Source organism: Streptomyces sichuanensis, assembly GCF_020328095.1.
GTDB classification, from domain to species: Bacteria; Actinomycetota; Actinomycetes; order Streptomycetales; family Streptomycetaceae; genus Streptomyces; species Streptomyces cinnamoneus.
The window spans coordinates 228938-277872 of the sequence record NZ_JAIXMK010000001.1 but is presented as its reverse complement, the minus strand read 5'-3'; the positions used below and the strand labels follow the sequence as shown (position 1 = coordinate 277872).

The following is a 48935-nucleotide window of genomic DNA, read 5'->3' as shown; positions in this document are numbered from 1 at the left end:
GCCGCGTCCCGCGACGAGCCGGTGGCGGCCGTCGCGGCCGGGGACTTCCACAGCCTGGCCGTCACCCGGGACGGCCGGCTGCTGGCGGCCGGCCGGGACGAGGACGGGCAGGTGTCCGGCATCCTGGCCGCGGCCCGGGGGGCGAAGGTCGTCGCCGTCTCCGCCGCCGCCCTGCAGAGCCTGGCGCTCACCGACGACGGCCGCCTGCTCGCGGCCGGCCGGGACGGCAACCACCAGGTGTCGGGCATCCTCAGGGCCGCGCAGGGCCGGCACATCGCCGCGATCGCCGCCGGGTACCTGCACAGCCTGGCCGTCACCCGGGACGGCATGCTGCTCGGCGCCGGGAAGGACGGGGACGGCCAGGTCTCGGGCATCCTGACGGCGGCCGGGAGCGCCGCCGTCACGCTGGTGGCCGCCGGCGGGTTCCACAGCCTGGCGGTGGCCGTGCCCGACGGGCCCAAGGGCCGCACGGCCCGGGTGGACTTCGCGGCCGCCCGCGGCACGGCCGTCGTGCTGCGGTTCCTGCGGCGGCAGGACGGGCTCGACACGCGCGTGGAATCCGGCGGTGCCGCCCGGGACGTCGCCATCCGCGAGGGCGTGCCCGTCCAGCTGATCGTCCAGGCGGGCGAGCAGGGCGACGGGGAGGTGCTCGCGAACGGCTCGGTGTACTTCACCTACGACGAGGCCGGCGGCGTCGTGGGCGTCGACACCCGGGCCAGCCGCTTCCCCTCGGGCCTGACCTGCACCGCGCACGGCGGCGGCCGCTTCACCTTCGCGTGGAGCGCCTGACCCGGGCTCACAGCGGCGACAGCACCCGCGACGCCCCCACCGGCAGGTCCCACAGGTCCTCGCGCGGCAGACCCGCCGCCTCCCAGGCCGCCCGCACCCGCCGCAGCGGCTCCATCGGCGGCTCGGCGGACAGCAGGAACGTCGCCCAGTGCATGGGTCCCATCACCCGGGCGCCCAGGTCCCGGCAGGCGCGTACCGCCTCCTCGGGGTCGGTGTGGACCGGCCCCAGCATCCAGCGCGGGTCGTAGGCGCCGATGGGCAGCAGCGCGACGTCGATCTGCGGGTAGCGGCGGCCGATGCGCTCGAACCAGAAGCCGTAGCCGGTGTCCCCCGCGAAGTACACGCGCCGCCCGTCCGGCGCGGTGAGCACCCAGCCGCCCCACAGCGAGCGGCAGGTGTCGGTGAGGGTGCGTTTGCTCCAGTGGTGGGCCGGGACGAAGTCGAAGCGGACGGGGCCGGCCGGGCCCGGCAGCTCCACCGCCTCCCACCAGTCGAGTTCGGTGACCCGGGTGAAGCGGCGGCGGCGCGCCCAGCCGGCCAGGCCGGCCGGGAGGAGCAGGGGCGTGTCGCGGGGCAGCCGCTTGAGGGTGGGGGCGTCGAGGTGGTCGTAGTGGTTGTGGCTGATGACGACGGCGTCGATCCTCGGCAGGTCCTCCCAGGCCACGCCGACGGGGGTCACCCGGGCGGGGGTGCCGAGGATCCGGCGGGACCAGACGGGGTCGGTCAGCACGGTCAGGCCGCCCACGCGCAGCACCCAGCTGGCGTGGCCGGCCCAGGTGACGGCGAGCGCGCCGGCGTCGACGACGGGCAGCGGGCCGGGCCGCACGGGCAGGTCGGCGAGTTCCAGAAGCGCCTCGGCGCCCGGCCGCAGCCGGCCCTCGCGGGCGAGGCGGGCCAGGGTGCGCACGCCCGGCAGCGGCGCGGTGAGGCGGTCGGCGAACGACCGGGGCCAGGTGCGGATCTCACCGAGGGGACGCGGCTCCGCGAGGGGGCGCTCGGTCTGTTCGGTCATCTGGGGCTCCATTCGTGGGGAACCGGAACCGCGGCGGTGCGGGCGGCGGGCCCGCGCGGGGCACGCTCACCGACCGACGGTAGGTCAGACGGCCGCGAGTTCACTGAACGCCGATCCAAAAGTGGACAACGCCTCCGCGACATCCGGCTCCGCCGCCGGATCGGGGGCGTCCAGGGCCGCGCGGCGCCGCTCGTCGCGGCCGCCCAGGAACGGCAGGACGGAGAAGCGGGCGCGCAGGGCGTCGGGGGCGTCGCCGAACCGGTGCCCGCCGGGCACGGGGTGTCCGAGCACGGCGCCGAGGTAGCCCTCCAGCTCGGTGGAGTCGGTGACGCGGCGCTCGGCGAGCGCCTCGCGCAGCTCGCCGAGGTCGGCGTAGAGGTGGGGCCCGGCCTGGGGCGGCCGGCACAGCACCCCGGCGGCGTCCAGCCGCTCCCGGGCCGCGGCGCCCAGGGCCCCGTACAGCCGGGCCGCCGCGGCGGCCCGGGCGCGCACCGGCTCGGGTTCGGTCAGCGCCCAGCGGGCGGCGGCGGCCAGCGGCGGCGCCAGTTCGGCCCGGACGGCCGTCAGCAGGGAGGCGGCCCGGGCCCGCAGGGCGGGCCCGGTGCCCCCGGCGGGGAACCGGGCGACGGCCAGGGGCCAGACGGCCGGGGTGAGGGGGCCGGCGAGGTCGGTGAGGACGACGACGCGGTCGGGGTACATCTCGGCGGGGCCGACGAACACGGTGGCGTGCCGGTCGTGCAGGGTGTCGCGCCAGGTCTCGTCGCTGACGACGGTCAGTTCCTCGGCCGCGGCGGCCTCGCAGACCTCGTGCAGGACCTCCGGCGGGGCGACGGTTCCGGTGGTGTCGTCGGCGACGGACAGCACGAGGAAGCGCGGCCGCCCGCCCTCGGCCCGGATGCGCCGCACCGTCTCCAGCAGCGCGAACGGATCGGGCACGCCGCCGCACTCGGCCGGCACGGCCACGTGGTAGGCGAGCCGCCCGGCGAGCCGGGCGAGCGGCGCGTACCAGGCGGCGCAGGGCCGCGTCAGCAGCACCTCGCCGCCGGCCGAGGCGAACAGGGCCAGCAGCAGCGGCTGGACGCCGGGGGCGGCGAGGACGTGCTCGGGGGCGGTGGGCAGGCCGCGGCGCGCCCAGTAGGCGCAGGCAGCGGTGCGCAGCCCCTCGCCGCCGCCGACGGGTTCGGGGCGGGAGTGCGCGGCGCCGTCCGCCAGCCGCTCGACGAGTCCGGGCAGGACGGGCAGGCCGCGCTCGGGCGCCGGGAGGGCGGCGAGTGCCGGGGAGCCCTGCTGCATCCGTGTGCACCTCCGTCCCCGCGGTCCTCCGTCCACCTTCGCAGATCAGGGGTGGCGCGGCGGTCCGACACGGGCGGGCGGGTGACGGGGCGTCCGCATCCCAAGACGGGACTCTCGCCATGCGAGATGGATGCGTACGGTGAAAGCACCTCTGCACGCAGCAGCGAAGGGAGTCTTCCCCATGCCCGAGGAACCGAACGCGGCCGGCGGTCCGCCGGTCTACATCCACGGCCACCACGAGTCCGTCCTGCGCTCGCACGGCAGGCGCAGGGCCGCCGACTCGGCCGGCTACCTCCTGCCCGAGCTGGCCCCGCACCACCGGGTCCTGGACATCGGCTGCGGCCCGGGCAGCATCACGGCCGACCTGGCCGCGCTGGTGCCGCAGGGCCGCGTCACCGCCCTGGACGCGGCGCCGGGCATCCTGGAGCGGGCCCGCGCGGCGGCGGCCGAACGCGGCGTGGACAACGTGGACTTCACCACCGGTGACGTCCGGGCGCTGGACTTCCCCGACGGCTCGTTCGACGTCGTCCACGCCCATCAAGTGCTCCAGTACCTCGACGACCCGGTGGGGGCGCTGCGCGAGATGCGGCGGGTGTGCCGGCCCGGTGGCGTCGTGGCCGTCCGCGACGTGGTCTACACGGCCATGACCTGGTACCCGCGCGTGGCCGGCCTGGACGACTGGCAGCGCCTGTACGTGCGCGTGGCCCGCGCGGGCGGCGGGGAGCCGGACGCCGGCAGCCGTCTGCTGTCCTGGGCCCTGCGGGCAGGCTTCACGGACATCACCCCCTCCGTCGGCACCTGGTGCTACGCGGACGCGGAGCAACGCGCCTGGTGGAGCGGGCTGTGGGCGGACCGGACGCTCTCCTCCCCCTACGCCGGCCTCGCGGTCGGCGGCGGGCACACGGACCGGGCGGGCCTGGAGGCGATAGCCGGGGCGTGGCGGGAGTGGGGGCGACACGAGGACGGGTGGTTCGCGGTGCTGAACGGCGAGCTGCTCTGCCGGGTCAACTAGCCTGGCCCGCATGAACATTCTGGGGACTTCGCTGAGGGTGTGCGTAGGGGATCTGGAAGCGTCGATCGCGGTCTACGAACGGCTGACGGGCCAGGAGGCGCTGCGCTTCCGGCGCGGCGGGGTGTCGGTGGCGGCGGTCGGCTGTTTCTTCCTGATGAGCGGGCCGGAGGCGGAGCTCTCCATCCTGCGGAAGATCACGGCGACGGTGGCCGTCACGGACGTGGACGAGGCCCTGGCCGACCTCCGGGCGGTGGGGGCGGACATCATCGCGGGCCCCGTCCCGACGCCGATCGGCCGCAACCTGGTGGCCCGCCACCCGGACGGGTCGGTGTTCGAGTACGTGGACCGCAAGGCGGCCTGAGGGGGCGCGGCGCCGGGCGGGCACATGCCCGTCCGGCGCCCACCGGTCACGGCCGGGGCGGGGCCTCTCCCTCGCACAGGTCGGGCACGTCGAAGCCCTCGTCGAACAGGGTCTGCGCCGCGGCGTCGTGTCCCTGCGCCTGCAGGATGCGGGTCTGCAGCAGCCGGAAGCGGCCCTGCCGCCGGGTGGCGGGGTGCAGGCCCTCCAGGACGGCGGCCGCGTCGTCCGCGCGTCCCGCCGCCAGCAGCGCGGTGATCGCCTCGCGGGCCAGCGCGGCCCTGGCCGGCCGGGAGGCGCCGCGGGCCTCCTCGACGGCGCGCGCGTACCGCTCGGCGGCCCGCTCCGGGTGACCGGTCTCCGCGTCGGCGGCGGCCAGGGCGCGCAGCGCCGGCCAGGTCATGCCCGAGCGCAGGGCGCACTCCCAGCTGCGGACGGCCTGGGAGCGGTCGCCGGCGTGCCATTGGGCGACGCCCAGGTGGTAGGCGGTGCGGGGGCCGGGCGGGGCGGTCTCCAGCAGCTCGCGCCAGCGGGGTGAGACGAGCGAGGGGCCGGGCTCCGCCCCCTCCTCGCCCAGGGATCCGGTGCGCAACAGCCCCAACCAGGGCTGCTGTTCCTCGCCCAGCGTCGTCGCGGGGAAGGGCGTACCGGGCAGGGTGAGCCCGCCGCGTTCGACTTCGAGGGCGCCCCAGCCCGAGCCGGTGGCCAGGAACTCCTTGGGCTCGTGGTCGGCGTACGGCCGCCACGCGGCGTGGGCGGCGTCGACCCCGGCCCGGGGCAGCGCGGCCTCCAGCCGCCCGGCGACCTCGGAGCACGCGGCCCGCCAATCGCTGCCGTGCACGGCGGCGGGAGCGGCGGCCAGCGGTCCGTACGCCTCCAGCCAGGCGAACTCGCCGCCGGCCTCCAGCCGTACGTGCTCCAGCTGGGTGCGGGCGAGTCCGGCCTGGATCTCGGCGTATCCGGCCGTGCCCGGCTCGGTGAGCCATTCCTGCCAGCGCCGGCCGGCCTCCCCCGTGCCCCACAGGAACAGCTTGCGGCCCCGCAGGAGGTCGGTGGAGGTCTGGACGAGTCCGTGGCCGTCCTCGTCCAGCGCGGCGATCCAGCGCCGCTCGCCGTCGGGGAGGTCGTAGAAGTAGTCGGCGTGGCCCTCGCAGCCGAGCGGGTACGTGCGGTCGGCGCCGTCCCACTCCGGCACCGGGACGCGTCGCAGGGAACGCTCGTAGCCGAAGTGCCAGGCGGCGTCGGCGGGGGCCAGGACGCGGGTGCCGGGGCCTTCGGGCACGGCGGTGTTGGACCACCAGTAGACGGGCGCGGGCCGGTCGTGGGGGTTGCGCACCCGGATGCCGGCGTACAGGAAGTCGGAGCCGTCGGGCAGCCACAGGTCGACCTGGAAGGGCAGGTCGCGCAGTCGTTCCCACTCCCACAGGCGGAGCATGTCGCCGCCGTCGGGGGCCGGCACCCGGGCGGCGTGCAGCGGTGCGACGGACAGGGTGCCGTGGCCGGTGGCGCCGGTGTTCCACTCGATGCCGCCGGAGAACCAGGCGCCGTTGAGGGCGAATCCGGCGGGCTGGAGGACGGGGTTGCTGTAGACGAGCGAGCGACCGGTCGGCTTGTGGACCAGCGAGTGCACCCGCCCGCCGAGCGTGGGAAGGACGGTGACCCGCAGCCGGTCGTTCTCCAGCACGACGGCGTCGACGTCGGCCGGCACCCGCTCGCGCCCGTAGTCGTCCCGGCGCCGCACGGGCAGCAACGAGCGCAGCGGCGCGTAGCGCATCTGCCGGGCCATGTCGCCCGGCAGGTCCGCGTGCCGGACGCCGGCGTGCACGTCGCGCGGCGCGGCCAGCGGGGGCAGGGGATTCTCGGGACCGAGCGACGCTGCGGGCAGCGTGAGGACGGCTCGGCGGATGGTCGTGGCCACGAAAGAACCTCGGCTTCTCGAACGGGCCGCCCTGCGCGGCGCCTCGATGACTCTCCCCGGCCCGCCCGCCGGGAAACCGCAGGCGGGCGGGGGTGGAGCGGGCCCCGGACGGGGCGTGGGCGTGCTGTGCGGCGCCCCTCAGGAGCGCCCCGACCGGCTGCCCGGTCCGTGGCTCATGCGGCGCCCGCCCCGGCCCACAGCGGCGCGTCCGCGCCCAGGCGCCCGGGCGGCCGCGCCCAGTCGTCCGGCGACCCCTCGAAGGAGACGGGCGGGCGCGCGTACCGGAAGCGCCCGAGCTCCCCGGTCCGTTCGGCCAGCCGCGGGGCGGCCTCGTGCGCGCCGGGGGCCGGGTCCGCGTCCCGTCCCACGTCCCGCACGAGCCAGGCCGCCGTCTGCGCGAGGGCGAGCCGCGCCAGGTGGGTGCCTCCCGCGGTCCGCTGTTCGGTGACGGCGCGCAGCACGGCGGCGGCCAGCAGGTAGCCGGTGCCGTGGTCGAGGGCCTGCGCGGGCAGCACCCCGGGCAGGCTGTCGGCCCCGGCCTCGGCAGCGGCGATGCCGCCGGCGGCCTGTACCAGGCTGTCGAAGCCGCGCCGCGCGCCCCACGGCCCGTAGGTGCCCCAGGCGCTCAGCTGCCCGATGACCAGTCCGGGCCGCCGCTCGGCCAGGGCCTGCGGCGACAGGCCGTGCCGGTCGAGCGCGCCGGGCCGGTAGCCGGTGACGACGACGTCGGCGGTGTCGAGCAGTGCGTCGAAGGCGGCCCGGTCGCCCGCCCGCCCGAGGTCGAGCGTGGTGGACCGCTTGCCGAACCCGGTGTCGTTGTGGGCGTCCTGGCTCTCCGGCGGGAACGGCGGGTCGACGCGCAGGACGTGCGCGCCGAGCAGGGCGAGTGTCCGGGTGGCGACGGGCCCGGCGATGACACGGGTCAGGTCGAGGACGCGCAGCCCCGCGGCGGGGAGCCCGGCCGGCCCGCCGGCCAGGGCCCGCACGGGCCCGGGCGCGATCCGCTCCAGGCCGAGCAGCGGCCGCTGCGCGACGGCGGCGCCCTGCGGATGGACGGCCCACTCGTGCGGGGTGCGCACGGCGACGGCGAGCCCGCCGGCGGCGTGGACGGCCTCCTCCGCCTCGGCCGCCCGGCAGGCGGCGAGCCGGGCGCCGACGCGCTCCGCGAGGACGTCGTCGTCCACGCCGTCCGGCTGCTCCGGCACTCCGAGCCCGGCGAGCAACCGGGCGCGGTGGTGGGGGTAGTTGGCGTGGGTGCGCAGCCATCCGTCCGCGGTGCGCCAGAACCGGGACAGCGGGGCGAACACGGTGGCCGCCCGTCCGTCGAGCCGCAGGTGGCGTTCGCTGACGAACGCGGTGGCGACGGCCGCGTCGTCGACGCGCACGGCCGGCAGGGTGCCCCCTCCGCGGCGGGCCGTCGCGAGTTCGGCGGCCGCCAGCGCGCAGACGGCGACGGTCGAGCGGGCCATCTCCCGTACGGGCAGCCGGGCGTGGAGCGTGCCGCCCGGACCGCGGTACTCGACGGCGGCCGTCAGCGCGGGATCACCGCCCAGCAGCGCCCAGACGTGGTCCGTGGCCTCGGTGGCTCGCTTGATCATCCTCCGAGTGTGGCACTGAGTGCCATCTGCTGGGAAGAGGGCCTGCGGCGCAGCGCCGGTCCGGCGACGAGGGCCTGCAGGATGCCGGGGGGCGCGGCGCCCAGCCCGTTGATCAACTGCTCGTCGTGGAGCAGGACCTGGACGATCTGCCGGCTGTAGCACTCGACGGATTCCTTCTGGAATCCCATGAGGGGCCAGCCCCAGACCGAAGCCAGGCAGACGCCGTTGCGGACGGTGTACGGGTCGGCGGGGTACGTGCACTCGACGATGGGCTCGACGGCGGTGCGGTTGGTGGCGCAGCCGCCCACGAGGTCGACGACGACGGTGCCGGGGCGCAGCACGGTCCGCAGGTCGTTGTCGGTGATGATGTAGGACCGGCCGCGGACCTGCGGGGGTTGTTCGACGCCGTTGATGATGAGGTCGCTGTTGCGCAGGTAGCGCTGCACCCGGGGTCGTTCCGTGGCCCGCCTGGTGAGGATGTCGACGGTGGGGACGCCGTGCCGCAGGCATTCGTCGAGGGCGCCGAAGGCGACGTTGCCGTAGCCGAGGATGGTGGTGCGCAGGCAGGCGGGGCCGTGGAGGTGCCGGTTGCGCGCGAGCGCGAGGTCGATGCCGAAGAGGGCCCCGGCCCGCCCGGTCTCGTGCAGGCACTGGATCCTCCGCTTGCCGAACGCCTTCAGGGCCTGCGCGGCCCGGTGCGCGTCGATGTGCGGGGGCGGGATGCCGGCGGCGATCTCCGCCAGTTCGTCGACGCCGACGGTCAGCAGTGCGGGATCGCGTCCGGGGGCCCCGCGGGCGGCGGCGCCGGCTCCTGCCGCGCGCCTCTGCAGCACCTGCAGGGAACGGGGCCGGCACCGGGCGGCGTACTGGACCGCCCCGAAGGCGTCCGCGGAGAATCCGACGAAGGCGACCGAGCAGGCGTCGGGCACCTGCGGCGAGGAATGCCCGTCGAGGCCGGCGAATATCTTCTCCATGGCGAGCCGGCTGCGAATGTAGGAATCCGTGAGGAGTTCGGGACTTTCCCTGATGAGTTCCATCGCTATGAGGTTCACCGCATGCGCGTCGGCGACGGCGACTCTTTTCGGTATGGACTGCGCATGGGCCATGCAGAGCAGGCTCGAACCGGGATCCATGCGTGCGAGGTCGTGGTGGGCGGGACCTTTGAGTTTGATGACGAGGTCTTTTCCCCGGTAGAGGTCTGCGCGCGCCTGGACGGCGGCGCCGGCCGCACGGTAGGAGGCGTCGGAGTATCCCATCGCCGCGCCGGCACCGCGCTCGACGGCGACGGTGCAACCGTGTCTGACCAGGGATTCCACGCCGCCCGGGGTCAGTGCGACGCGGACTTCGGAGCCGTGCGGATTCTCCGGGGATTCGTGTTCCGCCGCGAGCCCGATACGCCTGAACGGTCGGTCGTTCCTTGCCGGGTCAAAGCCTGCAGTCATATGGAGGCTCCTTCCGTGCGGCATGCACACGGCCCGGCCCGAAAGGAGACCGGCCGCTCTCATGATGGCAGGGCTCGTGGGCTCCCGCCCGCCGGGGTACGATCGTTTACCGATCTCCATCCCCCTTCGCCCCGACGGACGGGAGACGGCCGTGAATTCTCAGGTCAGGGAATCGAACCCGGCGGTTCGGGCGCTGTTGATCGACATCAACGGAACCATCTTCGACCACGGTATCGCCATCGAAGGGGCCCGGGAGGCGATCAATCTCCTGCGTGACCGCGGATATGCGCTGCGTTTCCTCACCAACACCGAGTCCAAAACGGTCGAGGCGACGCTGGAGAGCCTGTCGGCCTGTGGCCTGGAGGTCGGCCGGGAGGAATTGTTCACCCCGGTCGTGGCCGCGCGCACGTTGCTGGAGGGCTTTCCCTCGGCATGCGTCCTGCCGTTGATGTCGGAGGAGCTCCGCCGGTCCCTGGCCGCCGACCGGCCCGCACGGGAGTCCGGCCCCACGCACGTGGTCGTGGGCGACTGCCAGGAGGTGCTCGACTACCCCCTGCTCAACCGTGCGTTCCGGGCGGTGCGGGCGGGGGCGGAGCTGATCGCGTTGCAGCGCGGGGCGCTCTACCGCACCCCTCAGGGCGAGGAGTTCATCGACACCGGCGCCATCGTCGCGGCCCTGGAGTACGGCACGGGCCGCACCGCCCGGCTGCTGGGCAAGCCCTCCAGCGAGTACTTCGGGCTGGCCGCCGCGTCGACGGGCTTCGCCCCCGAGCAGACGGCGGTCGTCGGGGACGACGCCACGACGGACGGCGCGGGCGGCAACAGCATCGGGGCGACCACGATCCAGGTGCGCACCGGCAAGTACGCCGCCCAGGCCGCCGCGGGGCTGGCCAAGGGCACGGCCCATACGGTCGACTCGATCGCGGACGTGCCGGGCCTGCTGGAGGGGGCGGCGTGACCGCCCCCTCCGGCCGTGCCGGGGGACCGGCCTCGGCGGCGGCATCCGCCGAGGCCGGGGTCAGGGGGCGACGGGGTGGTCGTCGCCGGTGCGGCCGCGGTGTTCGAGCTCGCCGTCCTCCCGCCACCGGGCGAGGTCGCCCGTGCGGTACATGCGGCTGCCGGGCGGCCCGAACGGGTCCTCGGTGAAGCGCCCGGCCTCCGGCTGCGGGCAGTCCGTCGCGAGCTGGGCACCGGCGACGTACAGCTCGCCGGCCATGCCGGGCGGGCAGGGCTGCCCTGCCGCGTCGAGGACGTAGAGCCGGGTGTTCCACACCGGACGGCCGAGGAGGACGGGCGCATCGCGCGGAGCGGGTGCGCAGCGGCGGTGGGTGATGCCGACGGCTTCGGCGGGGCCGTAGAGGTGGTGCAGCGCGGTGTCCGGCAGGGCGCGGTGGAAGCGGTCCACCGTGTCGTGGGCCAGGACGTCGCCGCTGCACAGGACGCGGCGCAGCCCGGTGCGGGCGGCCGCCTGCGGCGCGTCGAGCCCGTCGAGCCCGTCGAGCCCGTCGAGGAAGAGGGCGAGCGCGGACGGTGCGAAGTGGGCCGTGGTGACGGCGTGTTCGCGGATCGCGCGTGCCGTGCTCGCCGGGTCGTGGTGGGCGCCGGGTGCGGCGAGGACGAGGGTGGCGCCCTCGCGCAGCGGCCAGAACACCTCGCACGCCGACAGGCCGGGGCCGACGCCGGCGAGCACCCGGTCCCCGGGCTCCAGCCGGTACGCGTCCTGCAGCCAGCGCAGCCGGTTGTCGGCGGCGGAGTGCGGGACGACGACGCCCTCCAGGACGTACGCGGGGTCCTGGGGGGCCAGGGCACGGCCCGGGTCGGTGGGCAGCTGCCGGGCGACGGAATCCGTCAGCCGCGGGTCGTCGAGGACGACGGCGGGCGGTGCGGTGTGCGGCAGGGCCGCCTGCGTGGCGGTGTCCGTCAGGACGCACACGGGGGCGGTGGCGTGCGGGCCGGACACGGGCTGTGCGGGGTCGAGGGGGACGTAGGCCGCGCCGGTCTTGAGCACGGCCAGCAGCGCGACGACGAGGCCGGCCGAGGGCGGCAGGGCCACGGCCGCCCGGGTGCCGGGGCGCAGGCCCAGGCCGGTCAGGTGGCGGGCGAGGCGGTTGGCCCGCGCGTTGAGCCCGCCGTACGTCAGCTGCCGTCCGTCGGCGGTGATCAGTGCGGTGGCGTGCGGGGTGCGGGCGGCCCGGGCCTCGACGGGGCCGACGAGGGTGGTCGGGGGCAGGGCGACCGCGGTGTCGTTGAACTCCTCCAGCACGCGCTCGCGCTCCTCGTCCGTGGCGAGGGGGAGCTGTGACAGGGGACGGTGGGGGTCTCCGTCGGCGAGGCGGGTGAGCAGGTCGAGGAAGCGCCGTTGGTGGCCGGCGACCTCGGCGGCGTCGTACCGGGCGGGGTTGGCGTCGAAGTCGATGCGCAGGCCGGAGCCGTCGGCGCGGTCGTAGACGTTGACGCTGAGGTCCTCGACGGGGCCCGCGGCGAGGTTGTGCGCCTCGGAGGCGGCTCCGGCGAAGGTGAGCCCGTAGTCGAAGGGCATCACGTTGACGAGGGGACCGACGAGCGGGCCGGCGGGGCCGCGACCGCCGGCCCGGGCGGCGAGGTCGCGGCGCAGGTCCGCGTGGGGGTAGCGCCGGTGGCGGCGGGCGGCGCGGACGCCGAGGTCGGCCTGGCGGGTGAGCTCGGCGAAGGTGGCCTCGGCGGGCACGGTGAAGCGCAGCGGCAGGACGTTCATGACCATGCCGGGGACCCGCAGGGCGACCGAGCCCATGCGGCCCATCATGGGCAGGCCGAGGACGACCTCCTCGCTGCGGGTGGCGCGGGCGAGGTAGAGGGCCTGCGCGGCGAGGAGGACGTCGGGCCAGGTGGCGCGGACGGAGGCGGCCACCTCGCGCAGCCGGGCGCTCGCGGCGGGGTCGAGGTGTGCGGAGTGGCGCAGGGTGGCCGGCGAGGGCGGGGCGGCGCGTCCGGCGAGGGTGGGGGCGGCGGGGCGGCCGGCGAGGTGGCGGAGCCAGTGGTCGCGGTCGCGGTCGTGGGCGGCGGAGGCGCGGTAGGCGGTGTCCTCCTCGACGAGGTCGGCGAGCCGCCCGAAGGGGCTCGGGTCCGGTTCGCGTCCGGCGGCCAGTGCGGTGTGGACGTCGGCGACGCGGCGGGCGACGAGGGAGTGGCCGTAGCCGTCGAGGACGGCGTGGTGGACGCGGTGGTACCACAGCCACCGCCGGTCGCCGACGCGCAGGAGGCCGTGGGCGAACAGCGGTCCGGCGGCCAGGTCGAAGGGGACGTCCAGGTCGGCGCGCATCCAGGCGAGGGCGGCGGCGTGCGGGTCGCCTGCGGTGCGCAGGTCGGCGGTGTGCAGGGGGAAGCCGTGGCCGGGTGTCCCGAGGTCGACGGGCAGTTGCCGGGGCCCGGAGGGGGTGTCGACGAGGCGTACGCGCAGGGCGTCGGCCTCGGCGACGGTGCGGTACAGGGCTTCGGCGAAGAGGTCCGGGTCCAGGTCGCCGCGGATGTCCAGGTACTCGGCGGTGGTGAGGGCGGGGCAGGCCGTGTCGAGGGTCTGGGCGTCCCACATGGCCGACTGAGCGGCCGTCAGCGGCAGCCCCGCCGGCAGCGGGTGCCGGGAGGGGGCGTCGCCGACGGGCCGGTTCAGTGCCGTGAGGGTCATGCCCGGGCCCCCAGCAGGGGTGCCCACTGCTCGATGGCCGGCTTCTCGGCCAGGTCGACGAAGGTGACCTCGGTGCCGTGCTCGCGGCGCCAGCGCTCGACGAGGGTCATGATGCGGACGGAGTCGAGGCCGTAGTCCACGAGGTTCTCGTCGTCGGGGATGTCGGCGGGGGCCTCGCCCAGGACGTCGGCGACGTCGGCGCGGATCTGTTCGAGCGTGAGGGCCACGGTGCTCACTTCCCTTCGAGGACGCGGTCGGTGGTGGTGACGAAGGCGCACGTGGCGGCCGCCCAGCGCAGCGCCGTCGCGTGGTCCTCGGCGGAGAAGTCGGCGACGGCGTCGGCGACGAGGAAGGGGCGGATGTCGCGCATCCAGGCGTCGCAAGCGGTCATCATGACGCCGATGTGGGCGTACACGCCGACGATGATCAGCTGGTCGCGGCCCTGTGCCGCCATGCGTTCGGCGAGGTCGGTGCGGACGAACGCGCTGTACTTCCACTTCGTGAGGACCCGGTCGTCCCCGCTCGGTGCGACCTCCTCGGCGATGGCCTCGGCGTGCGGGTCGGCGGGCAGACCGGGGCCCCAGAAGTCCTGCTGGAGGCCGCGTTCGGCGGCGCTCTGGCCGCCGGGCTGGGCGGAGTGGACGACGGGGATGCCGAGCCGGGCGCAGTCCTTCTGCAGCCGGGCGACGTTGGCCAGCAGCTCGGTGACGGGCGAGGCGTCCGGCGCGAAGGCGCCGAGGAAGTAGTTCTGCAGGTCGTGGACGAGCAGGACCGCGCGGTCCGGGTCGACGGTCCAGTCCACCTTGTTGGCGGGCAGGGCGGCCTCGGTGGGCATGGGGTAGGGGGCGATGGCAGGGAGCGCCATGGTGGTGTGGGGCCTTTCTCAGGGCTGGGTGGCGGCGGCGGTGCCGCGGAGGCGGGCGGCGATGGCCGCGCGGAGGTCCTTCTTGGAGACCTTGCCGATGCCGGTCTGCGGGAACGCGTCGACGAACTCGACACGGTCGGGCACCTTGAAGGCGGCCAGGCCGCGCTCGCGCACGAACTTCTTGATCGCAACGGATCCGACCGGCCCGGCTTCCTCGCGCAGCACGACGTAGGCGCAGGTGCGCTCGCCCAGGTAGTCGTCGGGCATGGAGACGACGGCGACGTCGTGGACGGAGGGGTGGGCGAGGATGTGGTTCTCGATCTCCTCGGCGGCGACCTTCTCGCCGCCGCGGTTGATCTGGTCCTTGGCGCGGCCCTCGACGACGATGTGGCCGGTGGCGGTGAGCCGTACGACGTCGCCGGTGCGGTAGAAGCCGTCGGCGGTGAAGGACGCGGCGTTGTGCCCGGGGGCCCGCCAGTAGCCGCGGATGGTGTAGGGGCCGCGGGTGAGGAGGTGGCCGGTGGCCCCGGGCGGCAGGTCCTGGTCCGCGTCGTCGACGACGCGGATCTCGTCGTCGGGTGAGATGGGCCGGCCCTGGGTGGTGACGATGGTCTCCTCGGGGTCGTCGAGCCGGGTGTAGTTGACCAGGCCCTCCGCCATGCCGAAGACCTGCTGCAGGGTGCAGCCGAGTGCCGGCCGCACCCGCCGGGCGGCCTCCTCGCTGAACTTCGCGCCGCCGACGAGGAGGACGTCGAGGCTGGACAGGTCGTGCTCGCCGGCCGCCGCGGCCTCGGTCCACACCAGGGCGAGCGGCGGTACGAGGCCGGTGATGGTGACGCCCTCGCGCTCGATGAGCGGGAAGGCGACGTCCGGGCTGGGGCGCGGCGCGAGGACGACGCGGGCGCCGGCGTAGAGGGCGCCGAGCGTGCCGGGCGAGCTGAGCGGGAAGTTGTGGGCGGCGGGCAGGGCGCAGAGGTAGACGCTGTGCTCGTCGACGCCGCAGATCTCGTTGGAGCCCCACAGCGAGTAGAGGTAGTCGTCGTGGGTGCGCGGGATGAGCTTGGGCACGCCGGTGGAACCGCCGGAGAGCTGGAGGAAGGCCAGCTCGTGGGGGGCGGGCGCGTCCTCGATGACGACGGGGTCGGCGGGGACGTCGGCGAGGGCGGTGTGCCCGCCCGGCTCGCCGGCGACGAAGACGTGCCGGAGGGTGGGCACGCCGGCGCGGATCCGGCCGGCCAGCTGCCGGTAGTCGTAGCCCTCGGCGACGTCGGCGATGACGTAGGCGGCGGCCTCGGTGAAGGCGCAGAAGTGGCGGATCTCGGTGTCGCGGTGCGCGGGCAGCGCGAAGACGGGGAGGGCGCCGATGCGGAAGAGAGCGAAGATCACCTCGAAGAACTCGGCGACGTTCGGCAGCTGGACGACGACGCGGTCGCCCTTGCCGATGCCGCGTGCGAGGAAGCCGGCGGCCATGCGGTCGGCGCGCACGTCGAGTTCGCCGTAGGTCCAGCGGCGGGCCTGCTCGCCGTGTGCCGTCCCGGTGGGGTCGACGACGGCCACCCGGTCGGGGTGCCGCCCGGCCCGCTCGCGCAGCATCTGCCCGAACGTCTCGCCGCGCCAGTACCCGGCCGCCCGGTAGCGCTCGGCGAACTCCGCCGGGTAGCCCGGCGCGTCGTTGGCCGACCGGGTCACTGGTCCACCCCTACGGCCTGCAGGAACGTCTGGAACTTGGCGCCGGTCTCGGCGGTCTCCGCCTCCGGCGAGGACTGCTCGACGACGCCCGCGCCGGCGAACAGCCGCAGCGTGCGCCCCTCGGCCTCGGCGCAGCGGAGGGTGACGACCCATTCGCCGTCGCCGCTCGCGTCGCTCCAGCCGACCATGCCGGTGTAGGCGCCCCGGTCGAAGGGTTCGAGCTCGTCGATGACGTCGCGGGCGGTGGCGGTGGGCGTGCCGCACACGGCCGGGGTGGGGTGCAGGGCGCAGGCCAGTTCGAGCGCGGAGACGGCGGGGTCGGCCGGTTCGCCGACGACGGTCGTGGACAGGTGCCACATGGTGGCGGTCCGTACGAGCGTGGGGCGGACGGGCACGTCGAGGGTGCGGCAGTAGGGGGCGAGGGCCTCGCGGACGGCGTCCACGACGACGGCGTGTTCGTGGAGGTCCTTCGCGGATTCCAGCAGCGCGGCGGCGCGGCGCACGTCCTCGGCGAGGTCGGCGCTGCGGGGGGTGGAGCCGGCGAGGGGGTTGGCGACGATCCTGCCGCCGCGCCGGGAGACGAGGAGCTCGGGGCTGGCGCCGAGCAGGGTGCGGCCGGGGCCGGAGGGCACGGCGAAGGTGTAGCCGGTGGGGTCGCGGCGGGCCAGGCGCTGCAGCAGGGTGGGCAGGTCGAGGTCGCGGGAGGAGCGGAGCTCCAGGGTGCGGGCGAGGACGACCTTGCTGAACTCGCCGCTCCGCATGCGGCGTACGGCCTCGGCGACGGCTCTGCCGTAGCCGGCGGGCTCGGGCACGGGACGGACGTCCCAGTCGGCGGCGGCGGGCGCGGCGGCGGGGAGCGCGACGAGCGGGTCCCGGGCGAGCGCCGGTGCCCAGCGGACGGCCTCCGGCACGGCGAGGACGGCGGGGGCGGCGTGGTCGAAGGGCACGGCGCCGACGACGACCGGGGCGGGGTTGCCCGCGAGCAGTTCGGCGTCGAGGGTGCGGGTGACGCGCCGGTGCAGGGGCGCCTCGCCGTGCGGCACCTCGGCCCGCACGCCGTGGGCGAGGAGGGTGCGGGTGGGCGAGGAGAAGAAGCGGGCGCGGCCCGGCTCGTAGGCGTCCAGCAGCGAGGTGGCGGCGCCGACGATGGCCGTCGGATCCGCGGGTTGCACGCCCTGCGCTGCGGGCCGCCCGTCCGGGCGGACGCCGGATTCGCTGGGCCGGCCGGCGACGTGGTGAACCGTGGTCACCTGCTGCTCCGTTCCCCCGGTGGGTCGCACCGGGTGGGTGGTGGGGGTTGACGACGGGGACGAGGAGGGGGCCTGTCCCCGGTCCGGGGCGGACCCGTCCCGGCCTCGGGAGGGACGTGATGGGCAGCAGCGTCTGACGTAGCATCAGATAGAGCGGCGACCCGAGGTGATCGGCCGACCGGGCCGGTGGGTGCTGGCGCAAGGGGGCCGGGCACGCCGGCGGAGGCGCCACGGCCAGGACACCGCCGGAAGAACAAACTTGACGAGTCGTCAGGCGCGCAGGGTGGCGCCGCCGTCGACGTAGAGGTCGTGCATCGTGATGTGCCGGGCGCGGTCGGAGACCAGGAAGAGGACCGCGTCGGCGACGTCCGAGGGGTCGGCGATGCGGCCGAGCGGGATGCCGACGCGGTACGAGGCGGGGTCGCCGTCGATGACGCGGGCGGGCGCCTGCTCGTCGGGCCAGAGCGAGCGCTGCATCGCCGTGTCGGTCGAGCCCGGCGAGACGACGTTGCACCGTACGCCGCTGCGGGCGAGTTCGAGCCCGAGGCATTTGGTGAACATCGTCGCGGCGGCCTTCGAGGCGGCGTACGCGGCCATGCTCGTGCGCGGCACGCCGGCGGCGTTGGAGCCGACGGTGACGATGCATCCGCTGCGCCGCTCGCCCATGCGGCGGGCGGCGGCCCGGGAGGCATTGAAGACGCCGGTGGAGTTGACGGCGAAGGTGCGCTCCCAGTCCTCGTCGGAGATCTCGACGACCGGTGAAGTACGCAGCACTCCGGCGACGTTGACGAGGATGTCGAGCGGGCCGAAGGTGCGTTCCACGTCGTCGACGACGGCTTCGACGGCTTTGCCGTCGGAGACGTCGGCGGCGTAATGGGCCAGCACGTCGGCCCCGAATTCCGCGGCGAGCTTCTCGATGCCGTCCGGTGCCGCGTCGACGGCCGCGACGCGCGCCCCTCGTGCGACGAGGGCGCGGGTCACGGCCTCGCCTATGCCTTGTCCGGCGCCGGTGACCAACGCGGTCCGGCCGGCGAGTTCGGACTGCTCCACGGCGGTTTCCCCCATTCCGTTCGAATTAGGTAAGGCTTACCTTACATGACCGACCCGGCCGAGGGAATTGACGTGCAAGCGAACATGCGGGTGGCGAGTGCGGCGGGTCGTCAAAATCCAGGAGGGCGAGGGAAAACGCCCGAGAAACCGAAGCCGGTCGTTAGGTTAGGCTAACCTCATGCGCCTTGTCGTCGAACAGCTCACCGCCGGATACCCGGGCCGCCCGGTCGTGCACGGCGTGGACCTCGTCGTCCCCGAGGGCCAGGTCGTCGCCGTCGTGGGCCCCAACGGCTGTGGAAAGTCCACCCTGTTGCGCGCGATCGCCCGGCTGCACCAGCCCGAGTCCGGCACCGTCCGGATCGGCGACGCCGACGTCTGGGCCCTCACCCCGCGCAGGGCGGCGCACCGGATCGCCCTCCTCCCCCAGTCACCGCAGGCCCCCGAGGCGGTGACCGTCGCGGGGCTCGTCCGCTACGGACGCCACCCGCATCAGGGCCTCTTCCGGCAGTGGTCGCGCGAGGACGAACGGGCCGTCGAGTCCGCGCTGCGGGCCACCGGCACCACGGAGCTGGCCGGGCGCCGCCTCGACCAGCTCTCCGGCGGCCAGCGCCAGCGCTGCTGGCTGGCCATGGTCCTGGCGCAGGAGACGCCCATCGTGCTGCTGGACGAGCCGACGAGCGCCCTCGACCTCGGGCACGCCGTGGACGTGCTGGAGCTCGTGCGCGAGGTGGCGGCGACGGGCCGCACCGTGGTGATGGTGCTGCACGACCTGGCGAGCGCGGCCCGCTACGCGGACACCGTCGTCGCCCTGCGCGACGGCCGGATCGTCGCGCACGGCCCCTCGCGCGAGGTCGTCGACGCGGCGCTCGTGCGCGAGCTCTACGGCATCGAGGCCGACATCCTCTCCGCACCCGGCGACGGCTCCCCCGTGGTGGTCCCCGCACCCCGCACGACAACCACAGCCCCCGCCTCGGCGGCATAGCCGCCAGGAGACCGGCACGCGTCACCCTCCGGCCGGCACCCCGAACCACGCCCGGCGGGCCGTCACCGCCGGGGCACGCGGCCATGGCGCGGGGCCGAAGCGCGGGGCCGGCGTGCGGGCCCGGACACACAGCCAGCGCGGGGCCGGCGTGCGGGCCCGGACACACAGCCAGCGCGCGGCCGGCCTGCCGGGCCGCGAATCCGGCCGTCGCGCCGAATCACCCGGCTGCCGCGCGGAGCCGACGTGCCCGGTTGGCGCGCAGGATCGATCCGCTGCCGCGTCAGGTGCCGGGCCGTCCTGCCGGGGCCCGGCCGGCGCGCGAGGCCCGTCTTGCGGGCCACCGTGTCGGAACGCCCGGCCGGCCTGGCAGGCCGTCGTGCCGAAGCACCCGGCCGGGCGTGCGGCCGGGCGTGCGGCCGAAGCACCCAACCACAGTGCGCGGGCGGACTGCCGGCCGTCGCGCCACACCCATGCCCCGCCCCCGGCCCGGCGGCCGTCGGCCGTCACTTGGCGAGAGCCAAGACCGGTATGCCCGGCACGTCCATGCCGAACGTCTGGGCGTAGAGGGAGAGCTCCGCCTCCAGCGCCCTGGCCACCGATTCCGCGCGGCGGAAGCCGTGGCCCTCGCCCTCGAAGGCGAGGTAGGCGTGCGGCACTCCCCGGCCGGCCATCGCCGCCACGAACCGCTCGCTCTGCACGGCCGGGCAGATCGGGTCGTCCAGGCCCTGCAGGAGCACGAAGGCCGCCGATATGCGGTCCACCCGGCCCATCGGGGACCGTTCGCGGTAACGGTCGGGGACGTCGGTGAACGGGCCGACCAGCGTCTCCAGGTAGTGGGACTCGAAGTCGTGGGTGCCGCCGTCGGCCCAGGTCGCCAGGTCCAGCACGGGATAGCTGATGGCACCGCAGGCGTACACGCCGGTGGAGGCGAGCGAGACCGCCGTGGTCCAGCCGCCCGCGCTGCCGCCCCGGATCGCCAGCCGGCCGCGGTCGGCGGTGCCCTCCGCGGCGAGCGCCTCGGCCACGACCGCGCAGTCCTCGACGTCCACGATCCCCCACCGCCCCCGCAGCCGCTCGCGGTACTCGCGCCCGTAGCCGGCGGAGCCGCCGTAGTTGACCTGGGCCACGCCTATGCCCCGCGAGGTGAAGTAGGCGACCTCCAGGTCGAGCACCAGCGGCGAACGGCCGGTGGGACCGCCGTGCGCCCATATGACGAACGGCGGCAGCTCGTCGGCGGGCGCCGTGTGGTCGGGGCTGTGCGGCGGATAGACGTGGGCGTGGATGTCCCTGCCGTCCGGGCCGGTGAAGGTGCGGATGAGCGGCTCGGGGTAGTAGGCCGGGTCCACCGTGTCCTGGTGCCGGGCGCCGACGGCACGGGCCCGGCCCGTACAGGTGTCGAGCTCGACCACCTCGTACGCGCTGCGCGGGCTCGCGGCGACCCCGAGGACCCGGGTGCCGCTCGCCGCCAGCGTCGGGGCCCACTCCGTCCACGGCCCGGCGGCGTCCACCAGCTCCCCGGTCTCGGGGTCGAGTATCCCCAGCGTCTGGGCGCCGCGGCCGTGCACGACGGCGACCGTGCCGGCGGCCAGCGGGACGAACCAGCGCTGCCCGACCCGCCACAGCGGGCCGCCGAACTCCTCCTCGCGACGGCAAAGGTTGACGATCCGGCCGGTGTCGACGTCGAGGCGGTGCAGGTTCCACCAGCCGGTGCGGTCGGTGACCGCCAGCAGCCGGCCGTCCGGGGCCCACTCCACCTGGGCGACCGCCTCCTCGGCGCCGCCCATGACCGTCCGGGCGCCGGAGAACCGGGCGCCCGCCCCCTCGGCCGTGACGTCGGCGACCTTCAGCTCCGATCCGTCCCACGGCATGCGGGGATGGTCCCAGGCGATCCACGCGGCGCGCCGGCCGTCGTGGGAGAGCCGGGGCCCGGTGACGAAGCGGTGGCGGTCGTCGCTCAACTCCCGCACCGCGGACCGGTCACCGGCGGCGGAGCCGTCCAGCGGCACGGCGGCGATGACCCGGCGCACGTCCTGCGGGCCCTCGCCCGTGAACTCCTCCAGCACGCACCACACTTCCCCGCGCTCCGGCAGCAGCACCGGATCGGCCCAGCGCAGCCCGCCGCCCACCGCCGAGCACGGCGTCAGCGGCCGGGGCGCGGCGCCGGCCGCCCCGTCCGGCTCCCAGGCGTACAGCCGCTGGTCGGCGAAGTGGACGAAGACCACCAGCGGCCCGCCGTCCGCCCGGGGCACGGCCGCCCACGGGCTGCCGCCGTACTCCAGCACCCGGCTGCGGACGTTCCACGGCTCGGGCAGGGCCACGGCCTCGGCTCCGTCGGGCCGACGCCGGACCAGGGTCGTCCGGCCGTGCTCGGCGGGGCGCGGGGCGAGCCACCACACCTCGTCACCGACCGTGCCCACGAACTCGGGCCTGCCGTCGTGCGCCGCGGCGAGGGCCGCGTCGATGGGGGACTGCCAGGCTCCGTAGGGCTCCGTGGACACCATGATTGCTACGCCTCCTCAAACCGGTCCATCAGGAAATGGTCGAGCACGCGGACACCGAAGTGCAGCGCCTCGACGGGCACCCGCTCGTCGACGCCGTGGAAGAGCGCCTGGTAGTCGAAGCCGGGCGGCAGCCGGAGCGGCGAGAAGCCGTAGCCGACGATGCCCAGGCGGGAGAACTGCTTGGCGTCCGTGCCGCCGGACATGCAGAACGGCACCACCCGCCCCTCCGGGTCGAAGTGCTCCAGGGCGGCGCGCATCCGCGCGAACACCGGACCGTCGACCGGCGCCTGCAGCGCGACCTCCCCGTGGTACACCTCCCAGTCGACGTCGGGGCCGGTCAGCAGGTCCATGGTGGTGCGGAACTCCTCCTCGCCGCCCGGCACGGTCCGGCCGTCGACGAAGCCGACGGCGGTCCCCGGAATGACGTTGATCTTGTATCCGGCGTCCAGCATGGTGGGGTTGGCGCTGTTGCGGACCGTGGCGGCGGCCAGGGCGGCCGCCTTGCCCAGCTTGGCGAGCAGCTCGTCCACGTCGACGCCGGGCGACTGCGGGTCGGCGTCGATCTCCTGGGCGGCGGCGATGCCGCGCAGGGCGGCGCACACGGTCGGGGTGAGCCGCACCGGCCAGCGGTGCTCGCCGATCCTGGCGATCGCGGCCGCGAGATTGACCACGGCGTTGCGGGCGTTGACCTTGGAGCCGTGCCCGGCGGTGCCGTGGGCGGTCAGCTTGAGCCAGGCCGAGCCGCGCTCCCCCGCCCCGACCGGGTAGAGGCGCAGGCCCCCGTCGGCGTGGAAGGTGTAGGCGCCGGACTCCCCGATGCCCACCGTGCACCCCTCGAACAGCTCGGCGTGCTCGTCGGCGAGGAATCCCGCGCCGGGGACGGCCTGGTCCTCCTCGTCGGCGGTGAAGGCCAGCACGATGTCGCGCGGCGGGCGCACCCCGGCCCGGGCCCAGGCGCGCACGGTCGCCAGGACCATCGCGTCCATGTTCTTCATGTCGATGGCACCGCGGCCCCACACCACACCGTCACGGATCTCGCCCGAGAAGGGGTGCACGCTCCAGTCGGCGGGCTCGGCCGGCACCACGTCGAGGTGCCCGTGGAGCAGCAGGGCGGGCGCACCCGGGTCCGTACCGGCGATGCGGGCGACGACGTTGGTGCGCCCCGGCTCCTTCTCCAGCAGGAGCGGTTCGATGCCGGCGTCGGCGAGCCGCTCGGCGACGTACTCCGCGGCGGGACGCTCGCGACAGTCGCCGGCACCGCGGTTGGTGGTGTCGATGCGGATGAGGTCGGAGGTGAAACGCACCGCCTCCTCCAGCGCCTGTTCGTCGACGCCCCCGCTGCCGCCCCCGCTGCCCCCGTTGATCGCATCAGCCATAGTGGTCCTCCACCGCCGCCGACACGACGGTCGTGACCGCCTTGAAGCAGCGGATTGCCTCGTACATGGTCGGCATGGTGTAGGCGACCAGACGCTCGCCGGTCTGCTCCACGCCCGGCACGGCCGTGGCCGCCCCGGCGAGGTGCTCGGCGTCGAACTCCAGCTCCACGGTGAAGGGTCCGCTCCGTACGGGTGCGTGCCGCACCGCGAGCCGGGTGGCGTCCTTCGCAGCGGCCCGGATGTCCGCGGCCGTACGGGCCGGCACACGGCACACCGCCGCGTACCGCGACACATAGTCCTTGACCGCGACCGAACGGGCTTGCGGCGCATAGCCCTTGGCATCCTCGCACGTACGGTCGTCACCGGTCACCAGCACCACCGGAACACCGTATTCGGCGACGACCAGAGAGTTGAGCAATCCCTCGCTGGCGCGCCTGCCGCTCACCCGGACGCCGATGACGGAGTTGGCCAGATAGGTATGCGCCAGCACCCCTTCGGCCCCGGCCGCGGCGTGATACCCGAGGAAGGCCACCCCGTCCACGTCGCCGTGCTGCACGCCCTCGACCATGCCGAGCGTCTTGTGCTTGCCGGTGAGCATCTCGGCCCGCTCGTCCAGCTTCTCCAGCAGCAGATTGCGCATGCTCCAGTGCGCTTCATTGACGAGAACGGCATCGGCGCCGCCGTCGAAGAACCCGGCGATCGCGGCGTTCACATCCGAGGTGAACATCTGCCGGCACCGCTCCCACTGCGGCGTGCCGGGCAGCACGTCGGCGGGCCAGGTGACGCCGGTGGCCCCCTCCATGTCCGCGGAGATCAGGATCTTCATGCCCCGTCACGTTACGCGTCCGGACAGACGCGGACCAGGGCCTGTGGATAACTGCGGAGGGCGGCGCTTCGGGGTTGGACCGAGTGGGTCAAGGGCCGCCTGCCGGGCCGCCGACGTCTTTGCCCGAGCGGACGGAACGCCTCAAGCGCGCCCCGCCAGGAACCAGTGGCCCGGTAGGTCGATCCTGCGGCCGTCCGGGTGGTGTTCCGTCATGGCGAGGGTCGTTTCGCCCTCTGCGAGGATCTGCAGGCCGGACGCGCGCAGCAGCCGGGGGACTTCGCCGTCCGGTGCGTCGGCCGGTCGTAGGTCGTGTTGCAGGACACGCCGGAGCTTGGGCGGCGGGCCGGCGGGGGTCTGGGTCAGGTGGTGCAGGGATTCGGCGGCCGCGCGCGTCAGTTCGACGACGAGGGCCCGTCCGCGGGTGCCGGTCAGGTGGGCGACGGCTGCGGCGACCGGGGCCCGGTCCTGTGGGTCGCACTGGTGGATGACGCCCCGCATGTGAACGTTACCGTCTCCGCCCAGCCGTTCGCGCAGGCTCTCGACCGCGGCGGCGTCCACCACGTCCAGCTGCTCGTACACCGCGAGACCCTTCGGGTCGGCGCGCCGGGCGAGGTCCACCGCGGTGCGGGAGAGGTCCACACCGACCGCGCGCGGGAACCGGCCGGCCAGCCAGCGGGTCCGGGTGCCGTTGCCGCAGCCGACGTCGACCACCGGCAGGGTGGCGTCGGCGTGCGGCGCCAGCAGCTCCAGGCACGGATCGTCGGTCAGCACCGGGTCCGAATCCCAGATCGCCTCGCCCGGTGCCCCGGAGGTGGCGCCCCAGAAGCCCTCCCATGCGGTCCGGTAGCGCTCCGACACGCTCATGGGCGCACCAGCGTCTGTTCGCACCACACCGTTTTCCCCCTTCCCGTATGGCTGCAGCCCCACTCCCTGGCCAGAGCACTCACTACCCGCAGCCCGCGCCCGTACGCATCGTCAGGGCCGGTGCCCATCAGGGCCGGGAGGGTGTGGTCGTCGTCGCTGACCTCGCAGAGCAGGGAGTCGGTCCGCACCAGGCGCAGATCCACCCGGTCCGTGCGGGCGTGGCGCACGGCATTGCCCACGAGCTCGCCCACCAGCAGTTCCGCCGTCGGCGCGGCCTCCGCCAGGCCCCACGCGGCCAGCTGCTCGCGGACCAGGCGGCGGGCGCGCGGCGCCTCGGCCGGCACCGGGGGCAGCCGCCACTGGGCCACGTGTCCGGGCGGGATGCCGTTGAGCCGGGCCATCAGCAGGGCCACGTCGTCCTTGCGGCCGTCGTCCGTGTTGAGGGCGCGGATGATGGTGTCGCACGCGTCGTCCATGGACGCGGCCGGGTGCGCCGCGGACTCGCAGAGGGCGGCCAGGCCCGTGCCGATGTCCTGGCCGCGGACCTCCACCAGCCCGTCGGTGCACAGCACCAGCCGGTCGCCGGGGGCCACGGGGACCGTCGCCGCCTCGAAGGGGACGCCGCCGACGCCTATCGGCGCCCCGGTGGGCAGGTCCAGCAGCCGGCTGCGGCCGTCCGCCGCCCGGACGAGCACCGGCGGGATGTGCCCGGCGTTGGCGACGCGCAGCTCGGAGCGGATGGGGTCGTACACCGCGTACAGGCAGGTGGCGAGGTAGTGCTCGCCCAGGCGCTGGGCGAGGCCGTCGAGATTGCGCAGGAGCTGCTCCGGTGGCAGGTCCAGCGCCGCCATCGTCTGCACGGCGGTGCGCAGCTGGCCCATCATGGCGGCGGAGTTCAGGCCGTGGCCCATGACGTCGCCGACGACGAGCGCGGTGCGCGAGCCGGGGAGCTTGATGCTGTCGAACCAGTCGCCGCCGACCCGGCCCAGGCGGGTGCCGGGCAGGTAGCGGGTGGCGGTGTCGCAGCCCGCCATGCGCGGGGTGAGCTGCGGCAGCATGCTGTCCTGGAGGGTGTCGGCGACGTTCTCCTGGTGCGTGTACATGCGGGCGTTGTCGAGGACGAGCCCGGCACGCGCGGCGAGTTCGGCGCCGGTGGTGCGGTCCATGTCGTCGAAGGGCTGCCGGCCGGGGCGGCGCATGAGGACCATGAAGCCGAGCACCACGTTGCGGGCCTTGAGGGGCACCACCAGCATGGAGCGGCCGCTGATGAGGGGCCGCAGATCCCGCTTCTCGAACTCGCCGGAGATGCGGTCGGCCAGCTCCTCGCCGATGCGCGGGATCAGCACCGGTTCGCCGGTGACCATGCACTGGAAGAACGGTGTCCGTTCCGGGAAGGCGATGGCCTCGCCGACCGGCACCGTGTCGTCCCAGCGGCCCGGCTCGTCGTTGTGCTCGACCCAGACGCGGTGCCAGACGGTCGTGAGGTCGGGCGGGCCGTCGGGGAAGCCCTCGCCCGCCAGGACGGCGGCGCGCAGGTGGGTGCCGGCGAAGTCCGTGAAGCGGGGCACGGCCGCGCTGGTGACCTCGCGGATGGTCCGCTCCAGGTCCAGGGAGGTGCCGATGCCGCCGCTGACCTCGTTGAGGAACTCCAGGCGCTCGCGCACGGCGGCGTGTTCGAGATCGATGCCGGGATCCGTACCGTTGCCGGGGCCGGTACCGGTGCCGGCTAAGTCGTGGTCGTCGGGCACCGGCTCGCCGCGCCCCCGGACGTCGGCCGCGGCGCGCGGGCGCCCGGCCCGGCGCTCGGCGTACCTGGGCACGCCCCAGTCGGGGGTGACGGGGATGCGCTCGCTGTGGCTGATCTCCAGGACGGGGTAGCCCAGTTCGAGGATCTGCTCGACGATCCGGCCGCCGGCCACGGGCCCCATGGCGGGCAGGATGTCGGGCAGTCGCTCGGCGAGCGCACCGGCGCCGGGGAGGTCGGTGTGCGGGGCGAAGGCCGGGCGGACGCCCCCGGAGCCGGGCAGCCTTCCGGCGTCGGCGGCGAGGACGAGCAGCCGCTCCGGCCCGGGTCCGGCCAGCGGGTACGCCCACCACAGCACGTCGAGCGGACTGCCCGGCCCGGCGGAGGCCCGGGCACGACCGGACCGCGCGTAGCCGGGCACGGGCGGACCACCGACGGATCCGGCCCCCGCACCGGAGCCGGCCCCGGAACCGACGGGCCCGAACGCCCCCGCCCCGTACGGCCCGTCCGGCACCGCCCACGCGTCGTCCGCCCCGCCGGCCCCGTTCGCGTCCCACGCGTCCCGGACGTCCCCTCCGTCCGCCCCGAACTCCCCCGCACCCGCTTCCTCCCCCGTTGCGGCCAAGGCGCCGTGCACGGGCATGAGGTCGGCGACGGGCCTGCCGACGGCGTCCGTCCGCTCGACGCCGAAGAGCTTGCGGGCGCCGCTGCTCCAGTGGGTCACCAGTCCGGAGGAGCCCACCACGACCACCGCCAGGGGGATGCGCCCGGGGACGGCTTCCCGCTGTGCCGGGACGGGTTCGGACGTGCCACGGTCCATGGGCGGTTGCTCCTTCGCACGCATACGCAAGATCTCCCCACCACTACCCAACGGTAGAGGCCGGGCCGGACCGGCCGCGGGCCATTACCGGAATCCGGGGTGCGCCGGGGCGCCGCGCCGGGCGCCGGGCGCGCGGCGCGGCCGGTTCAATGGTCCGCATGGCCCAACTGGAGGTCCCGTTCGGTCCTTCCGCCGCCCGCGATCTGCAGGACGGTGGCGACGGGCGGGTAGCCGGCGGCCACGACGGTGTACTCGCCGGCGGAGAGGTCCACGAAGCGGAACGTCCCGTCGGCGCCCGTGATGGTGGAGTCCACGACGTTGCCGGCGGCGTCCAGCAGGCTGACGCGGGCGTCCTCGACGGGCCGGCCGCCGTTGGCCCGCACCGTGCCGCGCAGCACCGCGCCGCCGGCGAGCTCGACGTCCTGCCGGGTCTCGCGGGCGGACTGGACGGTGACCGGCAGCGCGGCGGGCCGGAAGGCGGGGGCGCTGGCGGCGAGGGTGTACTCGCCGGCGATCAGCTCGTCGATGACGTAGCCGCCCTCGGGGCCGGTGCGGGTGGAGGCGACGACCTCGCCGTGCACGTTGGTGAGGGTGACCAGGGCCTCGCGCACGGGCGTGCCGTCGGCGGTGCGGACGGTGCCGGCCAGCCGGCCGGCACCGCCGAGGACGACGTCGAGCTCGACGGGCCGCTCGCCGACGGTGACGGTGACGGCCTGCGGCTGGTGGCCGCCGGCGGCGGCGATGAGGACGTACGAGCCGGTGCCGGGCGTGGACAGCGCGTACCGTCCGTCGTCGCCGCTCGCGCCGCGGCCGATCTGGCGGCCCTGGACGTCGATGAGGGTGAGGGCGGCGCGGGGGACGGTGGTGCCGTCGTGGTGCTGGACGGCGCCGGTCACGGGGATGCCCGCGACGAAGGGCGCCGGGTCGGCGGGCGGGGCGACGCGTGCGGACGGAATGGCGGCTTCGGGGGCGTGGTGGGACACCAGTGGTTTCTCTTTCAGCAGGAAGGCGAGCAAAAAGCCGACGATGAGCACCGGTACGAGGTAGAGGAAGATCCGTGGCATGGCCTCCGCGTAGGCCCGGACGTAGCCGTCGCGCAGGGGTGCGGGCAGGGCGTGCACCAGCTGCGGGGTGATGGAGTCGGGGGCCGGCAGGCCGGCGCGGGGCGGCAGTTCGGTGGCCAGGGCGGCGGAGAGGCGGTGGGCGAAGAGCGTGCCGAAGACGGCCGCGCCGATCGAGCCGCCGATCTGCCGGAAGTAGTTGTTGGCGCTGGTGGCGGTGCCGAGGTCGGCGGGGTGCACGGAGTTCTGCACGGCCAGCACGAGGACCGGCAGGGCGAGGCCGATGCCGACCCCGAGGATGGCCATCCAGAGGCTGTAGACGAGGCGGCCGGTCTGGGCGTCGAGGTGGGAGAGCAGGTACATGCCCTCGGCGGAGAGCGCTCCGCCGAGGATGGGCAGCAGTTTGTAATGGCCCGTTCGGCTGATGAGGTGGCCGGCGACGAGCGAGGCGACGACGATGCCGCCCATCATGGGCAGCATCAGCATTCCGGACTCGGTGGCGTCGACGCCGTCGACCATCTGCAGGAAGGTGGGCAGATAGCTGGCGGCGCCGAAGAGGGCGACGCCGACGACGGCGCCGACGAGCGCGGTGACGGTGAAGACCGGGTCACGGAAGAGGTGCGGTGGGATGATCGGTTCTGCGGCGAAGTGCTCGACGACCGCGAAGAGCAGCGCGGTGCCGACGGCGCCCGCGCCCAGGCCGAGGATGGTACGGGAGGTCCACTCGTACGTGGTCCCGCCCCAGGTGGTCAGCAGGATCACGCAGGTGGAGGCGGCGGTGAGCAGCAGGGCGCCGAGGACGTCGAAGCGGGCCCGGCACGGCGGCCGGGGCAGCTTGAGCGCGGTGGCGACCACGGCGAGGGTGACGATGCCGAAGGGGACGTTGAGGTAGAAGCACCAGCGCCAGCCGGCGTGGTCGGTGAAGAAGCCGCCGAGGAGGGGGCCCGCGACCGAGGCGAGTCCGTAGGCGGCGCTGATGACGCCCATGTAGCGGCCGCGCTGCCGCGGCGGGACGATGTCGGCGATGATCGCCTGAACGCCGATCAGTAGGCCGCCGGCGCCGACGCCCTGGACGGCGCGGAAGGCGATGAGCTGGTCCATGGTGCGTGACCAGCCGGCCAGTGCGGAGCCGATGACGAAGACGACGATCGCCAGGACGAAGGCGGTCTTGCGGCCGGAGAGGTCGCCCAGCTTGCCGTAGAGCGGGAGGACGACGGTGGAGGTCAGCAGGTAGGCGGTGACCGCCCAGGACATCCGGTCGAGGCCGTGCAGTTCACCGACGATCTTCGGCAGGGCGGTGGCGACGACGGTCTGGTCGAGCGCCGCGAGCAGCAGCGTGAGCATGAGCCCGGCGAAGACCAGGCGCACCCTGGCGGGCCCGGGCGGGGGTTGTGCGTCGCGGGGAGGAGGTGGGGAAGGGGGCAGGTCGAGCGTCCTGTCGCTCTTCTCCAAGGTGGTCTCGAAGGTGGACCCTCCCACGTAACGCTCCCCTCGTCGCGCCTGCGCTGCCGCCCATTTCTCGCATTACGCGACAACGGCCAGCAAGCGCGACGATTTGCCTGGGAGCGCCGAACGAGGGGCTTTCGGCCGGTCGGAGGGGGTTTCGGTGCACCTGTACGGCACAGTGAAAACCACTCGAACCGGTGAGCCCGGACCGGTACGGCCCGGGCGGCTCCCGGTGGCTCAGCCGGCGCTCGGTGCGCCCTCCACCTCGGCGGCGAGCCGGGCGAGCACGGCGTCGTAGATGCGGCCGAGGCCCTTGGGGGCGAAGGTCCGCTCGAAGAAGCCGCCGATGCCGGTCGCGCCCGTCCAGGTGCTGGTGACGACGACCTTGGAGCTGCCCTCGCCGGCCGGGGTGACGGTCCAGGTGGTGACCATGGAGGAGTTGCGGTCCTTCTCCACCAGCTGCCCGGTGGACGGCTCGGACACCTCCAGCAGGCAGTCGCGGACGCGCTTGCTGGTGGCCTGCAGCTTCCAGTGCACCACGGTGCCCTCGCCGTCGCCGCCCTCGCGCACCTCGTACTCGCTGAAGTGCTCGGGCAGCAGCTTGGCGCGGGTGCCGCTGTAGTCCGCGAGGGCGTCGAAGACGTCCTCCGCGCCTGCCGCGACGATCCGCTCGGTGGTGGCCTCGACCTGGCCCATGGCAGTCCTCCGGGACGATCAAAAGTGCTGTGTTTGCCGTTGTGCGTGTACGGGCAAAGCCAACCACCATCGTCACAACCGCCCAAATCCTGGGCCCCGGGCGTTAGCCTCCGCGCATGGTGAACATACGGGAGATGGCCGACGCCGACATCGAAACGGTGGCCGGGATCCGGGTGGCCGGCTGGCGCCACGCGTACGCGGGGCTGGTCCCGCAGCACCATCTGGACGCGATGGACGCACGTGCGGACGCGGCGCACCACCGCGCCCGCCTGGCGAGCGGCACGGACCCGGCGGTGAACACGGTGGCCGAGACGACGGACGGCGTCGTGGGCTGGGTCTGTTACGGGCCGTGCCGCGATGCCGACCAGCCGCCCGGGACGGGCGAGTTGTACGCCGTCTACGTACGACCGGAGCTGATCGGGACCGGCGTCGGCCGCGCCCTGTGGGCGGCGGCGCTGGAGGGCGCGCGGGAGCGCGGCTGGGAGCGCATGGTGCTGTGGGCACTGAAGGGCAACGTGCGCGCCCGCCTCTTCTACGAGCGCGCCGGGTGTGCTCCCGACGGCGCCGAGCGTCCGGGCGACGTCGGCGGCACCGCCGTACCGGAGGTGCGCTACGTGCTGGAGCCGGACCGCGGGCCGTGAGGACCGCCCCGGCCGGCCAGCCGGGCCAGGGCCGCGACGGCGGCCGGGCGCAGTCGTTCGTGCTCGCGCGCGGCGACCAGCGTGGCCTCGGCCCGCCGGTCGCCGAGGGCGCCCAGGCCCTCGACGCAGGCGCGGGCGACCGGCCAGCAGTGGTCGCGGGCGGCCAGCAGCCGCTCCAGGGTGGCCAGCAGGGCGGGAACGGACTCGGGGGCGCGCAGCTCGGTGAGGAGCCGGACGGGGTAGAGGGCGTAGGCGGTGCGCAGCGGGTTGGTGGCGAGGGCGGCCGCGGCGCGGGCGGTGCGGGGGTCGCGCAGCCGGGCGAGGACGTGGGCGGCGGTGGCGCAGCGAACGGGTTCGCGGTAGTTGAGCAGGAGGATCAGGGTCTCGAAGGCGCGGCGGTCGCCCTTGGTGCCGAGGGCGTAGGCGGCGATCTCGCGGGCCCACAGGGGCTGTTCGGGGGCCACGAGGACCCCGGCGAGCCGGTCGCGGGCGGCGCGGCTGTCGGACCGGACGAGCGCGAGCAGCTTGTCGTGCGCCGCGAATTCGGCCGGGGAGACCAGTTCGGCCCGCACCCGCTTCAGCAGCGCGCGGAATTCCTCTTCCATGTTCCGCTCTCCTCCCCGAGTGGCCTGGGCCACATCGTAAGTCGCCCGCACACCCCCTGGCGCTCTTGGTTACCCGTGAGTTAATCTCCCGGCAAGAGCAGTACCCCGCTCTGGCGTTCTGGTGACGCAGATGCCACAGCGTTGACGTCGGTTCGGCATTGACGAGTACGGCACGGCCCCGGGACAGGGCCCGCCGGTCGCACAACTCCCTCTCCGCGGTCGCCCCTTACCCGTCCGCGGAATTCCTCAGTCGCCGCCCCTGCCCGGGGCCGCCGCCAACCGCCGTCTCCCCTCGCGCATGGGGAACACCTTCTGGAGTCTCGCGATGGACCGTACGTCCACCCCTGAGCCGTCCCACCCCTCCCCCTCCCCATCGGCGCCGTCCCTGCGGACCGTGGCCGTGATCGGTCTCGGCACGATGGGCACCGGGCTCGCCGAAGTGCTCACCCTGGCCGGCCGTGACGTCGTCGGCATCGACGTCAGCGACGCCGCCGCCCTGCGGGCCGGCGCCGCACTGGAGGCCGCCACGGCCCGTGCGGTCGAGCGCGGGCGGATCACCGAGGCGGAGCGCCGGGCGGCGCTCGCCCGCTTCCGCACCTCGCGCGAGCTGAGCGCGGCCGCCGACGCCGATCTGGTGATCGAGGTCGTCCCCGAGGACTACGACCTCAAGCACGAGGTCTTCACCGCCCTCGACGCGGTCGTGCGTCCCACCGCCATCCTGGCGACCGGCACCAACGCGCTGTCGGTGACCCGGCTGGCCGCCGACTCGGCCCGCCCCGAGCGCGTACTGGGCCTGCACTTCTTCAACCCCGCGCCGGCGATGCGGCTGGTGGAGGTCGTCTCCTCGGTGCTCACCGCGCCGGACGCGGTCGCGGCGGTCACCGAGCTGGCCCGCGAGCTGGGCAAGGAGCCGGTGGCGGTGGGCGACCGTCCGGGCTTCGTGGCCGACGGGCTGCTGTTCGGCTACCTCAACCAGGCCGCCGCGATGTACGAGGCCCGCTATGCCACGCGCGAGGACATCGACGCGGCGATGCGCCTGGGCTGCGGGCTGCCGATGGGCCCGCTCGCCCTGCTCGACCTGATCGGCATCGACACCGCCCGTACGGTCCTGGAGGCGATGTACGCCGCCTCGCACGACCGGCTGCACGCGCCCGCGCCCGTCCTCGGCCAGCTCGCGGCGGCCGGGCTGACCGGCCGCAAGGCCGGCCGCGGCTTCTACAGCTACGAGGCCGCGGGCTCGTCCGTCGTCGTGCCGGACGCCGACACCCCGGTCACGGGCGAGGGCTCGCCGGCGGGGGCGGCCGGGCGCGAGGTGCGGGCCGTCGGGGTGGCGGGCTCGGGCACGATGGCGAGCGGGATCGCCGAGGTCTTCGCGAAGGCCGGCTACCGGGTGGTGCTCGCGGCGCGCTCGCAGGAGAAGGCCGACGCGGCGAAGGCACGGATCGCGAAGTCCCTCGCGCGCGCGGTGGCCAAGGGGAGGCTGACGGACGTCCGGGCGGACGCGGCCCTGGCCGCGGTGACCCCGGCCGGCTCCCTCGACGCGTTCGCGGACGTGGACCTGGCGATCGAGGCGGTGGCGGAGGACCTGGAGGTCAAGCAGCAGCTGTTCGCCGCGCTCGACAAGGTCTGCCGGCCCGGCGCCGTGCTGGCGACCACCACCTCCTCGCTGCCCGTGGTGGCCTGCGCCCGCGCCACGTCGCGGCCGCAGGACGTGGTGGGCATGCACTTCTTCAACCCGGCGCCGGCGATGAAGCTCGTCGAGGTGGTCCGTACGGTGCTGACCGCCGACGACGTGCACGCCACCGTCCGCGCGGTGTGCGCCCGGGTGGGAAAGCATCCGGTGGACTGCGGGGACCGCGCCGGGTTCATCGTCAACGCGCTGCTGTTCCCCTACCTCAACAACGCGATCAAGATGGTCCAGGAGCACTACGCCTCCCTCGACGAGATCGACGCGGCGATGAAGCTGGGCGGCGGCTACCCGATGGGGCCCTTCGAACTCCTCGACGTCGTCGGCCTCGACGTGTCCCTGGCCATCGAGAAGGTGCTGCACCGCGAGTTCCGTGACCCGGGCCTGGCGCCGGCACCGCTGCTGGAGCACCTGGTGGCGGCGGGCTGCCTGGGACGCAAGACGGGGCGCGGCTTCCGCGAGTATGCGAGGGCCTGACCGGTCCGGGCCCGATCCGGGCGTCGGCTGGGGCGGACTGCTCGGACCCGCGGGAGGTCCGCCCCGGCACACCCACACGGACGCATGTTACGTTCCCCACATGTCCCAGCCCGCCAAGTCCGCCCGCGCACCGCGCGGGGCCGCCACCGAGTCCAGGGGAGTCAAGGGGCCGACGTCGGCCAAGGGTCCGCAGGAGCGCGCCACCGAGACCTCCGGCGCCCGCCGCGCCGCCGCCCAGCGGCTCACCATGCGCCGCAAACTCGCCGCGGCGGCGATGGAGTTGTTCGCGACGAAGGGCTACGAGGCGACGACCGTCGACGAGATCGCGGCGGCGGCCGGGGTCGCGCGCCGGACGTTCTTCCGTCACTTCCGCTCCAAGGAAGAGGCGATCTTCCCCGATCACGACGACACGCTCGTCCGGGCGGCGGGCGTGCTGGACGCCGCGCCGCCGCACGAGAATCCGCTGGACACCGTCTGCCGGGGGATCAAGGAGGTCATGCGGATGTACGCGGCCTCCCCCGCCGTCTCCGTCGAGCGCTACCGGCTGACGCGGGAAGTGCCCGCGCTGCGCGAGCGCGAGATCGCCTCCGTGGCCCGCTACGAGCGGCTGTTCACCCGGTACCTGCTGGGTCACTTCGACGAGACCGCCCACCACGTGGGCGACGACGACCCGCTGCTCGCCGAGGTCGCCGCGTCGGCGGTCGTCACCGCACACAACCACGTGCTGCGCCGCTGGCTGCGCAGCGGCGCCCAGGGTGATCTGGAGCAGCAGCTCGACCACGCCTTCGCCATCGTGCGGGAGACGTTCGGGGCCGGCATCGGGGCGGGCCGCGAGCGCCCGGAGGAGGCCCCCGCGACGGCGGTGCGGGCGGAGGGCGAGGTGCTGGTGACGGTGGCCCGCACGGACGCGCCGCTGGACGAGGTGATGCGGGTGATCGAGAAGGCACTCAAGACGAAGAACCGGTAAATTCCGGCCATATCACCATATTGACGAACGGCGGTCACCCCTCGGGGTGGCCGCCGTTGCTCACGTGTGCCCTGCGGATGACATCTGAGAGAAATTGTTGGCACGCAGTGTCTTGTCGCCTGGCACGCGGTGCCATTACCTTGAGGGTGTCCGGGCGGCCGGCACGCTGACGCAACCATCGTGTGCCGGCTGTCCCCACAAGCACGTTGTGCGCCCGGACACGCCTGCGTCACCAGGCTTTCCGCGCTCACCAGCGCAGCCGAGCACCACCGCCGGACCGACGGCACCGCGTCCGCACCACCCCCGACGTTCCCTCAAGCCGTTCCCTGACGTGCTTCGCCGGAGGCAATCCGTGAACCAGATCCTGGACGCGATACTCGCGCCCGACAGCAGCGCCGAGGACTTCGCCGCGCTCCCCCTGCCCGAGTCCTACCGCGCGGTGACCGTGCACAAGGACGAGGCGGACATGTTCGCCGGGCTCCCCAGCCGGGAGAAGGACCCGCGCAAGTCGCTGCACGTGGAGGAGGTGCCGGTGCCCGAACTCGGGCCCGGCGAGGCCCTGGTGGCCGTGATGGCCAGCTCCGTGAACTACAACTCCGTCTGGACCTCGATCTTCGAGCCCGTCTCGACCTTCGCGTTCCTGGAGCGCTACGGCAAGCTCTCGCCGCTCGGCAAGCGGCACGACCTGCCGTACCACGTCATCGGCTCCGACCTCGCGGGGGTCGTGCTGCGCACCGGCCCCGGCGTCAACGCCTGGCGGCCCGGCGACGAGGTCGTGGCGCACTGCCTCTCCGTGGAACTGGAGTCCGCCGACGGGCACAACGACACGATGCTCGACCCGGAACAGCGCATCTGGGGCTTCGAGACCAACTTCGGCGGCCTGGCGGAGATCGCGCTGGTGAAGTCCAACCAGCTGATGCCCAAGCCGGCCCACCTCAGCTGGGAGGAGGCGGCGGCGCCCGGACTGGTCAACTCCACCGCGTACCGCCAGCTGGTCTCCCGCAACGGCGCCGGGATGAAGCAGGGCGACAACGTGCTGATCTGGGGCGCCAGCGGCGGACTCGGTTCGTACGCCACGCAGTTCGCGCTGGCCGGCGGCGCCAACCCGATCTGTGTGGTCTCCAGCGACCAGAAGGCGGAGATCTGCCGCCGGATGGGCGCCGAGGCGATCATCGACCGCAGCGCCGAGGGCTACCGGTTCTGGAAGGACGAGCACGAGCAGGACCCGCGCGAGTGGAAGCGCTTCGGCAAGCGCATCCGCGAGCTGACCGGCGGCGAGGACGTGGACATCGTCTTCGAGCACCCGGGCCGCGAGACCTTCGGCGCCTCCGTGTACGTCACGCGCAAGGGCGGCACGATCGTCACCTGCGCCTCGACCTCGGGCTACAACCACCAGTACGACAACCGCTACCTGTGGATGTCGCTGAAGCGGATCGTCGGCTCGCACTTCGCCAACTACCGCGAGGCGTGGGAGGCCAACCGCCTCATCGCCAAGGGCAAGATCCACCCCACCCTGTCGAAGACCTACACCCTCGCCGACACCGGCCAGGCGGCGTACGACGTGCACCGCAACCTCCACCAGGGCAAGGTCGGCGTGCTCTGCCTGGCACCCGAGGAGGGCATGGGCGTGCGCGACGAGGAGATGCGGGCCCAGCACATCGACGCCATCAACCGCTTCAGGGACGTGTGAGTACACCACCATGACTGAGCGTCAGCCAGCACCCGAGCCGAAGGGCGCGCCGGTGCCGAAAGCGACGAGGACGAGGGAGCGCAGCGACCGCGGGCTGAGGAACGTCGGCACCGGATCGGAGCGCCCGGAGGTGAAGGTGCGCAGGGAAAGGGATCGTCCATGGCTGATGCGGACCTACGCCGGGCACTCCACGGCCGAGGCGTCCAACGAGCTGTACCGGCGCAACCTCGCCAAGGGCCAGACCGGCCTGTCGGTCGCGTTCGACCTCCCGACGCAGACCGGATACGACCCCGACCACGTCCTCGCCCGCGGCGAGGTCGGACGGGTCGGGGTCCCGGTCGCCCATCTCGGTGACATGCGACGGCTGTTCCAGGACATCCCGCTGGAGCAGATGAACACCTCCATGACCATCAACGCCACCGCCATGTGGCTGCTGGCGATGTACCAGGTGGTCGCGGAGGAACAGGGTGCCGACGTCACCGGGCTGCAGGGGACGACGCAGAACGACATCGTCAAGGAGTACCTCTCGCGCGGGACGCACGTCTTCCCGCCGGGCCCCAGCCTGCGGCTGACCACCGACATGATCGCCTACACGGTCAGCCACATCCCCAAGTGGAACCCCATCAACATCTGCAGCTACCACCTGCAGGAGGCCGGCGCCACGCCGGTCCAGGAGATCTCGTACGCGATGTCCACGGCCATCGCCGTGCTCGACGCGGTGCGGGACTCCGGCCAGGTGCCCGACGAGCGCTTCGGCGACGTCGTCGCCCGCATCTCCTTCTTCGTCAACGCGGGCGTCCGCTTCATCGAGGAGATGTGCAAGATGCGCGCCTTCGGCCGCATCTGGGACCAGGTCACCCGCGAGCGCTACGGCATCGAGAACGCCAAGCAGCGCCGCTTCCGCTACGGCGTCCAGGTCAACTCCCTCGGCCTGACCGAGGCGCAGCCGGAGAACAACGTCCAGCGCATCGTGCTGGAGATGCTGGCCGTCACCCTCTCCAAGGACGCCCGCGCCCGCGCCGTGCAGCTGCCCGCCTGGAACGAGGCGCTGGGCCTGCCCCGCCCCTGGGACCAGCAGTGGTCGCTGCGCATCCAGCAGGTCCTCGCCCACGAGAGCGACCTGCTGGAGTACGAGGACATCTTCGCCGGGTCGCACGTCGTCGAGGCCAAGGTGGACGCCCTGGTCGCCGAGTGCCTCGCCGAGATCGGGCGCATCCAGGAGATGGGCGGCGCCATGGCCGCCGTCGAGTCCGGTTACCTCAAGTCGCAGCTGGTCTCCTCGCACGCCGAGCGCCGGGCCCGGATCGAGGCCGGCGAGGAGAAGATCGTCGGCGTCAACTGCTACGAGTCCACCGAGCCCAACCCGCTCACCGCCGATCTCGACACCGCCATCATGACCGTCGACCCGGCGAACGAGGCGCGCGTCGTCGCGGCCCTGCACCGCTGGCGCGACGACCGCGACGAGGGCCGCGCCCAGGAGGCGCTGTCCGTCCTGAAGAAGACGGCGGCCGGCGCGGAGAACCTGATGGCCGCCACCCTGGAGTGCGTGCGCGCGGGCGTCACCACCGGCGAGTGGTCCTGGGCGCTGCGCGACGTGTTCGGCGAGTTCCGCGCCCCGACGGGCGTCAGCAGCGCCCCGCTGGCCGTGGCCGCCGAGCCGGGCACGCCGCTCGCGACCGTCCGCGCGAAGGTGCGGCGCACGGCCGAGGAGCTCGGCAGCGGCAGACTGCGGCTGCTCGTCGGCAAGCCCGGCCTCGACGGGCACTCCAACGGCGCCGAGCAGATCGCCGTACGGGCCCGCGACGCCGGCTTCGAAGTGGTCTACCAGGGCATCCGGCTCACCCCCGAGCAGATCGTCTCGGCCGCCGTCGCCGAGGACGTCCACTGCGTGGGCCTGTCGATCCTCTCCGGCTCGCACGCCGAGCTCGTCCCCGACGTCCTGGCCAGGCTGCGCCGGACGGGGGCGGAGGACGTGCCCGTCGTCGTCGGTGGCATCATCCCGTCGGCCGACGCGACCGCCCTGCGGGCGGCCGGAGTCGCCGCCGTTTTCACCCCGAAGGACTTCGGTATCACGGAGATCATCGGCCGTATCGTCGACGAGATCCGCAAAGCGAACCAGCTCGACCCCCTGGAGGTCTCCGCATGACCGGCTCCCCCGCCGTCAACCGGCTGCGCCCGCGCCGCTCCTGCCTCGCCGTCCCCGGCAGCAACCCCCGCTTCCTGGAGAAGGCCCAGGGCCTCCCCGCCGACCAGGTCTTCCTCGACCTGGAGGACGCCTGCGCCCCGCTGGCCAAGGAAGGCGCCCGGCACACGATCGTCGACGCGCTCAACAACGGCGACTGGACGGGCAAGACCCGGGTGGTCCGTGTCAACGACTGGACGACGCACTGGACGTACCGCGACGTCGTCACGGTCGTCGAGGGAGCGGGCCCCAACCTCGACTGCATCATGCTGCCGAAGGTCCAGGACGCCCAGCAGGTCGTCGCCCTGGACCTGCTGCTGACGCAGATCGAGAAGACGATGGGCTTCGAGGTCGGGCGCATCGGCATCGAGGCGCAGATCGAGAACGCCAAGGGCCTGGTGAACGTTGACGAGATCGCCGCCGCCTCGCCGCGCCTGGAGACGATCATCTTCGGCCCCGCCGACTTCATGGCGTCCATCAACATGAAGTCCCTGGTCGTCGGCGAGCAGCCGCCCGGCTACCCGGCGGACGCCTACCACTACATCCTCATGCGCATCCTGATGGCGGCCCGCGCCCACGACCTGCAGGCCATCGACGGCCCGTACCTGCAGATCAAGAACGTGGACGGGTACAAGGAGGTCGCCGGGCGCGCGGCGGCGCTGGGCTTCGACGGCAAGTGGGTGCTGCACCCGGGCCAGGTGGAGGCCGCCAACGAGGTCTTCTCGCCCTCGCAGGCCGACTACGACCACGCCGAGCTGATCCTGGACGCGTACGACTGGTGCACCTCCGAGGCGGGCGGCAAGAAGGGCTCGGCCATGCTCGGCGACGAGATGATCGACGAGGCCAGCCGGAAGATGGCGCTGGTCATCGCGGGCAAGGGCCGCGCGGCCGGGATGGCCCGTACGTCCAAGTTCGAGATCCCGGAGGCGTGAGCGCCATGCAGTTCGGCCGTACCTTCGAAGAGTTCACCGTCGGTGACGTGTACAAGCACTGGCCCGGGAAGACGGTCACGGAATACGACGACCACCTCTTCTGCCTGCTCACCATGAATCACCACCCTCTGCACATGGACGCCCATTACGCCGGGGAGACCACGGACTTCGGCAAGAACGTGGTGGTGGGCAACTACGTCTACTCACTGCTGCTGGGCATGTCCGTCGCGGACGTCTCGGGCAAGGCCATCGCCAACCTCGAAGTCGAGTCGCTGAAGCACATCGCGCCGACCTTCCACGGCGACACGCTCTACGGCGAGACGAGGGTGCTCGACAAGACGCCGTCGAAGTCGAAGAACGACCGCGGGATCGTCCACGTCGAGACCATCGGCTACAAGCAGGACGGCACGGTGGTCTGTACCTTCCGCCGCAAGGTGATGGTGCCCACCGCCACGTACATCGAGGAGCGCGGCGGGGAGCAGCCCGGCCGCCCCGAGCCGATCATCCGGGAGAAGTGAGATGGGCCGCCTGGCGCAGACCGACGGGCTGACGGACGTCCAGCAGGAGATCCTCGCGACGGTCCGTGACTTCGTCGACAAGGAAATCATCCCGGTGGCCACCGAGCTGGAGCACCGTGACGAGTACCCCACCCGGATAGTGGAGGGGCTCAAGGAGCTCGGCGTCTTCGGGCTGATGATCCCCGAGGAGTACGGCGGGCTGGGTGAGTCCCTTCTCACATACGCGCTGTGCGTCGAGGAGATCGCCCGGGGCTGGATGAGTGTGTCCGGAATCATCAATACGCACTTCATCGTCGCCTACATGCTCAAGCAGCACGGCACTCAGGAGCAGCGCGAGTATTTCCTGCCGCGGATGGCGACGGGCGAGGTCCGGGGCGCGTTCTCGATGTCGGAGCCGGGCCTGGGCTCTGACGTGTCGGCCATCACGTCCAAGGGCGTCCGCGAGGGCGACGAGTACGTGCTCGACGGCCAGAAGATGTGGCTGACCAACGGCGGCTCGTCGACGTTGGTGGCGGTGCTCTGCCGGACCGACGAGGGCCATCCTGAGGGGACGGCTCCGCACAAGTCGATGACCACCTTCCTGATTGAGAAGGAGCCGGGGTTCGGCCAGGTCAAGCCGGGTCTGACCATCCCCGGCAAGATCGACAAGATGGGCTACAAGGGCGTCGACACCACTGAGCTGATCATGGACGGCCTGCGCGTTCCGGCGGACCGGGTGCTGGGTGGGGTCACCGGTCGCGGCTTCTACCAGATGATGGACGGCGTCGAGGTCGGGCGCGTCAACGTCGCAGCGCGTGGTTGCGGTGTCGCTCAGCGCGCGTTCGAGCTGGGTGTGGCCTACGCGCAGCAGCGCCGGACCTTCGGGAAGCCCATTGCCCAGCACCAGGCGATTCAGTTCAAGCTGGCCGAAATGGGCACAAAGGTCGAAGCGGCTCATGCAATGATGGTCAATGCCGCCCGCAAGAAGGACTCGGGCCGGCGCAACGACCTCGAAGCGGGGATGGCGAAGTACCTGGCCTCCGAATACTGCAAGGAGGTCGTGGAGGACGCCTTCCGCATCCACGGCGGTTACGGCTTCTCCAAGGAGTACGAGATCGAGCGGCTCTACCGCGAGGCTCCGATGCTCCTGATCGGTGAAGGTACGGCCGAGATCCAGAAAATGATCATCGGGCGGCGGCTACTGGAGGAGTACCGAATCCAGGGGTAAATGCCTGATTCGGCGCCTTTCGGGGGTGTTTCGGCAGAGAAGAAGATCACACCCTGTCATCGGCGTTCGGCCACAGACTGGCCCCGGCGCTTAGCCAGTTGCCGCCCCCAACCGATAGCATCCCCGGAAAGCCGCCGTCCCCCCAATCGTTACGCGGCACCCTCCGCTACGAAGGTCACCCATGCCCCACAGCTCTTCCTCTGCACCACGCGTCAGCCTCCGCGGCGTACGCCTCGCGCGCGGAGCATCGCCGTGGCTCCTCCCGACCGTCGCCACCGCCGCGGTCAGCCTCACCCAGGCCCGCCGCTCCGGGCGATGGGCGGCGCTGGCCGTGCCCGCCACCGCGCTCGCGGCCGGCATGCTGTGGTTCTTCCGCGATCCCGATCGTGAGATCGCCCAGGGCCGGGTCATTTCCCCGGCCGACGGCGTGGTGCAGAGCATCATGCCCTGGAAGGACGGACGAACCCGCGTCGCGATCTTCATGAGCCCGCTGAACGTCCACGTCAACCGCGCCCCGATGGCCGGCACGGTGACCTCGGTCGAGCACGTCCCCGGCGGCTTCGTTCCGGCTTTCAACAAGGAGAGCGAGAACAACGAGCGCGTCGTCTGGCACTTCGACACCGAGCTCGGTGACATCGAGATGGTCCAGATCGCCGGCGCCGTCGCCCGCCGCATCGTGCCCTACATCGGTGCGGACACCAAGGTGGAGCAGGGCGACCGCATCGGCCTGATCCGCTTCGGCTCGCGCGTCGACATCTATCTCCCCGAGGGTGTCGAGATCGCGGTCGAGGTCGGTCAGGCCACCACGGCAGGGGTGACGCGCCTTGACCGTGGTTGAGCCGGACACACAGGCTGCCTGGGTCCCCGAGGCGGACGCCGACGACGCGGACGACATGCCGCTGTCCACGCGCCTGTCAATAGCGGACACCCTCACGCTGGGCAACGCGATCTGCGGCTTCATGGCGGTGTACTTCACCACCACCGGCGTCCTCATCCCCCACCTCACGGGGAACGAGGACGGCGGCATGGCCCGCCACAGCGCGGCCACGGCCGTGATACTGATGCTGCTCGCGTCGGTCTTCGACCTCTTCGACGGGCTCGTGGCGCGCAAGCTGCGCAGCTCGGCGATGGGTGCGGAGCTGGACAACCTGTCCGACCTGATCAGCTTCGGGCTCGCGCCCGCGTACTTCGTGGTCGTCTGGGGCATGGTCGCCGACGACGCCCACCAGCGGGTTTCCGCGGTCGCCGCGATCGTGGTGCTGCTGGCCGTCGTGCTGCGGCTGGCGCGCTTCTCGTGCGTCCAGCTGCGTGACGGCATCTTCCAGGGCATGCCGAGCCCCTTCGGGGCGCTGACGGTGGTCTCGATCGTGCTGCTGGAGCTGCCGTTCGTACCGACGCTCCTGGCGATCATGGGTGTGGCGTGGCTGATGGTGAGCCGCGTGGAGTACCCCAAGCCGCGGGGTCCGCTCGCGGTGGCCATGCTCAGCTGGATCGTGCTCAGCATGGGCCTGCTGGCCGCGTGGGCCTTCGACGCGCCGGGCGGCGAGCTGCTGCTCCAGACGGGCTGCGCACTGCAGGTCGTCCTGGGCGCGGTGATCCCGCTCTTCGCGACGGCCCGCCGCGTGAACACCTTCCGCGACAACCGCCGCGAGGCGCGAGCGGCCCAGCTGCCGTAGCGCTGGCCGCGCGGGACGGAAACCAAGGCCGGTGGGGGCCCGGGCATCAGCCCGGGCCCCCACCGGCCTTTCCGCTGCCCAGCGGCCGGAGGCGTCCTGGGCTTCGCCCGACGCCCGGCCGTCCCGGTGCCGGCTCCACCCGGCGCCCGGCCGTCCCGGTGACGGGCTGTGCCCGGCGCCGCTCGTCCTGGTGCCCGGCCGCCTTGGTGCCCGTTTTTCCGGTACGGGCCGTTTCGATGCCTGGCCCTTCCCGAGGTGCCCTCGGCCGTCCGTGCCGGCCCGGTTCGCGCGCTGCGCTCGTCCGCCCAGGCGGAGGGCCCGGGGGCTCGTGGGGCGCGGATGCGCAATCCGGCACGGCCGTTTCCGGCCGGCCGGGGGTGGCTGGAAGCGACCGGCCGTGCACGAGCCGGTGCCCCCCCCGGCGGGGCGGGGCGGCACGCGCCGAGCCGCGGTCGTTCCGCCACCTGGGCCGCACCCGCCGCCACGCCGGGCACGGGGCCGGCTCCGCCGACGAAGGAGCCCGGGCTCGCCGCAGCCGGAGCCTAAGCGGCCGCGCGGCGCGGGCCGGGCAGCCGGCCGCGTCAGACTGCGGCCGTCCCGTCCCCACCCCGTTCCCGACCGCCGCACCGGAACCACAGGCCCGGCCCGGCCCACCCGCCTGAGCCGGGCCGGCCGCCGTACACCGACCGTGGCCGCCACGCCGCCTGAGGTCGACCCCAACCGCCGCACCAGAACCACGGGCCTGGTTCGGTCTGCCGCGCCGGAGCTGGAGTGGGCCGGCACGGTCAGGTGAGGTAGTCGCGTGCGATGCGTTCGGCTGTTTGTTCCAGTAGGGGGCCGGCCTTCTGCATGCAGTGGGATGGGGACGGGTCCAGGTCCGTCAGGGGGTAGGCGCGGTCGATGCCTGCCTTCTTCAGGGCCTCCGGGGCCAGGGTCAGGCGGCCGCAGACGGCTACCACCGGCCTGCCGTGTGCCGCGCGGGCCACGCCCACCGGGGCCTTGCCGTGCAACGTCTGCTCGTCCAGCGAGCCCTCGCCCGTGATGACCAGGCCGGCGTCCTGGACGGCCGCCTCGAAGCCCAGGACGTCGAGCATCACCTCGATCCCGGGCCGGAACGTGGCGCCCAACGCGGCGAGGGCCCCGTAGCCCGTGCCGCCGGCCGCGCCGGCGCCCGGTGCGTCCGCCAAGCGCCCGCCGTCGAGCACGCGCGCGTAGTGGGCCAGGGCCGCGTCCAGTACGGCGACGTCGGCCGGGCCGGCGCCCTTCTGGGGGCCGTAGACGGCCGCCGCACCGCGCGGGCCGGTCAACGGGTTGTCAACGTCGCTCGCCAGTACGATCCGGGTGCGCGCGAGCCGGGGGTCCAGACCGGAGAGGTCGGCGACGGCGAGCGCCGCCAGGGCCCCGCCGCCGGGGCCCACGGGCCGGCCGTCGCGGTCCAGCAGGCGCGCCCCGAGAGCGGTCAGCAGCCCCGCCCCGCCATCGGTCGTGGCGCTGCCGCCCACGCCCAGCACGACCGTGCGGGCCCCGTCGTCGAGCGCCGCCCGCAGCAGCTCGCCCGTTCCGCGGGTGGTCGCGGAGAGCGGGGCCCCGGCCCCGGCCGGCAGCCGGCGCAGCCCCGACGCCTCGGCCAGCTCCACCACCGCCGTCCGGTCGGCCGGCCGCAGCGCGTACGCGGCCACGACCGGCTCCCCCACCGGCCCCGTCACCCTCGCCTCGCGCCGTTCGAAACCCGAGGCCAGCGCCGCGGCCACGGTGCCGTCGCCGCCGTCCGCGACCGGCAGCGCGCTCACCGTCACACCGGGCGCCGCCCGGCGCAGCCCGGCCGTCAGATGGCCGGCGACCTCGACGGCCGTCAGCGATCCCTTGAACTTGTCCGCGGCGATCAGTACGCGTGTCGCATCCGCCACCGTGCATCCCCTCGCTTCCGGGTCGCGCCGCGGTGACCCTACCCGGGGGACTGTCGCGCCACCCACGCCGCGACGGCGGCGCGCCAGCCCGACCGATCAGGCGTTTTCCGGCCATAGTGGGGCGTCATGAGCACCGAAAGCACCGAGCCGCGCTCACCGCAGGACGAACCCCCGGACATGCCCCTCGTCGTCATCGGCGGCGCCGCGGTGCTGGCGGTGGTGGCGTGGGCGGCCCTGGGCAAGCACTCGTTCGACCGGGTGTCGACGACGGCCCTGAGCTGGGTGCTGTCCAACTTCGCCTGGCTGTTCGTGGTCGCGGCCGACGTGTTCCTCGTGCTGTGCGTGGTGATCGCCGTGAGCCGGTACGGCCGCATCCGGCTGGGTGCGGACGGCTCGCAGCCGGAGTTCGGCAACCTCGCCTGGATCGCGATGATGTTCAGCGCCGGCATGGGCATCGGCCTGATGTTCTACGGCGTCGGCGAGCCGCTGCAGCACTTCGTCGTCCCGCCCCCGGGCACCGGGGTCGTCGCGAACTCCCCCGCGGCCGCCCGCACCGCCCTGGAGTACTCCTTCTTCCACTGGACCCTGCACCCCTGGGCCATCTACGGCATGGCCGGTCTCGCCCTGGCCTACGCCGGCTTCCGCAAGGGCCGCGGCAACCGGCTCAGCTCAGTGTTCGTCCCCCTGCTGGGCGCACGGCGGGCGGACGGCTGGCCGGGACGGGCCATCGACCTGCTCGCCGTCTTCGCGACGGTCTTCGGCACGGCGACCAGCCTCGGCCTGGGCGCCCTGCAGGTCTCCAAGGGCCTCAACATCACCACGGGCGTCAAGGACTCCACGTCCCTCGAACTCGTCATCATCGCCTCGCTCTCCGCCGCGTTCGTCCTCTCCGCCTTCTCGGGGCTGCACAAGGGCGTGAAGTGGCTGAGCACCCTCAACATCGCGCTCGCGGCGTGCCTGATGCTGTTCGTGTTCCTCCTCGGCCCGACCGTCTTCGTGCTCAACGCCGTCCCCTCGGCCACCGGCGGCTACCTCCACGACCTGCTGACGCTCGCCACCCGCACGGGCGCGTTCACCGACTCGAAGTGGCTCGGCGCCTGGACGATCTTCTACTGGGCGTGGTGGCTCTCCTGGGCGCCGTTCGTCGGCACGTTCATCGCCCGCATCTCGCACGGCCGCACGATCCGCGAGTTCCTCATCGGGGTGCTCCTGGTGCCCAGTGGGGCGACGGTGGTGTGGTTCTGCGTGATGGGCGGCAGCGCGCTGCGCCTGGACATGACCGGTGCCGCCGACATGGCCGGCACCGTGAAGGAGGGCGCGGAGGCGTCGCTGTTCGCCCTGCTGGACACCCTGCCGCTGGCCACGCTGACGTCGTGGATCGCGATGGCGCTGGTGATGACGTACTTCATCACCAGCGCGGACTCCGCGTCGCTGGTGATGGGCTCCCTCTCCAGCCGCGGCGCGCTCCACCCGCGGACCTGGCTGGTGGTCGTCTGGGGCGTCCTCATGGCCGCGGTCGCGGCCGTGCTGCTGGTGGCCGGGGGCCTGACGTCCCTGCAGTCGGCGACGATCCTGGTGGCGCTGCCGTTCGTGGTGGTGATGCTCGCGCTGTGCTGGTCCCTGCTGCGGGAGCTGCGCACCGACCCGGGTGCCGGCCCGGCCCGGCACCACGCGATCCACGGCCTGGGCGACGCCCTGCGCACGATGGTCGGCGAGGCCGTCTCGGAGCACGGCCCGGTACGGCATCCACGGCTGCGGCGGGTGGCGGAGAGCGCTCGCGAGCGCGGGAACGACGACGCCCCCTGACGGGCGCCGCGGCGGCGAGGGCGGTACGGTACGGGGCCCCAGCGGGCCCCCAGCGGGTGCGGCCGGCCGGTGTCTCCGGGCGCGGGCAGCCTGGTCGGCCACGGGGTCGGCCGGAACGGGCCCGTCGGCCGCGGGAGCCCGCCCGGCTCAGGGCCCGGCTGTCACCGGGTCCGCCTGGCTCAGGGCCCGCCCGCCACCGGGTCCGCCCGGCTCAGGGTCCGCCCGGCTCAGGGCCCGAGCACGCCGCGCCACGCGCCCGGCTCCGGGCCCGCCCGGCCCCGTGGTCGGCCGGAACGGGCTCGCCGCCTCCGCCCGTCAGAACAGCCACTGCTCGTCGCCGCGTTCGAAGGCCAGCAGTCGCCGCTTGCGGTCCAGGCCGCCGCCGTAGCCGGTGAGGCTGCCGGTGGAGCCGATGACGCGGTGGCAGGGGACGATGATGCCGATCGGGTTCTTGCCGTTGGCGAGGCCGACGGCCCGGGAGGCGCCGGGGGAGCCGATGCGGGCGGCGAGTTCGCCGTAGGAGAGGGTCTGCCCGTAGGGGATCTGCCGCAGGGCCTCCCAGACCCGCCGCTGGAAGGTCGTGCCGTCCAGGCGCAGCGGCAGGTCGAAGCCGGTCGCGTCGCCCTCGAAGTAGGCGGCCAGCTGGCGGGTGGCCTCGGGGAAGGGCCCCTCGTCGTCGCGTTCGCCGAAGCTCTCCTCCGGCGGCCGGTGGCGCTGACCGGTCATGTAGAGGCCGCACAGGACGCCGTCGGCGGCGACGAGGGTCAGCTGCCCGTAGGGGCTGTCGATGACGGTGTGGACGCGGGACATGGTGGTGTTCCGTTCAGACGGTGGCGGGCATGCGGGCGGCGGCGTGGTCGTCGGCCGACCACAGGTACTGGACGGCGTACGCGCGCCAGGGCCGCCAGGCGGCGGCGTGCCGGGACAGGGCGGCGGGCGTGCCGGGCAGGCCGGTGCGGGCGGCCGCCCGCCGTATGCCGAGGTCGGTGGGGAGGAAGGCGTCGGGGTCGCCGAGGCCGCGCATGGCTATGAGCCCGGCCGTCCACGGTCCGATGCCCGGGAGCGCGGCGAGCCGGTCGCGGGCCTTGGCCCAGTCGCTGCCGACGCCGAGGGCGAGCTCGCCGCTCGCCAGTGCCTCCACGGTGCGGACGAGGGTGGCCCGGCGCCCGGCGGGCATGGCCAGGGCCCCGGGGTCCAGGGCGGCGAGGGCCTGCGCGGAGGGGAAGAGGTGGGTGAGGCCGCCGTCCGGGACGGCGACGGGCTCGCCGTGTGCTGCCACCAGACGGGCGGCGAGGGTGCGGGCGGCGGCGGTCGACACCTGCTGGCCGAGGACGGCGCGTACGGCGAGCTCTTCGGCGTCCACCGTGCGCGGCACGCGCCGGCCGGGGTTCTTGTCGACGAGCGGCGCGAGGTGGGGGTCGGTGCGCAGGTGCGTGTCGACGGCCTCGGGGTCGGCGTCGAGGTCGAGGAGCCGGCGGCAGCGGCTGATGGCGCCGGCCAGGTCGCGCTGGTCGGTGAGGGCGAGCCGGCAGGCGATGTGGTCGGGGCGCGGGCTCAGGGCGACCGTCCCGTGGCCGTAGGGCAGGCGCAGGGTGCGGTGGTACGCGCCGTCGCGCCACTCCTCCACGCCGGGCACTGCGGTGGCGGCGAGCAGGCCGAAGAGGTTGTCGGGGCACAGGGGCGCGCGGAAGGGCAGGCGCAGCGTGAGGGTGCCGGGGGCGGCCGGGACGCCCGTGCCCGAGGCGCGGGTGCGCAGCTCGGTGGGGGTGAGCGCGAAGACCTCGCGCACGGTCTCGTTGAACGTGCGGATCGAGGCGAAGCCGGCGGCGAACGCCACGTCGGCCATGGGCAGTGCGCTGGTCTCGATGAGGATGCGGGCGGTCTGGGCGCGCTGGGCGCGGGCCAGGGCGAGGGGTCCGGCGCCGAGTTCGGCGAGGAGCTGGCGTTCGACCTGCCGGGTGCTGTAGCCGAGGCGGTCGGCGAGGCCCTGGACGCCCTCGCGGTCGACCGTGCCGTCGCCGATGAGGCGCATGGCGCGGGCGACGAGGTCGGCGCGCTCGTTCCAGCGGGGGGAGCCGGGGACGGCGTCGGGTCTGCAGCGTTTGCAGGCCCGGAATCCGGCCTGCTGGGCGGCGGCCGCACTCGGGTAGAAGGTCATGTTCCGGTCCTTCGGCGGCGCGGCCGGACAGCTGGGGCGGCAGTAGATGCGCGTGGTGAGGACGGCGGTGAAGAACCAGCCGTCGAAGCGCGCGTCCCGGGAGCGGACGGCCCGTACGCAGCGGTCGAAGTCGGTGTGCATGGTTCAAGGATCGGGGGCGGAGGGGGGTCGGGGCTCGCGGAAATCCGACATCGCGATATGCGTGTCAATGACGGTTGACAGCCTCTGC

37 protein-coding genes and 1 pseudogene are annotated in these 48935 nt (G+C 74.0%); 16 read left to right on the top strand and 22 right to left on the bottom strand.

Annotation, left to right across the window (positions count from 1 at the left end; translation table 11 throughout):
* Positions 1–789 (top strand): annotated as a pseudogene (locus tag LE181_RS01220) (hypothetical protein); the annotation flags it as partial.
* Between the two features lie 7 nt (positions 790–796).
* On the opposite strand, the gene LE181_RS01215 reads toward LE181_RS01220, so the two are convergent.
* Positions 797–1801: an MBL fold metallo-hydrolase gene (locus LE181_RS01215; RefSeq protein ID WP_225658965.1), complete on the bottom strand. Its 1005-nt coding sequence runs from the start codon at positions 1799–1801 to the stop codon at positions 797–799.
* An 84-nt stretch (positions 1802–1885) separates the two neighbouring features.
* Positions 1886–3094 carry an aminotransferase class I/II-fold pyridoxal phosphate-dependent enzyme gene (locus LE181_RS01210; RefSeq protein WP_225658964.1) on the bottom strand — a complete coding sequence of 403 codons (1209 nt, stop codon included), beginning with the start codon at positions 3092–3094 and terminating at the stop codon, positions 1886–1888.
* Positions 3095–3275: 181 nt separating this feature from the next.
* Between LE181_RS01210 and LE181_RS01205 the strand changes: the two genes are divergently transcribed.
* Both LE181_RS01205 and LE181_RS01200 read left to right on the top strand, forming a co-directional pair.
* Positions 3276–4106 (top strand): class I SAM-dependent methyltransferase, encoded by an 831-nt coding sequence (locus tag LE181_RS01205; RefSeq protein WP_225658963.1) that lies wholly within the window; start codon positions 3276–3278, stop codon positions 4104–4106.
* Positions 4107–4116: 10 nt separating this feature from the next.
* On the top strand, positions 4117–4467 hold the full coding sequence (locus LE181_RS01200; protein ID WP_190110660.1) for a VOC family protein: 351 nt from the start codon (positions 4117–4119) through the stop codon (positions 4465–4467).
* A 46-nt stretch (positions 4468–4513) separates the two neighbouring features.
* Here LE181_RS01200 and LE181_RS01195 read toward each other — a convergent pair whose 3' ends face one another.
* From LE181_RS01195 to LE181_RS01185, 3 genes are all read right to left on the bottom strand, one after another.
* A complete protein-coding gene (locus LE181_RS01195; RefSeq protein WP_225658962.1) occupies positions 4514–6382 on the bottom strand; it encodes a DUF5107 domain-containing protein in 1869 nt (622 codons plus the stop codon).
* 173 nt (positions 6383–6555) lie between these two features.
* Positions 6556–7980, bottom strand: coding sequence for a CoA transferase (locus LE181_RS01190; RefSeq protein ID WP_225658961.1), 1425 nt, complete (start codon positions 7978–7980; stop codon positions 6556–6558).
* Positions 7977–9422: a hypothetical protein gene (locus LE181_RS01185; protein ID WP_225658960.1), complete on the bottom strand. Its 1446-nt coding sequence runs from the start codon at positions 9420–9422 to the stop codon at positions 7977–7979. Before LE181_RS01185 ends, LE181_RS01190 begins: the two co-directional genes overlap by 4 nt.
* A 151-nt stretch (positions 9423–9573) precedes the next feature.
* Here LE181_RS01185 and LE181_RS01180 point away from each other — a divergent pair, with 151 nt between their 5' ends.
* A complete protein-coding gene (locus LE181_RS01180; RefSeq protein WP_225658959.1) occupies positions 9574–10380 on the top strand; it encodes an HAD hydrolase-like protein in 807 nt (268 codons plus the stop codon).
* A gap of 60 nt (positions 10381–10440) precedes the next feature.
* Here LE181_RS01180 and LE181_RS01175 read toward each other — a convergent pair whose 3' ends face one another.
* The 6 genes from LE181_RS01175 to LE181_RS01150 form a co-directional block, all read right to left on the bottom strand.
* Positions 10441–13083 carry a condensation domain-containing protein gene (locus tag LE181_RS01175; protein WP_225658958.1) on the bottom strand — a complete coding sequence of 881 codons (2643 nt, stop codon included), beginning with the start codon at positions 13081–13083 and terminating at the stop codon, positions 10441–10443.
* Entirely contained in the window at positions 13080–13310 is a 231-nt protein-coding gene (locus LE181_RS01170) for a phosphopantetheine-binding protein (protein ID WP_225658957.1), read from the bottom strand. The genes LE181_RS01175 and LE181_RS01170 overlap by 4 nt, the downstream gene beginning before the upstream one ends.
* 5 nt (positions 13311–13315) lie before the next feature.
* Positions 13316–13948, bottom strand: coding sequence for an isochorismatase family protein (locus tag LE181_RS01165; protein ID WP_225658956.1), 633 nt, complete (start codon positions 13946–13948; stop codon positions 13316–13318).
* A gap of 18 nt (positions 13949–13966) precedes the next feature.
* Complete coding sequence (locus LE181_RS01160; protein WP_225658955.1) at positions 13967–15637, bottom strand: (2,3-dihydroxybenzoyl)adenylate synthase; 1671 nt, start codon at positions 15635–15637, stop codon at positions 13967–13969.
* Positions 15634–16809, bottom strand: a complete 1176-nt coding sequence (gene dhbC / locus LE181_RS01155) for an isochorismate synthase DhbC (protein WP_225658988.1) — start codon at positions 16807–16809, stop codon at positions 15634–15636. The genes LE181_RS01160 and dhbC overlap by 4 nt, the downstream gene beginning before the upstream one ends.
* Positions 16810–17157: 348 nt before the next feature.
* Entirely contained in the window at positions 17158–17952 is a 795-nt protein-coding gene (locus LE181_RS01150) for a 2,3-dihydro-2,3-dihydroxybenzoate dehydrogenase (protein WP_225658954.1), read from the bottom strand.
* 163 nt (positions 17953–18115) lie between these two features.
* Here LE181_RS01150 and LE181_RS01145 point away from each other — a divergent pair, with 163 nt between their 5' ends.
* Positions 18116–18919: an ABC transporter ATP-binding protein gene (locus LE181_RS01145; protein ID WP_225658953.1), complete on the top strand. Its 804-nt coding sequence runs from the start codon at positions 18116–18118 to the stop codon at positions 18917–18919.
* Positions 18920–19422: 503 nt separating this feature from the next.
* On the opposite strand, the gene LE181_RS01140 is transcribed toward LE181_RS01145, so the two are convergent.
* The 7 genes from LE181_RS01140 to LE181_RS01110 form a co-directional block, all read right to left on the bottom strand.
* A complete protein-coding gene (locus LE181_RS01140; RefSeq protein ID WP_225658952.1) occupies positions 19423–21420 on the bottom strand; it encodes a prolyl oligopeptidase family serine peptidase in 1998 nt (665 codons plus the stop codon).
* A gap of 5 nt (positions 21421–21425) precedes the next feature.
* On the bottom strand, positions 21426–22796 hold the full coding sequence (locus LE181_RS01135) for a M20/M25/M40 family metallo-hydrolase (protein WP_225658951.1): 1371 nt from the start codon (positions 22794–22796) through the stop codon (positions 21426–21428).
* Positions 22789–23622, bottom strand: coding sequence for a M55 family metallopeptidase (locus LE181_RS01130; protein ID WP_225658950.1), 834 nt, complete (start codon positions 23620–23622; stop codon positions 22789–22791). Before LE181_RS01130 ends, LE181_RS01135 begins: the two co-directional genes overlap by 8 nt.
* A gap of 141 nt (positions 23623–23763) precedes the next feature.
* A complete protein-coding gene (locus LE181_RS01125; RefSeq protein WP_225658949.1) occupies positions 23764–24486 on the bottom strand; it encodes a class I SAM-dependent methyltransferase in 723 nt (240 codons plus the stop codon).
* Positions 24483–27050, bottom strand: coding sequence for an ATP-binding SpoIIE family protein phosphatase (locus tag LE181_RS01120; protein WP_225658948.1), 2568 nt, complete (start codon positions 27048–27050; stop codon positions 24483–24485). The genes LE181_RS01125 and LE181_RS01120 overlap by 4 nt, the downstream gene beginning before the upstream one ends.
* A 146-nt stretch (positions 27051–27196) precedes the next feature.
* Complete coding sequence (locus LE181_RS01115) at positions 27197–29590, bottom strand: MFS transporter (protein ID WP_372458209.1); 2394 nt, start codon at positions 29588–29590, stop codon at positions 27197–27199.
* Positions 29591–29794: 204 nt separating this feature from the next.
* Entirely contained in the window at positions 29795–30253 is a 459-nt protein-coding gene (locus tag LE181_RS01110) for an SRPBCC family protein (protein WP_225658947.1), read from the bottom strand.
* Between the two features lie 116 nt (positions 30254–30369).
* Here LE181_RS01110 and LE181_RS01105 point away from each other — a divergent pair, with 116 nt between their 5' ends.
* On the top strand, positions 30370–30894 hold the full coding sequence (locus tag LE181_RS01105; RefSeq protein WP_225658946.1) for a GNAT family N-acetyltransferase: 525 nt from the start codon (positions 30370–30372) through the stop codon (positions 30892–30894).
* Here LE181_RS01105 and LE181_RS01100 read toward each other — a convergent pair.
* Entirely contained in the window at positions 30864–31499 is a 636-nt protein-coding gene (locus LE181_RS01100; RefSeq protein ID WP_225658945.1) for a HEAT repeat domain-containing protein, read from the bottom strand. The two genes, LE181_RS01105 and LE181_RS01100, sit on opposite strands and share 31 nt — an antisense overlap.
* 325 nt (positions 31500–31824) lie before the next feature.
* Here LE181_RS01100 and LE181_RS01095 point away from each other — a divergent pair, with 325 nt between their 5' ends.
* The 9 genes from LE181_RS01095 to pssA all read left to right on the top strand — a co-directional run bounded on the left by LE181_RS01095 (position 31825) and on the right by pssA (position 42835).
* Positions 31825–33663, top strand: coding sequence for a 3-hydroxyacyl-CoA dehydrogenase family protein (locus LE181_RS01095; RefSeq protein ID WP_225658944.1), 1839 nt, complete (start codon positions 31825–31827; stop codon positions 33661–33663).
* A gap of 100 nt (positions 33664–33763) precedes the next feature.
* The gene (locus tag LE181_RS01090; RefSeq protein ID WP_225658943.1) at positions 33764–34630 is read left to right on the top strand and encodes a TetR family transcriptional regulator; all 867 of its coding nucleotides are present in this window, start codon (positions 33764–33766) and stop codon (positions 34628–34630) included.
* A gap of 352 nt (positions 34631–34982) precedes the next feature.
* Entirely contained in the window at positions 34983–36320 is a 1338-nt protein-coding gene (gene ccrA / locus LE181_RS01085; RefSeq protein ID WP_225658942.1) for a crotonyl-CoA carboxylase/reductase, read from the top strand.
* Between the two features lie 10 nt (positions 36321–36330).
* Positions 36331–38466 carry an ethylmalonyl-CoA mutase gene (locus LE181_RS01080; protein WP_372458208.1) on the top strand — a complete coding sequence of 712 codons (2136 nt, stop codon included), beginning with the start codon at positions 36331–36333 and terminating at the stop codon, positions 38464–38466.
* On the top strand, positions 38463–39434 hold the full coding sequence (locus LE181_RS01075; protein ID WP_225658941.1) for an HpcH/HpaI aldolase/citrate lyase family protein: 972 nt from the start codon (positions 38463–38465) through the stop codon (positions 39432–39434). The genes LE181_RS01080 and LE181_RS01075 overlap by 4 nt, the downstream gene beginning before the upstream one ends.
* A gap of 5 nt (positions 39435–39439) precedes the next feature.
* Positions 39440–39952, top strand: coding sequence for a MaoC family dehydratase (locus tag LE181_RS01070; protein WP_225658985.1), 513 nt, complete (start codon positions 39440–39442; stop codon positions 39950–39952).
* A gap of 1 nt (position 39953) precedes the next feature.
* On the top strand, positions 39954–41159 hold the full coding sequence (locus LE181_RS01065; RefSeq protein ID WP_225658940.1) for an acyl-CoA dehydrogenase family protein: 1206 nt from the start codon (positions 39954–39956) through the stop codon (positions 41157–41159).
* A gap of 181 nt (positions 41160–41340) precedes the next feature.
* A complete protein-coding gene (locus tag LE181_RS01060; protein WP_190110634.1) occupies positions 41341–41997 on the top strand; it encodes a phosphatidylserine decarboxylase in 657 nt (218 codons plus the stop codon).
* A complete protein-coding gene (gene pssA / locus LE181_RS01055; RefSeq protein WP_225658939.1) occupies positions 41984–42835 on the top strand; it encodes a CDP-diacylglycerol--serine O-phosphatidyltransferase in 852 nt (283 codons plus the stop codon). The genes LE181_RS01060 and pssA overlap by 14 nt, the downstream gene beginning before the upstream one ends.
* A gap of 785 nt (positions 42836–43620) precedes the next feature.
* On the opposite strand, the gene LE181_RS01050 is transcribed toward pssA, so the two are convergent.
* Positions 43621–44742, bottom strand: a complete 1122-nt coding sequence (locus LE181_RS01050) for a glycerate kinase (RefSeq protein ID WP_225658938.1) — start codon at positions 44740–44742, stop codon at positions 43621–43623.
* A 126-nt stretch (positions 44743–44868) separates the two neighbouring features.
* Here LE181_RS01050 and LE181_RS01045 point away from each other — a divergent pair, with 126 nt between their 5' ends.
* Positions 44869–46548 (top strand): BCCT family transporter, encoded by a 1680-nt coding sequence (locus tag LE181_RS01045; protein ID WP_225658937.1) that lies wholly within the window; start codon positions 44869–44871, stop codon positions 46546–46548.
* A gap of 315 nt (positions 46549–46863) precedes the next feature.
* On the opposite strand, the gene LE181_RS01040 is transcribed toward LE181_RS01045, so the two are convergent.
* On the bottom strand, positions 46864–47358 hold the full coding sequence (locus LE181_RS01040; RefSeq protein ID WP_225658936.1) for a methylated-DNA--[protein]-cysteine S-methyltransferase: 495 nt from the start codon (positions 47356–47358) through the stop codon (positions 46864–46866).
* 13 nt (positions 47359–47371) lie between these two features.
* The gene (locus LE181_RS01035; RefSeq protein ID WP_225658935.1) at positions 47372–48847 is read right to left on the bottom strand and encodes an AlkA N-terminal domain-containing protein; all 1476 of its coding nucleotides are present in this window, start codon (positions 48845–48847) and stop codon (positions 47372–47374) included.
* Between the last annotated feature and the right edge of the window lie 88 nt (positions 48848–48935).

What these genes read in the sequence shown, in the direction of transcription:
- LE181_RS01040 (WP_225658936.1), bottom strand. Translation starts at nt 47,358, where the DNA reads ATGTCCCGCGTCCACACCGTCATCGACAGCCCCTACGGGCAGCTGACC.
- LE181_RS01070 (WP_225658985.1), top strand. Translation starts at nt 39,440, where the DNA reads ATGCAGTTCGGCCGTACCTTCGAAGAGTTCACCGTCGGTGACGTGTAC.
- LE181_RS01065 (WP_225658940.1), top strand. Translation starts at nt 39,954, where the DNA reads ATGGGCCGCCTGGCGCAGACCGACGGGCTGACGGACGTCCAGCAGGAG.
- LE181_RS01200 (WP_190110660.1), top strand. Translation starts at nt 4,117, where the DNA reads ATGAACATTCTGGGGACTTCGCTGAGGGTGTGCGTAGGGGATCTGGAA.
- LE181_RS01150 (WP_225658954.1), bottom strand. Translation starts at nt 17,952, where the DNA reads ATGGGGGAAACCGCCGTGGAGCAGTCCGAACTCGCCGGCCGGACCGCG.
- LE181_RS01140 (WP_225658952.1), bottom strand. Translation starts at nt 21,420, where the DNA reads ATGGTGTCCACGGAGCCCTACGGAGCCTGGCAGTCCCCCATCGACGCG.
- LE181_RS01135 (WP_225658951.1), bottom strand. Translation starts at nt 22,796, where the DNA reads ATGGCTGATGCGATCAACGGGGGCAGCGGGGGCGGCAGCGGGGGCGTC.
- LE181_RS01105 (WP_225658946.1), top strand. Translation starts at nt 30,370, where the DNA reads ATGGTGAACATACGGGAGATGGCCGACGCCGACATCGAAACGGTGGCC.
- LE181_RS01075 (WP_225658941.1), top strand. Translation starts at nt 38,463, where the DNA reads ATGACCGGCTCCCCCGCCGTCAACCGGCTGCGCCCGCGCCGCTCCTGC.
- LE181_RS01120 (WP_225658948.1), bottom strand. Translation starts at nt 27,050, where the DNA reads ATGGACCGTGGCACGTCCGAACCCGTCCCGGCACAGCGGGAAGCCGTC.
- LE181_RS01060 (WP_190110634.1), top strand. Translation starts at nt 41,341, where the DNA reads ATGCCCCACAGCTCTTCCTCTGCACCACGCGTCAGCCTCCGCGGCGTA.
- LE181_RS01080 (WP_372458208.1), top strand. Translation starts at nt 36,331, where the DNA reads ATGACTGAGCGTCAGCCAGCACCCGAGCCGAAGGGCGCGCCGGTGCCG.
- LE181_RS01175 (WP_225658958.1), bottom strand. Translation starts at nt 13,083, where the DNA reads ATGACCCTCACGGCACTGAACCGGCCCGTCGGCGACGCCCCCTCCCGG.
- LE181_RS01185 (WP_225658960.1), bottom strand. Translation starts at nt 9,422, where the DNA reads ATGACTGCAGGCTTTGACCCGGCAAGGAACGACCGACCGTTCAGGCGT.
- LE181_RS01045 (WP_225658937.1), top strand. Translation starts at nt 44,869, where the DNA reads ATGAGCACCGAAAGCACCGAGCCGCGCTCACCGCAGGACGAACCCCCG.
- LE181_RS01145 (WP_225658953.1), top strand. Translation starts at nt 18,116, where the DNA reads ATGCGCCTTGTCGTCGAACAGCTCACCGCCGGATACCCGGGCCGCCCG.
- LE181_RS01165 (WP_225658956.1), bottom strand. Translation starts at nt 13,948, where the DNA reads ATGGCGCTCCCTGCCATCGCCCCCTACCCCATGCCCACCGAGGCCGCC.
- LE181_RS01090 (WP_225658943.1), top strand. Translation starts at nt 33,764, where the DNA reads ATGTCCCAGCCCGCCAAGTCCGCCCGCGCACCGCGCGGGGCCGCCACC.
- LE181_RS01130 (WP_225658950.1), bottom strand. Translation starts at nt 23,622, where the DNA reads ATGAAGATCCTGATCTCCGCGGACATGGAGGGGGCCACCGGCGTCACC.
- LE181_RS01215 (WP_225658965.1), bottom strand. Translation starts at nt 1,801, where the DNA reads ATGACCGAACAGACCGAGCGCCCCCTCGCGGAGCCGCGTCCCCTCGGT.
- LE181_RS01095 (WP_225658944.1), top strand. Translation starts at nt 31,825, where the DNA reads ATGGACCGTACGTCCACCCCTGAGCCGTCCCACCCCTCCCCCTCCCCA.
- LE181_RS01205 (WP_225658963.1), top strand. Translation starts at nt 3,276, where the DNA reads ATGCCCGAGGAACCGAACGCGGCCGGCGGTCCGCCGGTCTACATCCAC.
- LE181_RS01035 (WP_225658935.1), bottom strand. Translation starts at nt 48,847, where the DNA reads ATGCACACCGACTTCGACCGCTGCGTACGGGCCGTCCGCTCCCGGGAC.
- LE181_RS01190 (WP_225658961.1), bottom strand. Translation starts at nt 7,980, where the DNA reads ATGATCAAGCGAGCCACCGAGGCCACGGACCACGTCTGGGCGCTGCTG.
- LE181_RS01125 (WP_225658949.1), bottom strand. Translation starts at nt 24,486, where the DNA reads ATGAGCGTGTCGGAGCGCTACCGGACCGCATGGGAGGGCTTCTGGGGC.
- LE181_RS01210 (WP_225658964.1), bottom strand. Translation starts at nt 3,094, where the DNA reads ATGCAGCAGGGCTCCCCGGCACTCGCCGCCCTCCCGGCGCCCGAGCGC.
- LE181_RS01100 (WP_225658945.1), bottom strand. Translation starts at nt 31,499, where the DNA reads ATGGAAGAGGAATTCCGCGCGCTGCTGAAGCGGGTGCGGGCCGAACTG.
- LE181_RS01110 (WP_225658947.1), bottom strand. Translation starts at nt 30,253, where the DNA reads ATGGGCCAGGTCGAGGCCACCACCGAGCGGATCGTCGCGGCAGGCGCG.